This is a genomic window from Akkermansia muciniphila (assembly GCF_030848305.1).
In the GTDB taxonomy this organism is placed as follows: Bacteria; Verrucomicrobiota; Verrucomicrobiia; order Verrucomicrobiales; family Akkermansiaceae; genus Akkermansia; species Akkermansia muciniphila_A.
Window position 1 is genome coordinate 1612626 of sequence record NZ_CP114598.1, and the last position, 57671, is coordinate 1670296.

General features: G+C 56.6%; 44 protein-coding genes and 4 tRNA genes (2 of these 48 cut by a window edge). 35 read left to right on the forward strand and 13 right to left on the reverse strand.

Going from position 1 to position 57671, the window contains the following annotated elements; all coding sequences use genetic code 11:
- The 5 genes from O4G22_RS07080 to O4G22_RS07100 form a co-directional block, all read left to right on the forward strand.
- Nucleotides 1-836 carry the 3' portion of an aminotransferase class I/II-fold pyridoxal phosphate-dependent enzyme gene (locus tag O4G22_RS07080; protein ID WP_306701392.1) on the forward strand. Its footprint begins 328 nt before the window's first position, so only the last 836 of its 1164 coding nucleotides appear in the window; its start codon lies off the left edge, out of view; the stop codon is at nucleotides 834-836.
- Nucleotides 837-855: 19 nt separating this feature from the next.
- Nucleotides 856-1398, forward strand: a complete 543-nt coding sequence (locus O4G22_RS07085) for a hypothetical protein (protein ID WP_306701393.1) — start codon at nucleotides 856-858, stop codon at nucleotides 1396-1398.
- Nucleotides 1399-1514: 116 nt separating this feature from the next.
- A complete protein-coding gene (locus O4G22_RS07090) occupies nucleotides 1515-1970 on the forward strand; it encodes a hypothetical protein (protein WP_094135381.1) in 456 nt (151 codons plus the stop codon).
- A 69-nt stretch (nucleotides 1971-2039) separates the two neighbouring features.
- Nucleotides 2040-2405, forward strand: coding sequence for a DUF2752 domain-containing protein (locus O4G22_RS07095; protein ID WP_297404151.1), 366 nt, complete (start codon nucleotides 2040-2042; stop codon nucleotides 2403-2405).
- A 515-nt stretch (nucleotides 2406-2920) separates the two neighbouring features.
- The gene (locus O4G22_RS07100) at nucleotides 2921-3484 is read left to right on the forward strand and encodes a hypothetical protein (RefSeq protein WP_306713834.1); all 564 of its coding nucleotides are present in this window, start codon (nucleotides 2921-2923) and stop codon (nucleotides 3482-3484) included.
- A gap of 276 nt (nucleotides 3485-3760) precedes the next feature.
- On the opposite strand, the gene aspS is transcribed toward O4G22_RS07100, so the two are convergent.
- Both aspS and hisS read right to left on the reverse strand, forming a co-directional pair.
- Entirely contained in the window at nucleotides 3761-5554 is a 1794-nt protein-coding gene (gene aspS, locus O4G22_RS07105; RefSeq protein WP_306701394.1) for an aspartate--tRNA ligase, read from the reverse strand.
- Between the two features lie 40 nt (nucleotides 5555-5594).
- On the reverse strand, nucleotides 5595-6869 hold the full coding sequence (gene hisS, locus O4G22_RS07110; protein ID WP_306701395.1) for a histidine--tRNA ligase: 1275 nt from the start codon (nucleotides 6867-6869) through the stop codon (nucleotides 5595-5597).
- A 547-nt stretch (nucleotides 6870-7416) separates the two neighbouring features.
- Here hisS and hypB point away from each other — a divergent pair.
- The 10 genes from hypB (at nucleotide 7417) to O4G22_RS07160 (ending at nucleotide 20200) form a co-directional block, all read left to right on the forward strand.
- Entirely contained in the window at nucleotides 7417-8100 is a 684-nt protein-coding gene (hypB, locus tag O4G22_RS07115; RefSeq protein WP_306701396.1) for a hydrogenase nickel incorporation protein HypB, read from the forward strand.
- Nucleotides 8081-10408, forward strand: coding sequence for a carbamoyltransferase HypF (hypF, locus tag O4G22_RS07120; RefSeq protein ID WP_306701397.1), 2328 nt, complete (start codon nucleotides 8081-8083; stop codon nucleotides 10406-10408). The genes hypB and hypF overlap by 20 nt, the downstream gene beginning before the upstream one ends.
- Nucleotides 10409-10411: 3 nt before the next feature.
- On the forward strand, nucleotides 10412-10654 hold the full coding sequence (locus O4G22_RS07125; RefSeq protein ID WP_012420439.1) for a HypC/HybG/HupF family hydrogenase formation chaperone: 243 nt from the start codon (nucleotides 10412-10414) through the stop codon (nucleotides 10652-10654).
- Nucleotides 10655-10685: 31 nt separating this feature from the next.
- The gene (gene hypD / locus O4G22_RS07130; protein WP_306701398.1) at nucleotides 10686-11753 is read left to right on the forward strand and encodes a hydrogenase formation protein HypD; all 1068 of its coding nucleotides are present in this window, start codon (nucleotides 10686-10688) and stop codon (nucleotides 11751-11753) included.
- 4 nt (nucleotides 11754-11757) lie between these two features.
- A complete protein-coding gene (hypE, locus tag O4G22_RS07135; RefSeq protein WP_306701399.1) occupies nucleotides 11758-12792 on the forward strand; it encodes a hydrogenase expression/formation protein HypE in 1035 nt (344 codons plus the stop codon).
- 378 nt (nucleotides 12793-13170) lie between these two features.
- Nucleotides 13171-15099 carry a molecular chaperone DnaK gene (gene dnaK / locus O4G22_RS07140; RefSeq protein WP_102732276.1) on the forward strand — a complete coding sequence of 643 codons (1929 nt, stop codon included), beginning with the start codon at nucleotides 13171-13173 and terminating at the stop codon, nucleotides 15097-15099.
- A gap of 96 nt (nucleotides 15100-15195) precedes the next feature.
- Nucleotides 15196-15486: a co-chaperone GroES gene (gene groES / locus O4G22_RS07145; protein ID WP_012420445.1), complete on the forward strand. Its 291-nt coding sequence runs from the start codon at nucleotides 15196-15198 to the stop codon at nucleotides 15484-15486.
- A gap of 41 nt (nucleotides 15487-15527) precedes the next feature.
- Nucleotides 15528-17183, forward strand: coding sequence for a chaperonin GroEL (groL, locus tag O4G22_RS07150; RefSeq protein WP_297407555.1), 1656 nt, complete (start codon nucleotides 15528-15530; stop codon nucleotides 17181-17183).
- Nucleotides 17184-17355: 172 nt separating this feature from the next.
- Entirely contained in the window at nucleotides 17356-17808 is a 453-nt protein-coding gene (locus O4G22_RS07155; RefSeq protein ID WP_295979852.1) for a PepSY-like domain-containing protein, read from the forward strand.
- A 160-nt stretch (nucleotides 17809-17968) separates the two neighbouring features.
- The gene (locus O4G22_RS07160) at nucleotides 17969-20200 is read left to right on the forward strand and encodes an inorganic phosphate transporter (RefSeq protein WP_306701400.1); all 2232 of its coding nucleotides are present in this window, start codon (nucleotides 17969-17971) and stop codon (nucleotides 20198-20200) included.
- Between the two features lie 258 nt (nucleotides 20201-20458).
- Here the strand turns inward: O4G22_RS07160 and O4G22_RS07165 are convergent.
- Nucleotides 20459-20532, reverse strand: a tRNA-Gly gene (locus O4G22_RS07165).
- A gap of 142 nt (nucleotides 20533-20674) precedes the next feature.
- Between O4G22_RS07165 and O4G22_RS07170 the strand changes: the two genes are divergently transcribed.
- The 10 genes from O4G22_RS07170 to O4G22_RS07215 all read left to right on the forward strand — a co-directional run bounded on the left by O4G22_RS07170 (nucleotide 20675) and on the right by O4G22_RS07215 (nucleotide 31261).
- A tRNA-Gly gene (locus O4G22_RS07170) sits at nucleotides 20675-20748 on the forward strand.
- A gap of 186 nt (nucleotides 20749-20934) precedes the next feature.
- Nucleotides 20935-21459, forward strand: coding sequence for a hypothetical protein (locus O4G22_RS07175; RefSeq protein ID WP_290489121.1), 525 nt, complete (start codon nucleotides 20935-20937; stop codon nucleotides 21457-21459).
- Between the two features lie 24 nt (nucleotides 21460-21483).
- Nucleotides 21484-22698, forward strand: a complete 1215-nt coding sequence (locus O4G22_RS07180; protein WP_290489122.1) for a hypothetical protein — start codon at nucleotides 21484-21486, stop codon at nucleotides 22696-22698.
- Nucleotides 22699-22790: 92 nt separating this feature from the next.
- On the forward strand, nucleotides 22791-24998 hold the full coding sequence (locus O4G22_RS07185) for a polysaccharide biosynthesis tyrosine autokinase (RefSeq protein WP_306701401.1): 2208 nt from the start codon (nucleotides 22791-22793) through the stop codon (nucleotides 24996-24998).
- An 11-nt stretch (nucleotides 24999-25009) separates the two neighbouring features.
- Complete coding sequence (locus tag O4G22_RS07190; RefSeq protein ID WP_094135364.1) at nucleotides 25010-25615, forward strand: polysaccharide biosynthesis/export family protein; 606 nt, start codon at nucleotides 25010-25012, stop codon at nucleotides 25613-25615.
- 596 nt (nucleotides 25616-26211) lie between these two features.
- Nucleotides 26212-26745: a hypothetical protein gene (locus O4G22_RS07195; protein WP_094135362.1), complete on the forward strand. Its 534-nt coding sequence runs from the start codon at nucleotides 26212-26214 to the stop codon at nucleotides 26743-26745.
- 65 nt (nucleotides 26746-26810) lie between these two features.
- Nucleotides 26811-27404, forward strand: coding sequence for a Holliday junction branch migration protein RuvA (ruvA, locus tag O4G22_RS07200; RefSeq protein WP_094135403.1), 594 nt, complete (start codon nucleotides 26811-26813; stop codon nucleotides 27402-27404).
- A 226-nt stretch (nucleotides 27405-27630) separates the two neighbouring features.
- The gene (gene gap, locus O4G22_RS07205) at nucleotides 27631-28656 is read left to right on the forward strand and encodes a type I glyceraldehyde-3-phosphate dehydrogenase (RefSeq protein WP_012420455.1); all 1026 of its coding nucleotides are present in this window, start codon (nucleotides 27631-27633) and stop codon (nucleotides 28654-28656) included.
- Between the two features lie 167 nt (nucleotides 28657-28823).
- Nucleotides 28824-30035, forward strand: coding sequence for a phosphoglycerate kinase (locus O4G22_RS07210; RefSeq protein WP_094135361.1), 1212 nt, complete (start codon nucleotides 28824-28826; stop codon nucleotides 30033-30035).
- Between the two features lie 245 nt (nucleotides 30036-30280).
- The gene (locus O4G22_RS07215; RefSeq protein ID WP_306701402.1) at nucleotides 30281-31261 is read left to right on the forward strand and encodes a hypothetical protein; all 981 of its coding nucleotides are present in this window, start codon (nucleotides 30281-30283) and stop codon (nucleotides 31259-31261) included.
- Between the two features lie 153 nt (nucleotides 31262-31414).
- Here O4G22_RS07215 and O4G22_RS07220 read toward each other — a convergent pair whose 3' ends face one another.
- Entirely contained in the window at nucleotides 31415-33349 is a 1935-nt protein-coding gene (locus O4G22_RS07220) for a glycoside hydrolase family 97 protein (protein ID WP_306701403.1), read from the reverse strand.
- A 395-nt stretch (nucleotides 33350-33744) separates the two neighbouring features.
- Here O4G22_RS07220 and O4G22_RS07225 point away from each other — a divergent pair, with 395 nt between their 5' ends.
- A complete protein-coding gene (locus O4G22_RS07225; protein WP_306701404.1) occupies nucleotides 33745-36261 on the forward strand; it encodes a protein kinase domain-containing protein in 2517 nt (838 codons plus the stop codon).
- A 158-nt stretch (nucleotides 36262-36419) separates the two neighbouring features.
- Here the strand turns inward: O4G22_RS07225 and mfd are convergent, their stop codons facing one another.
- From mfd to O4G22_RS07245, 4 genes are all read right to left on the reverse strand, one after another.
- Nucleotides 36420-39596 (reverse strand): transcription-repair coupling factor, encoded by a 3177-nt coding sequence (gene mfd / locus O4G22_RS07230; protein WP_306701405.1) that lies wholly within the window; start codon nucleotides 39594-39596, stop codon nucleotides 36420-36422.
- A gap of 128 nt (nucleotides 39597-39724) precedes the next feature.
- Complete coding sequence (locus O4G22_RS07235; protein ID WP_306701406.1) at nucleotides 39725-40936, reverse strand: SHD1 domain-containing protein; 1212 nt, start codon at nucleotides 40934-40936, stop codon at nucleotides 39725-39727.
- Between the two features lie 8 nt (nucleotides 40937-40944).
- Nucleotides 40945-43491, reverse strand: coding sequence for an MFS transporter (locus tag O4G22_RS07240; RefSeq protein WP_306701407.1), 2547 nt, complete (start codon nucleotides 43489-43491; stop codon nucleotides 40945-40947).
- Nucleotides 43492-43532: 41 nt separating this feature from the next.
- Nucleotides 43533-44516, reverse strand: coding sequence for a Kelch repeat-containing protein (locus O4G22_RS07245; RefSeq protein WP_306713836.1), 984 nt, complete (start codon nucleotides 44514-44516; stop codon nucleotides 43533-43535).
- Between the two features lie 129 nt (nucleotides 44517-44645).
- Between O4G22_RS07245 and O4G22_RS07250 the strand changes: the two genes are divergently transcribed.
- Nucleotides 44646-45482, forward strand: a complete 837-nt coding sequence (locus O4G22_RS07250) for a hypothetical protein (RefSeq protein ID WP_297407418.1) — start codon at nucleotides 44646-44648, stop codon at nucleotides 45480-45482.
- Nucleotides 45483-45576: 94 nt separating this feature from the next.
- Here O4G22_RS07250 and O4G22_RS07255 read toward each other — a convergent pair whose 3' ends face one another.
- Nucleotides 45577-46410 carry a histidinol-phosphatase gene (locus O4G22_RS07255; RefSeq protein ID WP_306701410.1) on the reverse strand — a complete coding sequence of 278 codons (834 nt, stop codon included), beginning with the start codon at nucleotides 46408-46410 and terminating at the stop codon, nucleotides 45577-45579.
- A gap of 120 nt (nucleotides 46411-46530) precedes the next feature.
- Here O4G22_RS07255 and O4G22_RS07260 point away from each other — a divergent pair, with 120 nt between their 5' ends.
- Nucleotides 46531-47622 (forward strand): phosphate acyltransferase, encoded by a 1092-nt coding sequence (locus tag O4G22_RS07260; RefSeq protein ID WP_306701411.1) that lies wholly within the window; start codon nucleotides 46531-46533, stop codon nucleotides 47620-47622.
- On the opposite strand, the gene tilS is transcribed toward O4G22_RS07260, so the two are convergent.
- On the reverse strand, nucleotides 47576-48583 hold the full coding sequence (gene tilS / locus O4G22_RS07265) for a tRNA lysidine(34) synthetase TilS (RefSeq protein ID WP_306701412.1): 1008 nt from the start codon (nucleotides 48581-48583) through the stop codon (nucleotides 47576-47578). The genes O4G22_RS07260 and tilS overlap by 47 nt on opposite strands.
- Before the next feature lie 103 nt (nucleotides 48584-48686).
- Nucleotides 48687-48962 carry a type B 50S ribosomal protein L31 gene (locus O4G22_RS07270; protein ID WP_035196558.1) on the reverse strand — a complete coding sequence of 92 codons (276 nt, stop codon included), beginning with the start codon at nucleotides 48960-48962 and terminating at the stop codon, nucleotides 48687-48689.
- 96 nt (nucleotides 48963-49058) lie between these two features.
- Here O4G22_RS07270 and O4G22_RS07275 point away from each other — a divergent pair, with 96 nt between their 5' ends.
- The 3 genes from O4G22_RS07275 to O4G22_RS07285 all read left to right on the forward strand — a co-directional run bounded on the left by O4G22_RS07275 (nucleotide 49059) and on the right by O4G22_RS07285 (nucleotide 50307).
- Nucleotides 49059-49988 (forward strand): hypothetical protein, encoded by a 930-nt coding sequence (locus tag O4G22_RS07275; RefSeq protein ID WP_306713838.1) that lies wholly within the window; start codon nucleotides 49059-49061, stop codon nucleotides 49986-49988.
- A gap of 131 nt (nucleotides 49989-50119) precedes the next feature.
- Nucleotides 50120-50195: transfer RNA gene (locus O4G22_RS07280), tRNA-Phe, on the forward strand.
- A gap of 35 nt (nucleotides 50196-50230) precedes the next feature.
- A tRNA-Pro gene (locus tag O4G22_RS07285) sits at nucleotides 50231-50307 on the forward strand.
- Between the two features lie 368 nt (nucleotides 50308-50675).
- Here the strand turns inward: O4G22_RS07285 and O4G22_RS07290 are convergent.
- Nucleotides 50676-51107 (reverse strand): copper resistance protein NlpE, encoded by a 432-nt coding sequence (locus tag O4G22_RS07290; RefSeq protein ID WP_295977882.1) that lies wholly within the window; start codon nucleotides 51105-51107, stop codon nucleotides 50676-50678.
- A gap of 401 nt (nucleotides 51108-51508) precedes the next feature.
- Between O4G22_RS07290 and O4G22_RS07295 the strand changes: the two genes are divergently transcribed.
- On the forward strand, nucleotides 51509-52489 hold the full coding sequence (locus O4G22_RS07295; RefSeq protein ID WP_306701414.1) for an Amuc_1434 family mucin 2-degrading aspartic protease: 981 nt from the start codon (nucleotides 51509-51511) through the stop codon (nucleotides 52487-52489).
- A 108-nt stretch (nucleotides 52490-52597) separates the two neighbouring features.
- On the opposite strand, the gene O4G22_RS07300 is transcribed toward O4G22_RS07295, so the two are convergent.
- A complete protein-coding gene (locus O4G22_RS07300; protein WP_094135346.1) occupies nucleotides 52598-53920 on the reverse strand; it encodes a UDP-glucose dehydrogenase family protein in 1323 nt (440 codons plus the stop codon).
- Between the two features lie 187 nt (nucleotides 53921-54107).
- On the opposite strand from O4G22_RS07300, the gene O4G22_RS07305 reads away from it, so the two are divergent.
- The 3 genes from O4G22_RS07305 to O4G22_RS07315 form a co-directional block, all read left to right on the forward strand.
- Nucleotides 54108-55097 carry a malate dehydrogenase gene (locus tag O4G22_RS07305; RefSeq protein WP_094135345.1) on the forward strand — a complete coding sequence of 330 codons (990 nt, stop codon included), beginning with the start codon at nucleotides 54108-54110 and terminating at the stop codon, nucleotides 55095-55097.
- Between the two features lie 142 nt (nucleotides 55098-55239).
- Nucleotides 55240-57390: a hypothetical protein gene (locus O4G22_RS07310; protein WP_306713840.1), complete on the forward strand. Its 2151-nt coding sequence runs from the start codon at nucleotides 55240-55242 to the stop codon at nucleotides 57388-57390.
- Nucleotides 57391-57399: 9 nt separating this feature from the next.
- A protein-coding gene (locus O4G22_RS07315) for an NPCBM/NEW2 domain-containing protein (RefSeq protein WP_295977887.1) crosses the window boundary here: on the forward strand, nucleotides 57400-57671 show its start. It continues 1648 nt past the right edge of the window; only the first 272 of its 1920 coding nucleotides appear in the window; the start codon lies at nucleotides 57400-57402; its stop codon lies off the right edge, out of view.

The window sequence follows — 57671 nt, forward strand, 5'->3', positions numbered from 1 at the left end:
CCCTGGGGGTGATTACTTCTATTGCGGACCGGGAGGATACGGTGCTGATGGACAAGCTGTCCCATGCCAGCCTGATTGACGGGGCGCGTTTGTCCGGGGCGCGTTTGTCTACCTTCCTGCATAATGATATGGAGTCATTAAGGAAAAAACTGCAACATTTGCGGAACGCGAATCCTTCCGGAGGGATTCTGATAGTGACTGAATCCGTTTTCAGCATGGATGGAGACCGTGCCCCTCTCCGGGAAATCGTGCGTCTGAAGGATGAATTCGGCGCGTTGCTGCTGGTGGATGAAGCTCACGGATTCGGCGTGCTGGGGGAACACGGGGCCGGACTGGCGGAAGAGCTGGGCGTTTCCTCCCGGATAGATTTTCAAATGGGGACTTTAAGCAAGGCCGCCGGAGTAAGCGGCGGATATGTGGCCTGTTCCCGCGCCTGGGCGGATGTCATGGTTAATTCCGCCCGGTCCCTGATTTATTCCACGGCTCCGCCCCCCGCTCTGGCCGCTGCCGCCCTGGCCGCGGTGGAAGTGATCCGCAGCGGGGAGGGAAAGGAATTGCGCCGCCGTGTTTCCGTGCTGGCGAATGTTTTGTCCGCCGCCCTGGGGATGCCGGGAAGGCCTGTTTCTTCCATTTTCCCTGTTGTCGCGGGAGAGAACGAGGCTGCCCTGGCTGCGGCGGACGCTCTGCTGGAACAGGGATTTCTGGCTCCCGCCATCCGTTATCCCACGGTTCCCCGTGGAACGGCCCGGTTGCGCATTACGGTGACGGCGGCTCATCACTCCGGTTGGATACGTCGGCTGGGGCAAATATTGGAGGAGCTGCCGCACGGAGAATAGGATTGTCAGCTGGAAAATCATGAAAGCGTTGTCTTCCCTTTCCCTGCATTTGGTCCTGAGCCTGTTTTTTCTGCCGATGATCATGGTATATGCCGTGACAGGCCTATTGTATATGGGTGGCGCGGATCAGCATTTTACCTCCCATGTGGAAGTGTATGAATTAAGTTCCGGAGATGAGCCTCCCTATGCGGATTCCTGCCGGGAACTGGAGCGTCTGGGCGTGAAATTACCGGAAGGAAAGGTCAGGCCGTTTAAGGGGAATTACATTCTGGGTTTGGTAACAGGTACGCATGTGCTGTTTCTAAAAACGGAAAATTCCCTCAGGGCCGAGGTGGTGAAGCCTGGCATTTACCCCAATCTGTTGCTGGTTCATAAGGGGAAGGCGGGGTGGTGGTTTTCCGCGCTGGGATATGGCTCGGCCATTTCCCTGATCCTGTTGTATATTTCCGGCATTCTTCTGATGTGGAGGAACAGAAGGAAACGGAAATTGATGCTGGTCAGCGCCGTTTTGGGGACATCTGCCGTCGTGGCGGGGTATCTGATGTTCTTTACTATGGGATGACATCCTGATGTCCCGAATGGCAGAGCTTGCCTCTTGACAGGAAAGTTTTTCTCCTTGTAATGGGAAAGAATGAAGGTTCCCAAAGGAATTTTCACTGAACCCTATAAAATAATGTAATGATGAATACTTACGACTCTTCTTCTCCTTCGTCCTGCTGCAGCGGTTCACTTTCCTGCACGGCTGCTCTTGTGCTCGGCATTATTGCCCTGGTATTGGCATTGGTCGGTTTTTTCCCGTGCCTGGGCTGGATTACCCTGATTCCTGCGGGATTGCTTGCCATTATTGCGCTGATTATGAGCATTGTGGCTGTCAGTAAAGGTTCACCCAAAGGGGCTCTGGTGGTTGCCATTATCGCGTTGGTTTTGTCCGCCGTGGCGGGAATTGTCCAGGCATGGATGGCCAGCGTTACCGTGACCTACATGGAACAGCACCAGGATTATGTGGAAAAGAAGGCTCTGGAAATTCAGAAGGAGCTTCGGCAGATGGAGCAGGAAAACAAGGAGGCATTGAGGCGGTCCGTTGAGGCGGATGGAATGTCCCCCGCGGACGGAACAGGCTCCCGGGAACTGTAGTTCCTGAACCTTTCAGGAAGATCGGCGATGAATGGCGTGCGCTCGTCATGGCGTTCATGCCGTAATAGAATGATGGTCAGGAAAGTGTGGCTGCCTGTATGGGCTGTTCTGTCCTGCCTGTTGCTGGCGCCTTCCCTCATGGCGCTGGCAATCAGCCCTGACGGGATGAATTCTCTGGCGGCCTCTGTTGCCGTGCCGCATCGTGAATGCCCGTTGTGCGGCATGACGCGGGGGTATGCGGAAATGGCCCGCGGGAATATCCGCGCCGCATGGGGATGGAACCGCGGCGCTCCGGTCTGGTTTATGGCAGGACTGCTCAATGGAGGGGCTGCCGTGGTTTATTTGGCATGGCTCTGGCGGGGAAGGGCCATGCGCCGGAAAAAGGATAAATGGCTCTCCTGTGGAGAAATCCGGCAGGAAAGGGAGGGGAAATAGTTTCTTACGGGATGCGGCCAGTCAGGATGATTTTTCCGTCATGAATTCGGCACGTTAAAAAGATGCTCCGGGAAAGGACGGATGAATTAACCAGATGGTCATCATGTCTATTTTCAACTCCCATTGATTGACCATTCGGAAAGGAGGGGCAGCCGGGCTGGAAGAAACAGTTCTACCTGTCCCCGGCAGATGGGACGGCGAAGGTTTTGAAGAGGGGCGTGGGAAGTTCTTCTGCCGCCTGTTTATTCCCTGTCACGGGGGCTGGTTTTTGGAGAGGGGAATGCGGGGCTGTTGTTTCGTTCCCCAGGGTTATTTTTTGTCAGGAAGGAAAATAGCTTTTCTGAAAACGGCCGTTTTTGCCGTTCATGGAAAGAAGTATCCGCGTTATGGAATATTTTGGATTTTTCTCATTTTAATGTTTTGCTGATAATATTGTTTTTTATGTAGTTGTGTTATTTTCTAACATTTTTATTCTAGGCCCGCCTGATTTTATATATATAGTTTTTGGATATTGTATGAATATTTGCATGTCCATCTATAGATCAATCGAATTGCGGAAGAATGCATCCGGAAGTTATAAAATCCGGCTGACTATCGACCGGGGAAGCAAGTTTTGCGGAGCCAGGAAATCTCTTGGGCTCGGTACCCACCGGGAGGATTGCGCCTTAAGACGTGCCTACCTGATGCGATGCCTGCTGTTTCATATGGGATGGTTTCCCGGCGGAAAGATTGCCGTCAGGAATTCAGCCGAGTGCGGCATCAAGGATGTTGTTTGGGACAGCATGGAGTGTTCAGGGGATTCCGGAATGTTCAGGCTTACCGGAAGGGGATGCCGCATGGCCGCGGATGAGACCATGGCTATCTGGTTCCAGACGAATGGAGATGGGAGGGTTCAGTGCCTCCGTCTGCTTATTTCCGGATGGAGGAAGGATGACCGGGCGGGTGATTTGAGGGTGTTGATTCAGGGGATGCGGCATTGCGCCTCGGAACAGCGCCAGCATCCTTGCCGGATTTTGAATATTGAAATCGGAGCAGGTCCTCTCACGGCGCCCCGGGATGAATGTGTGCTGAAAGGGTAGGAAAACGGATTGTTTCAGATACCGGTTTATTCTGGTTTTATTCGGAGGCCGCCACGTTCCGGTTGGGAAATTGGGCCGAATGTCCGGCATGCCCGGCCCGGAGTTTATTTGGCCGTCATGGACGACGGGAAGGTTGCCGTATCCGAGGTGAAGGCTCGGGAAAAAGGCCGGGAGGAATGGCGTGCTGCCTGCCGGGAAAGGGAGGCCTGTTTTTTCTGCATGAAAAAACCCCCGGATGGAATGATAGCCATCCGGGGGTTTGCTTGAAGGTTCCGGCTATTTTTTAGCGGGCAGTTTCACTTGAATGTGAACGTCGCGCAGCTGCCGGTCTTCCGCGGCGGCGGGGGAATCGCTCATCAGATCCGCTCCGCGGTTGTTTTTCGGGAATGCGATGACTTCGCGAATGGATTCCGCGTTGCAAATCATCATGACCAGGCGGTCCAGTCCCAGCGCAAGGCCGCCGTGGGGCGGAGCGCCGAAGCTGAAAGCGTCCAGAATGTGTCCGAATTGTTCGCGGGCCTGTTCCTCCGTGATGCCGAGCGCCTTGAACATGGCGGACTGCAAGTCGCGTTCATGGATGCGGATGGACCCGCCTCCCAGCTCCGTGCCGTTGAGCACCACGTCGTAGGCCTGCGCACGAAGGTCTGCGGAGAGTTCTCCGCTGAGCAGTTTTTGTTCGTCTTCCTTGACGGGGCGGGTGAAGGGGTGGTGGATGGCGACCCATCGCTGTTCTTCCTCATCCCAGCCCAACAGCGGGAATTCAATAACCCACAGAAAGTCGCGTTCCTTGTTGTCCTTGAGCAGTTCCATGAATTCGGCGCATTGCAGGCGCACGCGGCCCAGGATATCGCAGGAGGGTTCCCACGGGCCGGCGGCAAAGAGAACGAGATCTCCCGTTTCGATGTCCAGGGCTTCCGTGAGTTTTTGCTTTTCTTCGTCGGAAAGGAATTTGGAGATGGGGCTTCTCCAGTCTTCTTCGCGCACCTTGATGTAGGCCAGGCCTTTGGCGCCGGCTTCCACGGCTGTTTTCGTCAGGGCGTCAATCTGGCCAACGGAGGCGGAACCGAATCCCTTGGCGTTGATGGCCTTGACTACGCCGCCGTTGCTTACGGCCGAGGCGAATACCTTGAAGCCGCTGTTTTCAAAGATGGATGAGACGTCCGTCAGCTTCATGCCGAAGCGGCGTTCCGGCTTGTCGGAACCGTACTGATCCATCGCTTCCTTCCAGGTCATGCGGGGGAAGGGGGTGGGAATGTCCACGCCCAGGGATTCCTTATATACGCGTTTGAGCAGGCCTTCCACCAGGTTGTAGATGTCTTCCGGCGTGATGAAGGAAGCTTCAATGTCCACCTGGGTGAATTCCGGCTGGCGGTCCGCGCGCAGGTCTTCGTCACGGAAGCAGCGGGCAATTTGGAAATAGCGTTCCATGCCGGCCACCATGAGCAGCTGCTTGTATTGCTGCGGGGCCTGGGGCAGCGCGTAGAATTTGCCGGGCGCCAGGCGGGAGGGGACCAGGAAGTCCCGTGCGCCTTCCGGCGTGGATTTGGAGAGGATGGGCGTTTCAATTTCCAGAAAGCCGTGCTCGTCCAGATAGTCGCGCGTGGCCTTGGTGACGCGGTGGCGGATCTGCATGTTGCGGGCCATGGCCGGGCGGCGCAGGTCCAGAAAGCGGTATTTGAGGCGCAGGTCTTCGTTGGAGAGGGCCCGATCCAGCTGGAAGGGGAGCACGTCAGCCTTGTTGATGACGTTCAGGGTGTCTGCGGAGACCTCGATTTCCCCGGTGGGAAGGTCCGCGTTGGTCGTGTCCACGGTATCCGTTTTCAGGCGGGCGGCCACGGTGCCGGAAATCTGGATCATGTCTTCGGAGCGGAGCTGCTGGGAGGCTTTCGCCACATCCTGGTTGACTTCCGGGTGAAAGACTACCTGCGTGATGCCGGAGCGGTCGCGCAAGTCGATAAATATGACGCCGCCATGGTCCCGGACGGAATCTACCCAGCCGATGAGGGTGGTCGGCTTGCCGATGTTCGCAGCGCGCAATTCGCTGCAGGTATGAGTGCGGTATGAGTTCATCTTTATTGAAAATGGAAGAAAGGGGGGGGAAAGAAAGGCGTCAATTGCTTCCGGTGAGTGAAGCCACGGCGTCAAACAGGTCGTCCATGGCGACGGAGGATGAGGTGCGGGCTCCCAGGTCGCGAAGTTCCATGCCCGGGAATTCATCTCCCACGATCAAGGCCGCGCGGGCGCCGGATTTGACGGCTTTCTGGAGCTGTCCGTTGACTTTGGTGAGCGTGAGGGGAAGGTCTACACTGTATCCCTGGTCCCGGAGAGCGGAAGCGATGGCAAGAACTTCCGCGCGGCGGCTCTCAGACGCCTGAACCATGAAGATGTCGCAGCCTGCGGAGGCCAGCGCCGCATCTTTCAGCGCTTTGGCATGGGGCGTCTGTTCAATGAGGTGGGTGATGACGGCATCCCCCATGGCAAAGCCGGTTGCCGACATGTCCACTGCGTTGTTGGAAAGGGCGCCTACCAGCGTGTCGTAACGGCCTCCGCCGGCTACGGCGCGCAGGCTGCGCTGTGTGTCAAAGATTTCAAAAACCAGGCCGGTGTAGTAGGCCAGCCCGCGCACTACGGATAAGTCCAGCCTGACATAGCCGTCCAGCCCGCGGGCCGTCAGGTCTTTCATCAGGATGTCATAGCGTTCGGACGCTCCGTCGGGCGGGTTTTCAATGAAGGCCACCAGATCGTCGCGGCTGATATGGAAGGCGTCCAGCTTGCGCTGGCATTCTTCCGGGCGGTCGCGTTCAAATTTGTCCACAATGCCCAGGAAAGCGGGAATATCCTGTTCCTTCACGCCGTGTTCCGAAGCAAACCTGATCCAGGCTTCCCGGTCAGAGACGCGCACGATGAAGTCGTTTTGCGTAAAGCCCAGTTCCCTCATGCAGTCAATGGCCAGGGCTATCAGTTCGGAATCCGCCCACGCGGAGGCTTCTCCCAGAATGTCCGCATTGAATTGGTAGAATTCGCGCAGACGCCCTTTCTGGGGCTTTTCGTAACGGAAGCATGAACCGATTTCAAACCACTTGAGCGGTTTGGTGTATTCGCGCTGGTAGGCGGCTGCGATGCGGCCCAGGGAGGCGGTGAGTTCCGGGCGGATGGTGATGTCCCGGTCCCCCTGGTCCGTGAAGCGGAAGAGCTGGGTGGGCAGTTCGCCCCCGCTCTTTTTAAGATAAAGCTCCGTGGCTTCTACAGTGGGGCCCTCCCATTCCAGGAATCCGTAACGGTGCGCCACTTTCTTCCATGCGTTGAAAAGATAGTTGCGCACGGCGCAGTCCGCCGGTGCAAAATCGCGGAATCCGGGAAGTGGTTGAAAGCGAGCGTCTGGCATAACCTGGGAAAAAGGATGTTGTCTGAGGACGAAACAGTTTACAGAATTCCTATGCCTTGGCAAGTCCACATGCTTATGATGAAGGAATTTCGGTGGAAATCATATAAATGGCCTTATGCCGGCAGATGGGGATGGTTCTTCCGGTTTTACATGAAATGAGGAAGGGCGGGAAAGGATTGATTATTGGGGAATTTATTGTTTTTTATAAATTATCCGGATTTTTGGCGCGGGCTGTGGGGCAGGCGGGTTTAAGTGGCTGGGGATTTGTAATCGGATGTCAAACAACAATATTGAACAGCAAGGGGAAATGATAAGAAGGTGTTCTCAAAAGTTTTTCTGCGTATGGAGCATTGCATCTTTCCCTTTATAGAAAAGTGTTTTCCTCCCGCGCTAAAAAGAAAACCGGGGCAGTTTTGTTTGATTTCATAGGGATATGACGTGAAACGAATGAGTTTTTTTCCTCTTTGAGAATCTAATAGCAGTATTGATTATGTGTAAAGAATGTGGATGCGGGGGGGAGTTCTCCCATGAAAGTCACGGCCACGGCATGGACGTCCATGTTCCGGTATTGGATGCCAATGACCGGCTGGCTGAGCGCAACAGAGGTTTTTTTGCGGCAAAAAACCTTTTGGTTATCAATGTTTTTTCTTCTCCCGGGTCAGGAAAGACTTCTTTGTTGCAAAAGACGGCGGAGATGCTTCGCGGCCGTGTGCGCATGGGGGTTATCGTAGGGGATTTGGCGACGGATAATGATGCGGAGCGCCTGAGCCGCGCGGATATTCCCGTGGTGCAGATTACAACGGGCACCATGTGCCATCTGGACGCCCGCATGATTGCGGAGGCCATGAAGAAAATGCCTCTGGACGATCTCGACGTGTTGATTATTGAGAATGTGGGCAATCTGGTTTGCCCGGCTTCCTATGACCTGGGGGAAGGCGCGCGCGTGGTGCTGCTTTCCGTGACGGAGGGGGAGGACAAGCCGTTGAAATATCCTCCCATGTTCCATTCTGCGGATGTTGCCCTGGTGACCAAGTCCGATCTGGCGGATGCCGTTGAGTTTAACCGTGACGCCGCCCTGGCCGCCCTGAACAAGGTGGCTCATCATGCGCACGTGATGGAGGTGTCTTCCAAGACCGGCGAGGGAATGGAGGCCTGGTGCGAGGAGATTGTGGAGCGTGCGCGCCGCGCCCGGGAAGGCACGATTCAGCATCATGGCCATCACCACCGTTGAACAGGCCGCCGCGGCATTGAAATTGGAGATAGCCGGCATGGTTCAGGGGGTCGGCTTCCGGCCCCATGTGTACCGTTTGGCGGTACGGCACGGATTGAAGGGGTTTGTGCGCAATACGGAGTCCGGCGTGGAGATTCATGTGGAAGGGGAGTCCGGCGCTCCGGAGCGTTTTTTTTCCGCGCTGATGGACGGTCTGCCGGAGCATGCCCGGGTTGATGGAGTGGAGCGGACCGTATGCGAGCCTGCCGGGTTTGAGGAATTCCGCATTGAGGAAAGCGATTCCACCCCCGGAGGCGTTCCGATGATGCTGCCGGATCTGGCTCCGTGCCCGGAATGTCTGAAAGAAATGCGCGACCCGTCTTCCCGCCGGTATCATTATCCGTTTACCAACTGCACGCACTGCGGCCCCCGCTATTCCATTATTGAGAAAATGCCGTATGACCGCGCGGGAACCAGCATGAAGGGGTTCCGAATGTGTCCGGAGTGCCGGAGGGAGTACCAGGATGTGGAGGACAGGCGTTTTCACGCACAGCCTATCGGCTGCCCGTCCTGCGGCCCTTCCATGAAGGTGCTGTTTTCAGATGGTTCCGAACTGGGGTTCGGCCATGGGTTTGATACCCCCGCGGCACAGGTGGCATGGGTGCTGGCGGACGGTTTGATTGTGGCCCTGCTGGGCGTGGGAGGGTTTCAGTTGCTGGCGGATGCTTCTTCGGAAGCTGCCGTCAGGCGTCTCCGGCAGTTGAAGGAGCGTGACGCCAAGCCCTTTGCCGTGATGGTGCCGGATGTGGCTGCGGCGGAGAGGCTGTGCCGCCTGTCGGAGGAGGAGAAGCTCCTGCTGGCTTCTCCGGCCGCCCCCATTGTTCTGGCCCGGGGGAGGAAGGGTGCGGATCTGGCTCCTTCCGTGTGCATGTTCAGCCGTTTTGTGGGGATAATGCTTCCGTCTTCCCCTCTTCATGCGCTGCTGATGGATGTGTGGGGAAAGCCTCTGGTGGTGACCAGCGGGAACCTGAGCGGCGAACCCCTGTGCACCTCCGTGGAGGAGGGGCTGGAGAAACTGGGCCGTGTGGCGGATGTGTTTTTTGTGCATGACCGCCCGGTAGTGCGGCCCGTGGATGATTCCGTGGTCCGCGTTACGGACGGCAAGGCCATGATGGTGCGCCGCGCCCGCGGATATGCCCCGCGGCCCGTGTGGCGCACATCCGCGGCGGCTCCCGACGTGCTCGCCCTGGGGGCCGGACTGAAGAATACCATCTGCTGGCTGAAAAGAGGCGTGGCTGTCATGAGCCAGCATCTCGGTGACCTGAGCAGTGCGGCTTCCCTGAGTGCTTTTGAGCGGACGGTGGAGGCGCTGGGCAGAACCCTGGATGCCGTTCCGCAGGTCATTGCCGTGGACGCCCATCCGGACGGCCCTGTCTTGGCCCTTGGTCGGCGTCTGGCGCGGAAGTGGAATGCGGCGGTTGTCCCTGTGCAGCATCATCAGGCTCATGTGCTGGCCTGCGCCGTGGAGAATGAAACGCCGTTTCCTGCTTTGGGCATCGCCTGGGACGGGACGGGGTTCGGTATGGACGGAACGGTATGGGGAGGGGAATTTTTTGTGTTGGAGGAAGAGGGTGAGCCGCGCAGGGTGGCGCGGCTCAGGCCGTTTCTTCTGCCCGGCGGGGATGAAGCGGTTCGGGACCCTTCCCGGTGCGCCTGTTCCGTGGCCCGCCAGATGATGCCGTGGCGTACGGAGGGTCTTGATAATCGTCTGGAGAGGGGGATGCCTGTGCGGAAACGCGAGGTTCTGGAGGCGATGATGGCCCGGAATATCCATTGCCCGGCTACCTCGTCCATGGGGCGGTTGTTTGATGCCGTGGCTTTCTGGTGCGGTTTTGACGGTGAGGCGGGGTGTGAGGGCCATGCCGCCATGATGCTGGAATCATGGGCCGCGGAAGCTTCCGGGGAAAAAATGCGGGGGGAAGCGTATGAATGGGTTATGCATGAAGAAGAGGGATTGCTGGAACTGGACTGGCGGCCGCTGATGAAGTCTGTGGATGAAGATTTGTTGAAAGGCGTTTCCCGCGGCTGCATCGCCCGCAAGTTTCATGAGAGCCTGGCGAATCTGGCATTTGACGTGGCGGAGCGTTTTTGCCTGGACAGGCTGGTGCTGGGCGGCGGATGTTTTCAGAATGCCTTTTTGCTTGAAGGCCTGGCGGGAATGGCCCAGTCTAGAAAGTGCCAGTTGGCTCTGCCCCAGCGGGTGCCGTGCAATGACGGGGGAATTTCGCTGGGGCAGGTTGCGGCGGTCGTACGCCAATGGAAAGGATAGAATATGTGTTTGGCCGTTCCCGGAAAGATTGTGAGCGTTAATGAGACGGACCCTTTGTTCAGATTGGGGGTGGTGGACTTTGGCGGCGTGACCCGTGAAGTGAACCTGGCCTGTGTGCCGGAAGCCGTGCCGGGGGATTACGTCATCGTCCACGTGGGCATGGCCCTGAGCGTGCTGGATGAGGAAACCGCTCTTCAAACCCGCAGGGAAATGAGGGAAATTGTGGAAAATACGGATCCTCTGTAAGGGGGCGTTTCCCGAATTCAATTAATGGTTTATGCAGGAGGAAGTCCGGCAGCTGATTGAAGAATTGCGCCACGCTGTGACGCGTCCGTGGGCGCTCATGGAGGTATGCGGAGGCCAGACGCATGCGATTGCCTCTCTGGGGCTGGAGGAGCTGTTGCCTCCCGGCCTGCGCCTGATTCACGGCCCCGGCTGCCCGGTCTGCGTGACGGCGGTGGAGTTGATTGACCAGGCCGTGGAATTGAGCCTGCGGCCCGGCGTAGTTTTGTGCAGCTACGGGGATATGATGCGGGTGCCGGGTTCCCGCGGAGATCTGTTTTCCGCCAAGGCCAGGGGGGGAGACGTGCTTTTGATGTATTCTCCGCTGGAAGCGGTCGCTTATGCCGGAACCCATCCTGATACGGAAGTGGTGTTTTTCGCCGTAGGGTTTGAGACGACGGCCCCGGCTACGGCGCTTGCCCTGCAGCAGGCCCGCGCGCTGGGGTATGCCAATTTTTCCGTTCTCTGCGCCCATGTGCTGGTTCCCCCGGCTCTGGAATGGCTGATGGAGCAGGATGAGGGAAGGCCGGACGCCTTCCTGGCCCCCGGCCATGTCTGCGCCGTCACGGGGGAAATGGATTACGGGCGTCTGGCCACCCGTTACCGGACGCCCATGGTGGTGACGGGGTTTGAGGCTCCGGACCTGCTCCGCGGCATTCTGATGTGCGTCCGTCAGCTGGAAGCCGGGGAATATGCAGTGCGGAATGCGTACGGGCGTTATGTGAAACCCGGTGGAAACAGGGCGGCGCAGGAAAGAATGAATGAAGTTTTTGAGCCGGAAGACCGTCATTGGCGCGGGCTGGGGTTGATTCCCCGCGGCGGCATGAGGCTGCGCCGGGAGTGGCGTGCTATGGATGCCGTTCTTCGTTTTGAATGCGGAACGGGGAGGCCGGGAGCGGATGAAGCTTCCGGATGCCTGGCCGGGCAGGTGCTGAGGGGGCTGATTCGCCCTGGGGAATGCCCTTTTTTTGGCTCGTCCTGCACGCCGCTGACCCCGCTGGGCGCTCCCATGGTGTCCGGGGAAGGAGCATGCGCCGCTTATTATCATTATAAAAGAAGTTGATGCCATGTTTGAGTGTCCTGTTCCTGAACCTGTCTCCGACCGTATCCAGATGGCTCACGGCGGCGGAGGCCGTTTGATGAATGAGCTGATTCGTTCCGTGTTTCTGAGCGCCTTCGGTTCCCCTTCCGGCGGCGTGCAGAATGACGCTGCCGTATTGGAGGTTCCTCCGGGGAGGCTGGCGATGACGACGGACAGCTTTGTGGTGCAGCCTTTGGAGTTTCCCGGGGGCTCCATCGGTTCACTGGCGGTGCACGGAACGGTGAATGATCTCGCCATGAGCGGCGCGGAGCCGTTGTATTTGACGGCGGGCTTTATTCTGGAAGAAGGGCTTCCGATGGAGGTGCTGACCCGCGTGGCGCAGGATATGGCTGCCGCGGCTTGTGCGGCGGGCGTCCGTATTGTGACGGGGGACACGAAGGTGGTGGAGCGCGGAAAAGGGGACGGCATTTATATTAATACTGCCGGGGTGGGCATCGTGCGCCATGGGTTGGAGATCAGCCCTTCTTCCGTTCGTCCGGGGGATTCCGTGCTGCTCAGCGGGGATTTGGGGAGGCACGGCATGACGATTATGAGCCTGCGCGCCGGGCTGTCTTTCGGAGATGGCCTGGAAAGTGATTCCGCTCCGTTGCACGAGTCTGTGGCTGCCGTCATTCGTTCCGGCATTCCCGTGCATTGCCTGCGTGACGTGACCCGCGGCGGGTTGACCGCCACTCTTTCGGAAATTGCGGAATCTGCCGGCCTGACGGTGAAGTTGAATGAAATGTCCATTCCCGTGCGCGAGGATGTCAGGGCGGCGTGCGGCCTGCTGGGGCTGGACCCGCTTCAAGTGGCCTGTGAGGGGCGTTATCTGGCTATTCTTCCCCGAGAGTATGAGGAAGAGGCCCTGAACCTGATGCGCGGCTGCGGCGTATCCGCCGGAGCCTGCGTCATAGGCCATGTGGCGGAATTGGGGACGGCGCCCCTGCTGATGACGGGGCGTCTTGGTGTGGAGCGGGTGCTGACGATGCCTTCAGGAATGCAGCTTCCCCGCATCTGCTGACGCCTGGCGTTTTGTATGGAAAATGCGGAACCATGGGGGATGCGGAAACTTCTCCCGGCGCGGGGAATTTCAGAACGGCCTTGCGTCCATCCTGTCTTTCCGGAAGTGGGACAAAATGGCGTGGTGCGACATTTTGTCTCTTTTTGGTGTGACATTATGTCCCGTTTTCCTCTGTCAGGGAAATAGTGGAAAGGAAGGAAGAAACGATATAATATCATCATAATATGATATTTATGTTTATTGTTCTGTATGCCTTGCCAGGTTGGCATGCCATTTGCAACAAGAGAGGCAAGAATATGAGTTTGCCTGCATGACACTTCAGGTCATGAGGAAATCAAATCTCAACGAAATCCATTCAAAACAATCTAAAATAACGATATGGCTAAAATATTAGGAATTGACCTTGGCACGACCAACTCGTGCATGGCTGTGATGGAAGGCGGTCAGGGAACCGTACTTGAAAACAGCGAAGGTGCGCGCACCACTCCCTCCATTGTCGCTTTCACCAAAAGCGGTGAACGCCTCGTGGGGCAGGCCGCCAAACGTCAGGCGGTAACCAACCCGAAAAACACCGTGTTTTCCTCCAAGCGCCTCATCGGCCGCAAATACAGCGAACTGACGGAAGAAGATAAAAAGGTGCCTTACGAAATTGTGGAAGCTCCCAACGGGGATGCTTATATCCGCGTGGACGTGGGCGGCGAAAAGAAGACCTTTTCTCCCCAGGAAATCGCTTCCATGGTGCTGGCCAAGCTGAAAGCCGATGCGGAATCCAAACTTGGCGAAACCATCACGGAGGCCGTGATTACCGTCCCCGCCTATTTCAATGACGCCCAGCGCAACGCGACCAAGGCCGCCGGTGAAATCGCCGGCCTTAAAGTGCGCCGCATCATCAATGAACCGACGGCGGCGGCCCTGGCCTACGGCCTGGACAAAAAGTCCAATGAAAACATTGCCGTATATGACCTCGGCGGCGGCACCTTTGATATTTCCGTGCTGGAAATCGGCGACGGAGTGTTTGAGGTGAAGGCTTCCGACGGCGACACCCACCTGGGCGGCGACGACTGGGACAACGCAATCATCAACTGGATTATAGGCGAGTTCAAGAAAGACTCCGGCATGGATCTTTCCAACCAGCCTGACGCCATCCAGCGCATCAAGGAAGAAGCGGAAAAGGCCAAGATCGCCCTTTCCTCCACCCAGAGCTATGACATCAGCCTGCCGTTCATTACGGCGGACGCTTCCGGCCCCAAGCATATCCAGCTGACGCTGAGCCGTCCCAAGCTGGAACAGCTCACGGAAGACCTGCTGGACCGCACCCGCAAGCCTGTGCTGGACTGCATTGCCGCGTCCGGGCTGAAAACCGGAGACATTGACGAGCTGGTGCTGGTGGGCGGCATGACCCGCATGCCCGCCGTTCAGGAAATGGCCCATACGCTGGCTGGCAAGGAACCGCACAAGGGCGTGAACCCGGATGAAGTGGTGGCCCTGGGCGCCGCCATTCAGGGCGGCGTGCTTCAGGGGGACGTGAATGACGTGCTTCTGCTGGACGTGACTCCGCTGACCTTGTCCATTGAAACGATGGGCGGCATCGCCACTCCGATGATCGAACGCAACACGACCATCCCGGTGCGCAAGAGCCAGGTGTTCTCCACCGCCGCCGACAACCAGCCCGCCGTGGACATCCGCGTTTGCCAGGGCGAACGCAAGATGTTTGAGGATAACAAGCTCCTCGGCAACTTCAAGCTGGACGGCATCTCCCCCGCTCCGCGCGGCATACCGCAGATCGAAGTGACCTTTGACATTGACGCCAACGGCATTCTGCACGTATCCGCCAAGGACAAGGGCACCGGCAAGGAGCAGAAAATTTCCATCCAGGGCTCCAGCGGCCTTTCCAAGGATGAAATTGAGCGCGCCAAGCGCGACGCTGAAGCCCACGCGGAAGAAGACAAGAAACGCGCTGAGGAAATTGACACCATTAACCAGGCTGACTCCCTCTGCTTCTCCGTGGAGCGCCAGCTTAAGGATATGGGGGACAAGCTGCCCCCGGAACTCAAGCGCGAAATTGAAGACAAGGTAACGCGTCTCAAGGAAGCTGTCTCCAAGAAAGACATCACGGCGATCAAGGCTGGCAAGGAAGACCTGGAATCCCGCCTGGAAGCCCTGTACAAAGCGGCGGAAGCCGCCCAGCAGTCCGCCGGGGCCGCCGGCCCCATGCCGGGCGCCGCTCCCGAAGAGGAATCTTCCGACGGTCCCCGCAAGGCGAAGGGCCGCGTGGTGGACGCCGAAATCGTGGACGACGACAAATAAGCAATCCCCTTCCCGCCGGAGTGGGAAGCGATTCCCCCTCCGGCGGAACATTACATCCCGTATTATTCATCTACAACAACATCAAAACAACATACTATGGCAAACATCAAACCCCTAGGACAACGTGTGCTGGTCAAGCGCATTGAAGCTGAAACCAAGACGGCCGGCGGCCTGTTCCTGCCGGACACCGCCAAGGAAAAACCCCAGGAAGCCGAAGTGATTTCCGTAGGCACCGGCGGCCGCGATGAAAAAGGCGCCCTGATTGAATTCACCGTGAAGCCCGGAGACCGCGTGCTTATTTCCAAGTACGGCGGCACGGAAATCAAACTGGACGGAGAAGACTACCTTATCCTGTCTGAAAATGATATTCTGGCCATCATCGGCTAAACGGCACCGCACACACACTCAACATCATTTTAAATATTAATATTATGGCTAAACAAATCCAATTTGACGAAACCGCCCGCCAGGCTCTGCTCCGCGGCGTGGAACAGATTGCCAAGGCTGTCAAGAGCACGCTGGGACCTGCCGGCCGCAACGTAGTGATCGACAAGAAATTCGGTTCCCCCCTCATCACCAAGGACGGCGTAACCGTGGCCAAGGAAATTGAACTGGAAGACCCGTTTGAAAACATGGGCGCCCAGCTTGTCCGGGAAGTCTCTTCCAAAACCAATGATGTGGCCGGGGACGGCACCACTACCGCAACCGTGCTGGCTGAAAGCATTTACCGCGAAGGCCTGCGCAACGTTACTGCCGGAGCCAACCCCATCTCCCTCCAGAGGGGCATCATGAAGGCTGCGGATTCCGTTGTGGAAGAACTCAAGAAAATCAGCAAGCCTGTTGACTCCAGCAAGGAAGTGGCCCAGGTCGCTACCGTCTCCGCCAACTGGGACGCTGAAATCGGCAACATCATCGCGGAAGCCATGGACAAGGTGGGCAAGGACGGCACCATCACCGTGGAAGAAGCCAAGGGCATTGAAACCACGCTGGACGTGGTGGAAGGCATGCAGTTTGACAAGGGATACCTGTCCCCCTACTTCGTGACTAACGCGGAAACGATGGAAGCGGTGCTGGAAAACCCCTACATCCTCATCCACGAAAAGAAAATCAACAACCTGAAGGACTTCCTTCCGCTTCTCGAAAAAGTGGCCAAGAGCGGCCGTCCCTTCCTGGTAATTGCGGAAGACATTGAAGGCGAAGCTCTCGCCACCCTGGTGGTCAACCGTCTGCGCGGCGTGCTGAACATCTGCGCGGTCAAGGCTCCCGGCTTCGGCGACCGCCGCAAGGCCATGATGGAAGACATCGCCATCCTTACCGGCGGCAAGTGCATCACGGAAGACCTGGGCATCAAGCTGGAAAACGTGGGCATTGAAGACCTCGGCCAGGCTAAGCGCGTGGTTGTTTCCAAGGATGAAACCGTTATCGTGGAAGGTTCCGGAAAATCTTCCGACATTGAAGCCCGCATCTCCCAGATTCGCCGCCAGATCAAGGACACCACGTCTGACTACGACCGCGAAAAACTCCAGGAACGCCTGGCCAAGCTGGCCGGCGGCGTGGCCGTCATTCATGTGGGCGCCGCGACGGAAACGGAAATGAAGGAAAAGAAGGCCCGTGTGGACGACGCCCTGCACGCTACCCGCGCTGCGGTGGAAGAAGGCATTGTTCCCGGCGGCGGCGTGGCGCTGATTCGCGCCCAGAAGGCCATTGACACTCTCAAACTGGAAGGTGATGAAGCAACGGGCGCCCAGATCGTTTATCGCGCTGTGGAAGCTCCGCTCCGCCAGCTGGCCTGCAATGCCGGCCGTGAAGGGGCCCTCATTGTCGCCAACGTGAAAGGCATGAAGAATACTTCCGAAGGTTACAACGTGGCCACGGACAAGTATGAAGACCTGCTTGCCGCCGGCGTGGTGGATCCGACCAAGGTGACCCGTTCCGCTCTGCAGAATGCGGCTTCCATCGCCGGTCTGCTGCTTACCACGGAATGCGTCATCGCCGACAAGCCCGAGAAGAAGAGCTGCGGTTGCGGCTCCGGAGCTTCCGACATGGGCGGCATGGGAGGAATGGGCGGCATGGGCATGATGTAAGCCCCGTCCGTTTCTTTGAAACAAGGCAATCGGCTTCAAGGCTCCCCGGTTTTCCGGGGAGCCTTTTTTATATTGCTTCATCAGGAGGCGGTTTCAGGAAAGAGGCTGCACAGAATGTCCGGGGAATGGAAGAATATTGAATGATGACAGGAAATATCTGTCTAATCATTACATGACGAAGTTACATAAGAATATATTGTTTGCGGCCGTGGCATTGGTCATGCCTTCCGCCCTGGCCGATATCCCGGAGTCTTCCGTTCCGGCTGCCGCCGTTTCCAGTATCAAGGGAGCTTATCCGAACGCCGGTTTCATTGAATGGGACTCTGAAATGCATGGCTTGAAAAAGATTTACGAAGCCGAATTCAAAATTAACGGATTCCAGTTTGACGTGAAGATTGCCCCTGATGGGAAAATTGTGCGGATTAAGGAAGAAATGGCTGTTTCCTCTCTTCCGGAAGCCGTTCGTTCGTCCGTTTTGAAGCGTTATCCGGGGTGCCGGATTAAGGAAGCGAAAAAAATTACTGAAGGAGAACTTGTCCGTTACAAGGTGGAAGTGGAGGACAGCCGTGATGATTATGATGTGCTGATTGCCCCTGACGGAAATATCCTCCATATAGACCGTTAGGATTTTTGTTCATTTGACGAAAGCGGGAGGAGAGCGGATGAGTCCGCTCTCCTCTTTTTTTGAGGCCGGGGAAGTGTGTGGAAAATGTAACGAAATGTTCACGTTTTAAAACGGGCGTGCGGAAGCGTCCTCCTGTAATAAAGGGGCGTTTATTACGCATATGGACCCAATCTATTACTTGATCATAGGATTGATACTGGCGTTATCCTGCTTCGACCTCGTTGTCGGAGTTTCCAATGACGCCGCCAACTTTCTGAACTCCGCCGTCGGTTCCAAGGCCGCTCCGCGCAGGACAATTGTGCTGGTGGCCGCTGTGGGCATCATCATCGGCTCGTTGTTCTCCAGCGGCATGATGGAAATAGCCAGAAGCGGCGTATTCATGCCGGCCCGGTTTTCTTTCCATGACATCATGCTGATCTTCCTGGCGGTCATGTTGACGGATGTCATCCTGCTGGACGTTTTCAACACGTTCGGCCTTCCCACTTCCACTACGGTTTCCATTGTTTTTGAACTTCTGGGCGGCGCCGTGGCTACGGCCCTCTTTAAAATCTGGTCCGGGGAACCGGGCGTTGCGCAGGAATTGTCCGGCTACATTAATTCCTCCAAAGCTCTGGCAATCATCTCAGGCATTTTTTCCTCCGTTTTTATTGCTTTCATCTGCGGGATAACGGTTATGTGGATTTCCCGCCTCATTTTCTCCTTCAACTATCAAAAGTCCTTCAACTATCTGGGAGCCGTCTGGTGCGGCGCGGCCCTGACGGCTATCACTTACTTTGCCATTTTCAAGGGGCTGAAGGGAAGCACGCTGGTCACCAAGGAGATGCTTCGCCACCTGGACGCCCATATCTGGCTGTACGTTGGCTGCAGCCTGGCATTCTGGACCGTCCTGATGGCCGTGCTCCAGTATCTTTGCAAAATTAACATCCTGAAAGTATCCGTTCTCGCGGGCACCATGGCGCTGGCCCTTTCCTTTGCCGGGAATGACCTGGTCAACTTCATCGGCGTTTTCATGGCGGGGCAGTCTTCCATGGAAATTGCGGCTGCCGCCGCAGCGCAGGGGGCGGACCTTTCCACTCTGTCCATGGACGGCCTGATGGCCCCCGTCACGGCGGATTGGCGTTACCTGCTGGGTGCGGGCGTCATCATGGTTCTGGCCCTCATGTTCTCCAAAAAGGCGCAAACCGTTACGGATACGGAAGTCAATCTGGCGAGGCAGGGCGGGGGAGTAGAGCGGTTCGGCTCCGTCCCTCCGGCCCGCATGGCGGTACGCTATGCCCTGAATGCTTCCCGCGCCGTGGAAAAAATCATGCCCGCCTGCGTTGGGAAATTTATTGAAAAACGCTTCCGGCCTGTGCCGGAAGGGCCGGATAACGGCGCTTCTTTCGACCTCATTCGCGCTTCCGTGAATTTGACGGTGGCTGCCCTGCTGATTTCTCTGGCCACGTCCCTTCGGCTTCCTCTTTCCACCACGTATGTGACGTTCATGGTGGCGATGGGTTCCTCCCTGGCGGACAAGGCCTGGGGGCGGGACAGCGCCGTGTACCGCATCACCGGGGTGATTACGGTGATTTCAGGGTGGTTCTTCACGGCCTTTGCCGCGTTTTCCATGTGCTTCATTGTAGCGGCCTGCATCCTGTATGGCGGCCTCTTCGGCATCATCGCCATATGTTCTCTGGCGGCTTTCCTGCTTCTGAAAAGTTCCAGGCTCCATCGCCAAAGAACCCGGGCTGCGTCCCAGGTGCAGACCGCCGATTACCGGGATCCGGCCGCCGCCGCGCGCTGCAATGAGGAAATTATCGAGCTGATGAAGCGCATGGCGGAAATCTATGAAATGAATCTGGAGGCCCTGAACGTGGAGGACCGGAAGCGTCTGAAAAAACTCCGGAAAGAAGCGCGCGGCATCCGCCGTTCCCTGAGCGATAAAATGGCGATGGAAGTCATGCCCGTCGTCCGTGAACTCCCGGACAAGAAGGCCGACCGCGGCAAGCGCTATGTGCAGATGGTGGAATACGCTGCCTCCGTTTTTGAATCCCTCTCCAATATTACTGCGGCCAGCCATGCCTATATCGACAACAACCATGAAGGTCTGGATTTGGAAAGGATAGAGCTTCTGCGGGGAATGAACAGCCGTGTTTCCTCCCTCTACCCCCGTTTCCGGGAAATGATGGAAAGCAATGACTATACCGGGCTGGACGAATGCCTGGCAGGCATGGACGCTCTGGATGAAGAATTTGCGGATGCCGTCAAACAGCAGATCATTCTGCGTCCGGAAGATGCTTCCGATATGCGACGGACGCTTCTCTATCTCAACCTTCTTAATGAAACCCGGACGATGATCCGCAAAGCGCTTCTTCTTGCTAAAATCCAGAGGAAATTTGTTCTTGGACGGTAGCGTCTCCCTGTCATTCACGGCCGTGCCGACGGCGAATGCTTCCGGCGCGGACGTTTTGCCTGGGCTGTTCCCGTATGGGGAGCGGCGGCCGTGCCTTTTTTATTCATATGAAAAAAGGCTTCTTTGCGGATAGAGCATGTTTTCTGCCTGTGGGCGCAATGTCTTGAAAATCTGTTTCCAGGCGTTGCCATGTATGTTGCCGTCCCAAGGGAACAAAAAACCGCAAGTCTTGATAAACAATAACTTGCGGTATAAAACTGGTACGGGCGATGGGAATCGAACCCACGTCTCAAGCTTGGGAAGCTCGCGTCCTACCATTGAACGACGCCCGCATGAAATGCGGATGCCTATTTAGCGGCAGAAGGCCCGGATGTCAAGACCACAGAAAAAACGTGTCCTCTTTTTTGTTATTTTAACGCAGTAATGAAAAAAAACTTGTCTTATTCCGTGATTTGAACATAATACGTCCGTTGCGCGGGTATAGCTTAATGGTAAAGCTCCAGCCTTCCAAGCTGATTATACGGGTTCGATTCCCGTTACCCGCTCCATCTTTTTATTAAATTCACCTGCTAAATACTTCCTTTATGAAAGCCAGGTTTATGACAAAGGCGGCGCTTAGTGCGCTGGCACTTGCGTTTGCGGGCGCTCTTCCCGGTGTAGCTCAGCAAACTGCTTCTCCGGCAGCCGCTCCGGCTGCTGATTCGGTTAAAGCCTCCGCTGTTGAAAAGGCTTTTATGAAGAAAATGGCGGATATTGTTCAGGCTGGCCTGAAAGCTGGCGCTCTGGATATGAAGGCGGTGTCCGGAGTTTTGAATGAAGCTGTCAAGGCCGGCGTGTCTGATCATGTGATGGGGACTATGGTGTCTATGGCAGCGGGCGCTTTCCCGTCCAATGCTCCTGCCGTCGCTTCCGCCGCTGTTCAGAGTTATGGGCCGGACGTGAAGGAAGAACAGGTGCGCAATGTGATTGCTTCCGCCGTTTCCTCCCAGCCCCGCCCTTATGTGTCTGTGGCTCCTATTTCGGAAGCGGTTGAAAAAGCTTTGGGCAATTCTCCGGTAGCCGCTGCTGTTCCTTCCATTGCTGTGGGCGTGGCGGAGCAGACTCCCGATAATCCCCTCACAGGGGTAACGGCTCAGGAACGCGGCTTGGTAAGACCTAATGAAGATGTCCCCGGGGGCTCTCTGGTTCTTCCGGGCGGTCTTCCTATAGGCGGCACGCCCTTCGGTCCTGCGCCCGTATCCAATCCTGCCGGCAATTAACCTGATTCTTATTTAGCAAATAACATGAAGAGCCTTTTTTATCTCTCCCTGGTGGGCGCCGGCATGTTTGCCGTTCATGCCAACGGGCAGTCTCTGTACACGCTGGCAGGTCCGGTTGGCCTGGAGGAGTCCCTTCCTCTTAAGTGGTCTTTCAATCTGGCGGGAGGGTATGACGATAATGTCAACGCCTCCAATTACAACCAGCAGGAATCCGCGTTCATCAGCACGGACATCGGCGCTTCCCTGGCCAACTACGATGCCGTGACCCAGTATTCTTTCTCCGCCAAGCTCGGGGGTATTTTTTACCTGAAGGATCTTGATGGAGGAACGAATGAAGCCCTTTCCAATTCCACGCTGTCCGCCAAACTTTCCCATAGTTTTGACCAGACGTTGCGCTATAACGGCGCCGTCTCCTTCGCGTGGCAGCCGGAACCCAACTATTCCAACGGTATTGCCAATGCCCGCCGGGATGGCGACTACATTTACGTATATGTCTCCAGTTCCGTGAGCAAGGCGTGGACTTCCCGTTATTCCACAACGCTGGGCGCCAATTTCTCCATGATCGACTATCAGGAAGACTCCGCCAAGACGGATAACCGCGATTATGTCGGCATGAATTTCACCAACCGGTACAAGTGGACGGAACGCCTGGCTATTTCCCTGGGCTGGAACGGTTCCTACTGTAATCGCGAATACGGCAACAACGAATTTTCCAACTTCGTCATGGCCGGCGCTGAATACGCGGTGAGTGAAAATACCTCCGCCACGCTGCGCGTAGGTCCGCAATTCAAATATGTTGAGAATTACGGGACAAAAACCTATCCTTCTGCGGAATTCGGCTTAAACCACCGTGTGAGCGACCGTTTCATGCTGGGGACGTTCGTCCGTTATTCCAACGAAGCGGTGAATACCTATATCCCTTACAACGGCGCCAGCTATTACTCCAATGAAACGTGGCGTTTTGGGATACACAGCACGCTGAAGCTGACGCACCGCGTCAGTCTGAATTGCGGAGCGAACCTGATTGCCAGCGATTATACGCGTCCCAGCTCCATCGGCAACAGTGACACGTCCAACCTGACCTTCAATGCTACCGCCGGTATCAAGCTTCTGCTGACGAATGCCCTGGCTCTTACGGCCCAATATTCCTACACTAACGGTTCCTACAGCGGCTATAACTACCCGATGCCCTCCTACAACCGCAATGTGTTCTCCTTCGGCATGAATTACAGCTTCTAAGTCTTGACTGACCATTAATGCCTTTACTCCTCTAATTGCGAATTTTCATTCACAATTAGAGGAGTTTTTATCTTACTGCCTTACTATATTTCATGAGTGCCCAGGATCAGCAGAACAGTGATCGCATCGTACGCAATATTGACTATTTGCAGGTTTTAAAAAATCGCTGGAAGGAAGTCTTTCTTGTCTTCCTTCTGGTGCTGGTCATTTCCGTGGTAGTGACTTTCCTGATGCCGCCCTCCTACCGGGCGACCAGCCAGTTCCAGATTAAACTGCCCAAGCCTGTGATGGATATCGGCAGAGGGGGGGACGTAGTTGCCACTTCCAATGTGACGGCCAACTACATTCCCATGCAGTATTCCGTGCTGACTTCCGCCGAAGTGCTTAAGGTGGTATCCAGGAAACTGAACCTTGCCGCGGAATGGGGGATGACGGATGAAATGGCGGCGACCAATCTGTTCGGCATGATCAAGGTGGCCCCCGTGCGCGCCACGGACCTTGTGGACGTTATTGTGTCCGGTCCGGACCCCAAACTGGTGCAGAATATCGCCAAAGCGGTGCCTGAGGCGTACAAGCAGGACCGTGAAATGCGCGAGAACCGTCTGGTGGAAACTGCCATCAAAAGTCTGAAGGATGTCCTCCGGGAACAGGAGGATGCCGTCAATGAAAAGATGATGGCTCTCAAAAAGCTGATTGCGGAGAGTTCCTACCTGCCTACGTCCTGGAGAAACGGCGAACACCGCAGCACCCTGACGGCCGGCATGGAAGAGGAGGAATTCCGGAACGCCAAAGCGCAGGCCATGGATTTTGAAAGGAGGGAAAAGGAACTGGCTTCCTATGTGCAGGAATTGCAGCGTCTGCCCGACGACAAGTTGCTGGATTACGTAATCAGTTCCGATTTGCTGAATGCGGAGACTGTGGGGGCGGATGCTCTCCGTAAGACCTATGCCGAATTTTCCGACAAGCTCAAGGAAAAGGAAAATCTGAAGTCCCAGAATATCGGCCCCAAGCATCCCAAAATGCTGGCATTGCTGGAAACGGAAAGAATTCTGGGGGATAAGCTGAACAAGGAATTGATAGGCCTGCGTTCTTCCCTGAAGAGCAAGTTGGAAATGGTTGCCGCAAGCCGGAAGCACTGGGAGGCGACCGTTGCCCAAAAAGAGGAAGATCTCCAGAAGCACGTTCTGCAGGTGCCCATGTATGAACAGGCCAGCCGTGATTATGACGCTGCGCTGGATCAGCTTAAGGAACTGGATTCCCGGTACAAGGATGAGATTGCCCGTTTGCGCGTACCCCGTGAAGCGATTGAAATGTATCAGCTGCCGACCTATCCTGTTGCTCCTTACAAGCCGAATGTGACTATTAACCTGGCGGTGGGAGCGGGCGCCGGGCTGCTGCTGGGCATCGGGTTGGCCCTGCTTCTGGAATTCATGGATACTTCCGTGAAGACCATGGAAGACGTGGAACGGGCTCTTCAGGTTCCCGTACTGGGCATTATTCCCAAGAATGTGCCGATTTTGCATTCTTCCGGTGTCATGGGGCCGGACGCGGAAGCCTACCGCATTTTGCGGACGAACATCGAATTCAACAAGAAAGGGCTGGAGGAAATTTCGCTGACCTTTGTTTCCGGCAGCGCCGGGGAAGGGAAGACCACCACTCTGTGCAACCTGGCCTATATCTGCGCCCAGGGGGGATATGCCACCCTGATGATCGACGCCGACCTGCGCCGTTCCAAGCTTCACCGGTATTATGAGCTGGACAATGAGCTGGGGTTGACTTCCTATCTGCTGGAAGATTATCCGCTGGAGGAAGTAATTTTCCAGACGCCCATTGAAAACCTGTATGTCATGCCTGCGGGGCCCACTCCCTTTGATCCTTCGGGCGCCTTGAATTCCCGCAAGTTTAACGAATTGCTGCAGGAAGTGAAGCAACGTTTTGACATTGTGCTGGTGGATTCCCCTCCCATCCTGGGGGTTAGCGACTCCGCCGTCATTGTGAGCGAGGTGGACATGACTCTCATGGTTGTCCAGCCCCGCAAACTGCCGCTGAAAGCCCTGTTGAGGCAGAAGCAGGTAATTGAGTCCGTGGGCGGCAATCTGGCCGGCGTGGTGATGAATAATGTGGACATCACGTCTGATCACCAGTATCAGTATTACACAACTTACTATTCCTACTATTCTACGGATGGCTCTTCCTCCGGCGAGAACGCGGAAGCCTCTTCCATGAAGAAGGCGGAACGTTCCGGAAAGGCCAAGGAACTGGTGGCCACCCAGTCCCATGATAGTGAAGATTTGTATTAACCCATTGCTCCATGAGAAAATATATTTGTTCCATCCTTTGCCTTATGCTGGGTTCGGCGGGGCTGGTCTGCGCCCAGTCTCCGGATGCCGTGCCGCCCCAGGGCACCATTGAAATCCAGGTGCGCGGCATTCCCGCTGACGACGCTACCGCCATTTCCGGGCAGTATCTGTTGGACGGGAACGGGACGATACGCATGCCCCAGCTTCCTCCGGGGCAGGATGTGCTGCGCGTGGTAGGCAAAACGGCGCGCCAGATTGAAGATATGCTGATGGCCGCCTATAAGAAGGCGGAGTTGTACACGGCTCCTACGTTTCTGGTGAAGGTGCAGAGTTCTGATGCGCGGCTGACGGAACACATCGTTCTGGTCAGCGGCGGCGTGGCTATGAAAAAGAACGTTTTATGGCGGCGCGGCATGACGCTTCTGGAAGCGATTGTGGGCGCCGGCGATATCACGGACTGGGGTTCCCGGTACGTGCAGGTGACGCGCGGCGGAAAAACCGTGACGTATGATTACTTTTCCATCAAGGACAGGGCGATTCCCATCCAGCCCAATGACCGTATTTTCGTTCCCCAGCGCGGGATTTTTGAAGGGCGCCCGGCCAAACTTCTTCCCTGAGGCATTTTTTTTCATACCCGGCTTTCCGCAAGGAAGCCGGGTTTTTTTGTTGGGGCCGGTTGCCATGGCAGGGGGAATATAGGAAAAAACGCGGATAGGGAAACGGATGGGCTGGGGTGAAGGTGCTTATCGTCAGCGGTTAATGAAAGCAGGAGAGCTTTTCATGGCTCTTTTTCAGGCTTTTTGCCGGAAATGAACCGTTTTTGGGGAAGCCGCATGGCGGAATCAGGAGGAGAAAGAAGTTGTTCCCAGAAGATTTGCGGCATCGGAAAGGAACGCCTGAAAAAAGGATGGAGGCGAGATTTTTCTCCAGTTTCTTTTGTTCATAGGGAGGAAAGGCTTAAGAGCCTGAAAAAATTTAGGGGGATAAGTTTCCCGATTGGCGCGTAGGCCCTTTTCACATGATTGGCCGGTATGGTCTCCGGGCATATATTGCGGTGAAATGAGTTTAGCATGAATGTAAAAAACAGAAAAACAAAGAAAAATGTTGAACATTCTTAAACTCAATGCATTTTTGGAATCTCCAAAATATGTTAGAGTTTCGTGCGGAACGGCTGCATGAAGCTTCGTAATTCCAATATGAAAACCCGTTAGTCATGATATACCGTTTCAAGAAAACATTCATCGGCGTGGGAGGGCGTGAATATATCAGCAATCCTAAATTGAGCTTCCCTGAGCATGTCAAAATCCGCCGCCGCGGAACGAACCCCAGGTCCGGGCAGCCTTATACGGAGGCAGGCAGCGCCTTTGTGGAGACGTCCGCCGTCGCGGCCCGGCTCGGCTGCAGCGCGTCCGCCGCGCGCCAGTATCTGCACCGCCACGGCGTCCGTTTCCGGGTAGTCCGCAAGGGCACGGGTTCCCTGGCCCTGTACTGGCGGCGGCTGGATGTGGACCGGGTTCTTGCCGGCCGGGAGCCCGTGCGCCGCCGCGTTCCCCCGTGTTATATGGATATGGCCGGGGCCGTCAGCATGCTGGGAGTCGTCCGCAGCTATGTTTACAGGCTGGTGAAAAAAGGGTTGTTGCGTGAATACAGGTGCCGGATGAAAACAGCCCGCGGGCTGCGCGTGCGCTGCTTTTACCACCGGGAGGATCTGGAACACGTCAGGCTGCATGTGCTCCAGAAAAGATGACGGAAGCAGTTCCGGCGGATGCGTTTTTGGCTTGCGCGCGGGCCGGATTGTGTCACGTTAAGGGCATGATAGCTTTTCTGCGCGGCACGGTGGCGGAATCGTATCCCCAGCGGTTGATCCTGGATGTTCATGGGGTGGGGTATGAAGTGATTGTTCCCCTGTCCACGTTTGACAGGCTGAATCCCCTTCCCGGCAGGGAGCTGACGCTGAAGACCTACCTGCATGTCCGGGAGAACATGCAGGTGCTGTATGGTTTTGCCACGGATGCGGAGAGGGATATCTTCCTGCTGCTGATTGAGCGCGTTTCCGGAATAGGCCCGGCCACGGCGATTGCCATTTTGGGGTCCCTGTCCGTGGAGCAGTTCAAGCAGGCGGTTGTGGGCGGAGACGTTTCCGGCATTGCGCGGGCCAAGGGAGTGGGCAAGAAGACGGCGGAGCGCATCGTTCTGGAGCTGAAAGACAAGGTGGGCCTGGCCGCCACGTGGGAGGCCCAGGCCCAGGGCGCTACTTCCCAGGCCGCCGGGGACGCGGAATTGGCGTTGATTGCGCTCGGGTTCAAGCAGACGGAATCCCGCAAGGCGATTGCCGCCCACCTGAAGGAGCATCCGGATGCGGATGTGGACGCGCTGATACGCGCCGCCCTGCGCTCCATGAATTGAAGGAGCTTCCTGCATAAGGCGTGTGTGTTTGCAAGTTTTTGATTTTCATGGGGGAGCATGTTCGCCTGAAAGAGCGTTCCCTGTTTGCGGAAGCTCGGGAGCATACTGCCATGATGGGGGAACAATAGTGTTGACGGCTGGTTGAAACATTTCTAAACTTGCAGCGTCCATGGTACTTGAATAAGTCCGGGACTAGTAATTAATCAAATCTGAAGCCCTCAATCTTATGGCCAAATATGCTATTAACGGTTTTGGACGCATTGGTCGCAACGTACTGCGCGCCATGTCCAAGGAAGAACGCAACAAGGTTGTTGCCATCAATGACTTGACTCCTATCGAAACGATCGCCCACCTGCTTAAGTATGACTCCACGCAGGGCAAGTTTGACGGTGAAATTTCCATCGAGGGTGATTATCTGGTCGTTGACGGCCACAAGATCCTCATTACTGTGGAACGCGATCCCGCCAACCTTCCCTGGAAGGACCTGGGCGTAGACGTCGTTCTGGAATCCACCGGCCTGTTCACCAAGCGCGACGCCGCCAAGAAGCACCTTGACGCCGGCGCCAAGAAGGTTCTTATTTCCGCTCCCTCCCCGGATCCGGATCTGACTTTCGTTCTGGGCATCAACGACAGCGAATACGATCCCGCCAAGCACGACATCGTTTCCAACGCTTCCTGCACCACCAACTGCCTTGCTCCGATGGTGAAGGTGCTGGACGACAAGTTCGGCGTTGAAAAGGGCATGATGAGCACGATCCACTCCTACACGAACGACCAGCGCATTCTGGACCTTCCGCACAAGGATCCCCGCCGTGCCCGCGCCGCCGCGATCAACATCATCCCGACGACCACCGGCGCCGCCAAGGCCATCGGTGAAGTAATGCCGAACCTGAAGGGTTCCCTGAACGGCGCTTCCTTCCGCGTTCCGACTCCGACCGGTTCTCTGACTGACTTCGTGGCCGTGCTCAAGAAGGACGTGACCGTGGAAGAAGTGAACGCCGCCATGAAGGAAGCCGCTGAAGGCCCGCTGAAGGGTATTCTGGCTTACTCCGAGGAAGCCCTCGTTCTTCAGGACATCGTTTCCGATCCCCACTCCTGCATCTTTGACTCCGGCTTCACGTATGTGGTCGGCGGCAACCTGGTGAAGGTCTGCGGCTGGTACGACAACGAATGGGGTTACTCCAACCGCGCCGCCCAGGCCATGAAGAAGCTGGGCGACAGCCTGGGCTGCGGCTGCTCCTGCGGCAAGTAAGTCCCCTCGGACAACGCTTGCTCTTCAGTTGCACGACAAGTCTTGCCGTCCGCCTGTTTCAACTCTCCGGCTTTCCTGGCCGGGTTCGCCGGGCGGGCGGGGATTTATCCGGGAGGGCAGAAATGCCCTCCCTTTTTTATTCATTGAACCAAACAATATAAACCGATATGGCTAAACTTACTGTTCGCGACCTTGACGCCAAGGGAAAGGAAGTCCTCATGCGCGTGGATTTCAACGTCCCTCTCAAGGATGGGGAAATTACCAATGACGCCCGCATCGTGGCCGCTCTCCCCACCATCAAGTTCCTGTTGGACCAGGGCGCCCGCCTCGTCCTTACCTCTCATCTGGGCCGTCCCAAAAACGAACCCGATCCCGCTTTTTCCCTGAAGCCCGTTGCCGCCCGCCTTTCCGAATTGCTCGGCAAGGACGTGAAATTCGTCCCCGCCGCCATCGGACCGGAAGCGGAAGCCGCCCGCGCCGCCATGAAAGACGGCGATGTAGTCCTGCTGGAAAATGTCCGTTTTTATCCCGGTGAAAAGAAAAACGATCCGGAATTCGCCAAGTCCCTGCTGGGCAATGCCACGCTGTTCGTGAACGACGCGTTCGGCACAGCCCACCGCGCCCACGCTTCCACGGAAGGCGTGACGCATTTTGCGGAAAAGAGCGCCATGGGCTTCCTGATTGAACGTGAACTGGAATATCTGGAAGGCAAGCTGGAAAACCCGGAAAAGCCCTTTGTGGTGATTATGGGCGGCGCCAAGGTGTCCGACAAGATTGAAGTGCTCTCCAAACTGATGGAGAAGGCTGATACGTTCCTGATTGGCGGCGCCATGGCCAACACGTTTTTGGCTGCTGAAGGGTATGACCTGGGCGCTTCCAAGATTGAAGGGGACAAGCTGGACCTGGCCCGGGAAATTCTGGAGACGGCCAAGGCTAAGGGCGTGAAGTTCCTGCTTCCCGCAGACGTGCGCGTAGCCATGAAGTTTGAAGACGGCGCCGAAACCTTCTGCACGGCTCCCTTTGCTGAAGGCGGCAAGGTGCCGGAAGGCGGCATGGCCATCGACATCGGCGACAAAGCCATTGAAGAGTTCTCCGCCATCATCAAGGATGCCAGGACCGTTCTGTGGAACGGCCCGATGGGCGTGTTTGAAATGGACTGCTTCGCCAAGGGAACCAAGGAAGTCGCGGAAGCCCTGGCGGATTCCTCCGCCATTTCCATCGTAGGCGGCGGCGATTCCGTGACGGCGGCCAAGAAGTTCAAGGTGCAGGATAAGCTTTCCTTCTGTTCCACGGGCGGAGGCGCTTCCCTGGAACTGCTGGAAGGCAAGGTTCTTCCCGGTGTGGGAGCCCTGACCGACAAGTGCTGCTGCGGCAAGTAACCGTTTATGGCCGGGCGGATGGTTTTCCGCCCGGCGTTCAGAATGGTTTTTTCATTCCCCGCGCCCGTTTTCGGGCGCGGGGATTTTTGATTTGCCGGCTTTCATTGAAAAAGAGCCTGGAAATTCTGCGGGTCCGGCGTTTTGAAGAAGGGGGCATCCCCTCTCATGCCGTCTTTCCGTTCCGGAAAGGAAGACCGTCTTTTTTGAGCTTGCCCTTCATATGGTCCTTGCTAGGCTGAATATATATGAGACTGCTGCATTGTTTTCTGGCTGCCCTTTGGTGGTGTTCTCCCGCGCCGGCTGAGGACATTTCCGCTGCGGAGAAGGCGGAATATGGCGGGTATCCCGGACGGTACGTGCTTTTGGATTCTTCCTCACGGGACCGGCAGAGCCTGTCCACTCCCGTAGCTGTCTATGTCCATGACAATGGGGTGGAAGCAGCTCTTATTGGCGCTATTCATGTGGCGGAGCCGGAATATTATGACCGGCTGAACAAGTTGTTCGGCAGGTACGACGTGCTGCTTTTTGAAATGGTTGGCGGGGAGGGGCTCCGGCGGGAGGAGGAGTTGCGCCGCAGGATAGACCGCAGCAAGCCGCTGGGGGGACTGACGCTGGAAGAGGCGCGGGAATGGAACCGGATTGTGGAATGGAGGAAGAAAGGCGAGCAGGAAGAAAAATCTTTTCTGATGGGGCTGCTGGGGGGCGCCTACCAGGAATTGAGCGACATGCTGGGGCTTCAGACCCAGCGTCAGGGCATTGATTATTCCGCAGCTCATTTCGTCCATGCGGACATGACGATGGATGAATTCCGCAAGGCGCAGGCCAGGAAGGGTGAAAGCATCGCCGGCCTGATGCTTAAATCCGTTTTGTCCTCTCTGGTGGAGAAAACCGGGGCGAACCGGGCCGATGAATGGGGGCTGATGGCGGATTTCCTGGCCGGAAATAAAACGGGGCTGAAGAATAAGCTGATGGGCATGATGGCCAATGCTCCTCATGATTTGGAGGATACCGTGATTCTGGAAGGACGGAATGCCAAGTGCATGGAAGTGTTTGACTATTGGAGCGGCAAAGGGGTGCGCAGGATAGGCATTTTTTACGGAGCGGCACATCTTCCCGGTCTGCACGGCGCGCTTCTGGAACGCGGATACCGTCTCCGGGAGGTGCGCTGGCTTCCGGCGTGGAGCACTAAGGAAGAGCGCGCGGACGGGCAGAGCGGGGAAGCCTGATTTTTGTTCCGCCTTTACCGGTTTTTCCGGAGCGGACGGAGCAACGGCGGATAAACATGGTTTTCCGCCGCGCCGCGCCTTAAAAAAAGGGAGAAAAAGAGGGAGTTCCTTTTTCTCCCTGGGGCAGGATGTCCGCTTGCCGGGGAGGAGGAACTACTTTTCAGCAGGAGTCAGTCGGGCGATCCCTCCGCCTTTGATACGCATGGTAAAGGAAAGAGCATTTTCGGAAGCGGCTTTCCGGGTTTCTACGCTCCAACCGTCATTTTTTTCCGCCAGATCCCGGAGAATAGTGGCCCGGTACGCCGTGTTTTTGTCCAGGAAATCCAGAGGAATGGAAATGGTGCGCTCCCTGTCGTCTCCGTTCATCAGAGCGATATACCATTGGTTCCCTGATCGCCGGGCGAAGGCGGCGCATTTCCCGATGGCGGACGGCGGCAGGACGACGGTTTCATCCCATACGGAAGGGATGTTCCGGACAACTTCCCGTTCAGGAGAACCCTTCGGAAAAGCAGCTTCCATGTCCGCAGGGTTGGAGACCCAGTGGAGAATGGGGGATGTGTAAATGATGTTGGCCGCCATTTGGAGGGCCCAGGAAGAGCCGCGCAGCTTGGGGCCGTGGCCGAAGTAGCCTCCCGTGAAATCGGCGTGGCCGGAAACCAGGCGGGTGAAGGGCAGCGCGCAGTAATGCTGCCCGCCGATGGAGCTCCAGATGTTCTGTTCTCCGCCGTGAATGCCTTCCCGGCTCATTTCGTGCGGCCAGGAGCGTTCCTCCCCCGTAGGGGTGTTGGCCCCGTGGAAGTTGACCATAAGCTTGTTTTTCGCCAGGTTCTCCGCGACGGCGTCGTAGAAGGCCAGGCGCTTCTGGGAGGCGGAGTCCATGAAGTCTATCTTGAGCCCTTTGATGCCCGTTTTGGCGAGCGTGCTGAAAAAGCTGCGCATGTTTTCCCAGTTATTGGAAGGGTTGTTGACGTCTGACCACCGTACCCATACCCAAATGCCTACATTTTTACCGGCGGCGTAGCTGACCAGTCTGGTCAATTTATCCATGCTTTCTGACAGGGATGGCCCCCATTTTTTCCACCCTTCGTCAACGAGGTGGTATTCCCAGCCGAATTCGGCAGCCATATCGACAAAAGCGTATTGGTCGTTTTCCAGGACGTTCCCGCGGTCCCACCAGGTCCAGGTAGAGCGGCCCGGCCTGATCCAGGAGGCTTTGGAGCCTTCCGGAAAAAAGTTCCTGTCCGGTTCCGGAGCCAGGGAAGGGATGAGGTCATTCCGGACCAGGCCGTTAAGGTCGTCATTCACCAGGATGACGCGCCAGGGCATTTCCGCGGATGAAGGGGCGGAAAAGCCGCCAGGGTCCTGAAAATATACCGTACGGCACACGCCATCCTGAAGGGAGAATTTGATGCCGCTCCATTGTCTGTTGAAGTTGGCGGCTTCCTGGATGAGTGCAACTCCTCCATCCGGCAGTTCCACCGTAACCGGCATGGTGCGGATATAGCTGCGGGGATTACCGGGATCTTTTTTGAAATCCGTTATTCTGGAAGGAGTCCAGATCCCCTCGCAGGGACCCAGCGCGGCGGCTGCGTCCTGGGTCCACAGGACAGTTTTTTCCGGAAAGGCGAAGGCGGTTTTTTCTTCACTGATGTTCAACGAGGGCGCATTCTTTACGTCCTCCGTCCATTCATAGCGGAAGGCGACTCCGTTGTTGAAGATGCGGGCGCGCAGCCGGAGGGAGGAGTTGTTCCCGGAAACCACATATTCATTGAAACGGACGGAGGCGGAAGGGTATTTGCCGCGCGTTTCGAAGGTGTCGCAAACGTTGTTTTTCACTTTTTCCACGTTCCATTCCGTGACGCCTCCGGCAACGTCTTTCCCATTCACGACGATGCCCAGACTGGATGGTTCTAGAACCGTTTTGCCGCCTTTTTTCAGGGAATGAGCGGCCTGGCCACCCGCATGGAGCATCCAGGACAGCTGCCCGTCCGGAGATGGCAGAGTGGCGTGCGTTTCCGCCGCCTGTCCTGCGCCCGGCAGGAGGCATCCTGCCATACCGCTGATGATGAAGAGAGATTTTATAAGCATATTTTTACCGGAATACGTCCGTTGTTGTCCGGTTATTACAAAATTACATTTTTGAGGGGAGGCGTCCGAAAATTTTTCCTCCGGAAAGGCCGGGATGGTCCTCCTGCCGGGCTCCGGGCTGCTCTCCGGTCCGCTTCATGGAAGGCGGGAGCCGAATGGGGAGATGGAAGATAACGATATTTTATTTCCTGTTCAATATGTTATGGAGAAATAGCGGAAACAGTGGCAGTCAGAATAATAATCTTTACAAAGCTGCCGGGAAAAATAATAATGGCGCTACTGATAGGACGGTAGCGATGGGAAGTGACGGCTCAGACAGAGAACCCGGTTTTCACCATGCGGAAATTCCGGGCAAAGATGCCCGTCCGCATAGTGCTTCCGAACATGAATCCAAATTGACTCCTCCCGAGTCCTGGGATGAGTCTTCCGTTTATTCCAAGGAACTCCCGGACGGAGCGACGTTGGGGCATTATAAGATTTTGAAGGTGCTGGGAAGCGGCGGGTTCGGAATTACTTATCTGGTCCGCGATATGATGTTGAAGAGGAAAGTGGTTCTGAAAGAAAATTTCCCCTCCACCTATGCCTACAGGGATCCGTTTACGGGGCGCGTAGTTCCCAATAACGGAAATGACGCCGAGTCTTTCAAATGGACGCTTTCCAACTTTTTGAATGAGGCCCGCATTCTTGCGAGGCTGGATTCCCCCAGCATCGTCCGGGTGCTTTCCATCTTTGAGTGTAACGGAACGGCTTATTTCTCCATGGATTATATTCAGGGGCTTCCCCTGGATTATCTGGGAGAGCAACAGCTGCTGGACGGGAACTGTTACTCCGAACCCAAGTTGAAGGGACTGCTGGTGCACATCCTCCAGACTTTGGACTACCTGCATAAAAAGGGGATTTGCCACAGGGATATCAAGCCGGGGAATATCCTGCTTACGCAGGCAGGGAATCCCGTGCTCATTGACTTTGGCGCGTCACGCCATATAGAGAACAATTATACTCAGACTGTTCTGGCGACTCATGGGTTTTCTTCTCCGGAACAGGCTCTGGGCAGGAAAGATTTGGGGCCCTGGAGTGACCTTTATTCCCTGGGCGCCACGTTTTATTCCCTGCTGAAGGGCGTTGCGCCGCCCAGAGGGGAGGAACGGCTGGTCAACGACACCATGCAGCCGCTGGCCGCCTCCTCTGAGCTTTTCGCCAATTATTCGAGGAAGTTTCTGAAAACCATAGACAAGGCCCTCTCCCCCCAGGTAGAAGACCGTTATAAGTCCGCGGAAGCGTGGATTAAGGATCTGGGAGTTGATGGAGGCGCCATTTCAACTATTCAGTTTTCTCCTGAGGAGTTCAAGTCCGCCCGCAAGCGTTTTTTCAATCTGTTTGCCTTATCCTCTTCCCGCTTCATGTCGAAAGGGCAGGAAAAATGGGAGACGGGCTGGAAGAGGATATTTGGAGGTTTTCTTGTTATCGGCCTTCTTGGCGCGGCTCTGGGCTACTTTGTTTATGACTGGGGAAAGAAGTCGGATGAGGGAGATTTTACCAGCATCATGTCCACGGCCATTCCCCAGATTATTTCAGAGTCAAGGGATGTGTCATTTCTGAGATCCATGGATCATTTTGACGTCAGGCTGGACAGTCCGTCTTTATCGCGTCACGCCCTTCCATCCGTGCTGCCCGACCGCTTTTCCCTCGTATGCGTTCATTTGAGGGCGCTTCAGGAAGACAAGATGTGCCCGCCCCTGTATCTGACCATACGTGATGAGGACGGGAAACTGGTTTCCCGGTCGTTTAACGGCTTTTCCTTCACCTTGATTGAAAGCCCGACGCTTACCGGCTTCCGCTTTGTGGATCTTCCGGCGCTGGAGGTGGATGTCCCTTACAGGTTCAGTTTTGAGACCAAGGATAATGTTCCCCATCCGCTGAAGATTGTTTCTTCCCAGGTTTCGACTTTGGAAAGCGGGAAAGCCCTGAAGCCCCATTTCAGATTCATTTGCACGGCGTATAATCCTGAGGTGAAAGCTTCGCTGGACAGTCCGGAGAACAGAAAGATCCGGGAAATGCTTCTCGCTTCCCGGAAAAGGAACCGCACGGAAATCGATTCCATCGTGCTGACGGAACAGGAGAAGATCCAGTTGAAGAAATTCGCCAAGGCCGGATATCCTGCCGCCCAGTATAAAATGGCCCGCCTTATTTTTGAACGGGATGGAAAATACGGTCAGGAAGGGGGCGTCTGGCTTTACAAGGCGGCCATGGGCGGCTTTATTGTGGCTCAGCGGGATCTGGCGTTTCTTCTTATAGGCGGGAAGGAGTTTTTCCCGGATCTGCTTCAGTGCCCGGTCAGCCTGTCCCAGAATTATTCCCAGGCGGTGGATTTGCTTTTGATGTCTTTTATGGCGCAGGAGCCTTCCGTCCTGTATATGCTGGGCATTTTGTATTCCCAGGGATGGGGAGTGGATTACTCCGCGGATATGGTCAGGAGGGTGTCCAAGCTGCTGGCGGGTTCCGGTTACGATTTGTCGCGCCTCACTTTGTCGGCTCCCATTTTAGCCCATTGGGAGCTTCTGGGACAGCAGGAGAGAGCTTATACGCGGATGCGCTGCACCGTTCCCGGCAGGAAGATAAATCAATTTTCAGGGGTGCGTCTGGTTCGGACTTCCAAGGAGGGAGGAAGCTGCCTGATTGACAAGGTGATCCTTTTGAGGGACGGGCAGGAAGTGATGTCCCGTTCTTTCTATAAGGATCTTATCTGGGAATCTCCTGTTCTGGAGGTGCCCATGAACATGGAAGATTACGCGAAGGATGTGGATGATTCCGAGTGGTCGATCGAAGTGATCATGGCTCCGGCCAATACGTCCGGCATCATGGAAATGATGAAAAAGAAGGAGCTTTCCGGCGAGAAAGAGCCGCAGGGCTGACGGAAAGGCCGCGGCGGGCTGCCGGTTGTACCGGTTCATATGCAAGTTTCATGTTCCCGCCGGAAGCGTGGCCCTGGCATGGCAAAGGCGGGAGCCGGTGTTACGGGGGGATGATGTTTCCCTTGGACAGGTCCGGCCCGGGGATGGCCGCAGCGGCGTTAAATGTTCTTCAGCATGTCCAGCGTTTCCCGGAGTTTGTCCGCGGGCGCGGCGCTTGCCAGCCGCGGGAATTTGTTGGACGGCAGGATGAAATCCCCGTTCCTGGTGAGCATCAGGCGCTGTCCGCTGATTTCCACCATGGAGATGTTGGCCCGGGATGCCAGGATTTTGATTTTGTGGGAATCCAGCAGGTGGCGCACCGTTTCCGGCGCGGGGCCGAAGCGGTCTTCCCAGGCGCGGAGCAGATTGTCCGCTTCCTTAAGGGTACGGACGGCGGCCAGATCCTTGTAGGCGGAGATGCGCAGGGACGCGTCGCTGATGTATTCCCTGGGAAGGAAGGCTCCCAGAAAGTCTTTGCGGGATTTGGCAGCGAACTGCGTTTCGCTGTTGACGATGAAGTCCGTCCTTAGAGCCGCATCCGGACGGGGGGCCGTGTGTTTGCCCTGCATCTGGGCGATGGATTGCTGGAGGAGCTGGCAATACAGGTCAAAGCCTATGGCGGCGATGTGGCCGCTCTGCTGGGTTCCCAGCAGGTTGCCCGCACCGCGTATTTCCAGGTCCCTCATGGCAATTTTGAAGCCGGAACCCAGTTCCGTGTACTGTTTGATGGCGGAGACGCGTTTGCGGGCGTCTCCCGTGGTGGCGGCGGATCTGGGGAGCATGAGGTAGGCGTAGGCCCGGTGGCCCGCACGGCCCACGCGGCCGCGGAGCTGGTAAAGGTCCGCCAGGCCGAAGCGGTCCGCGCGGTCGATGATGATGGTGTTGGCGTTCGGGATGTCAATGCCGGATTCGATGATGGTGGTGGCCAGCAGGATGTCCGCTTTCCCCTGCACGAAGGTGCGCATGACCTGTTCCAGTTCTTCTTTAGGCATCTGGCCGTGGCCGATGACGATGCGGGCCTTGGGTACCAGGGCCTGGATGCGGTCCCGGAACAGTTCGATGGTTTTCACGCGGTTGTGCAGCAGGAAAATCTGCCCCCCGCGTTCCAGCTCGCGTTCCATGGCCTTTTTCATGATGCGTTCGTCGTAAGGGCACACGCTTGTCTGGACGGGCTGCCGGTTGACGGGCGGCGTCTCAATGGAGCTCATGTCCCGTGCTCCCATCAGGGCAATGTACAGGGTGCGGGGAATGGGCGTGGCGGACAGCGTCAGCACGTCGATCCCCTTGAATCGTTCCTTGAATTTTTCCTTGTGCCTGACGCCGAAGCGCTGTTCCTCGTCAATGATGACCAGGCCCAGATTTTTCATGGACACGTCATCGGAAATGAGCCGGTGCGTGCCTATGACGATATCCACGGCTCCCGTTTTGAGCCCTTCCAGCGTGGAGCGGATGTCCGCCGCGCTGCTGAAGCGGCTGAGCATTTCAATACGCACGGGGTATTCGCTCATGCGTTCCTTGAACGTGCGGAAATGCTGTTCCGCCAGTACGGTGGTGGGAACCAGAACGGCTGTCTGGCGGCCTCCCGTTACGCATTTGAAGGCGGCGCGGATGGCCACTTCCGTTTTGCCGAAGCCCACGTCCCCGCAGATCAGGCGGTCCATGGGGCGGGCGGATTCCATGTCCGCTTTCGTCTGGGCGATGGCACGGAGCTGGTCCTGGGTTTCCCGGAAGGGGAAGGAGCTTTCAAATTCCCACATCCATTTGCTGTCCGGGGGGTGGCTGTAGCCTTTTCCGGTCTGGCGTTCCGCCTGAACGTTAAGGAGCTGGGCGGCGTAATCCGCCACGGAGCGTTCAGCGGATTTTTTGGCGCGCTGCCATTTGGAGTCCCCCAGTTTGTTGAGTTCCGGCGTTTTGCTTCCCAGGCCAATGTATCGTGAAACCAGGTGCGCCTGGCTGAGGGGGACGTGCAGGATCGTGTTGTCCCGGTAGAGGATGTTCATTTCCTCGTCTCCGGAGTCAGGGGAGGCGGAAATGTTGATGAATTTGCCGATGCCGTAGTTGGTATGCACCACCAGATCCCCGGGATTGATGTCTTTCAGGGACGCCTGCGCGCGCGCCTTGCGCGCCTTGTCTTCCCGGCTGGCGCGGCGGCGGGCCGTGGCGGACTGGTACCTGCCGAACAGTTCCGAGGAGGAAAGAACGGCCGTCTTCGCTTCCGGGATGCTGAACCCTGCCGGGAGTTCCCCGCGCAGGGGGGTGATGGACAGCAGGGCGGGTATTCCGGCGCAGATGTCCCGGAAACGTTCTTCCTCCCCTTCATTGGGGAAGAACATGCTGACATTCCATTTCCGGTCCAGCCATTCGCGGATTTGGCGTTCCGCCAGTTCCCTGCGCATTTCCTGCATCACGAAGTCCCCCGCCTCAAAGCTGCCCAGGGGATTGTCGTGGATGGCCAGGGAGAAGTCTTCTTCCCCCGCCGCCTGTTCCGGTGGAGCGGTGAGGATGCACACGTTCCCCCGTTCCTTGCAGAAGGGGGCCGTAATGACCAGGTCTCCCGGCTTGATCCAGTCCCGCAGGGTCCCCGCGCCCGCGGCCTCCGCCAGGATGAGGTTGACGTGCTCCGCCTTGCGGAAGGAAATCTGGGAATCCACATCAAATTCCCGGATGGATTCAATTTCGTCGTCAAAAAATTCCAGGCGCACGGGGTGGGAGGACTGGAGAGGAAAAACATCCAGAATGCCGCCGCGGCGGGACCATTGCCCGCGGGAAATGACCTGTGGAACACCTTCAAACCCCGCTTCCCCAAACTGCCGTATCAAGTCCTCCGGAGCGTGCGTTTCCCCTGTTTTCAGGGTTATTCCCTGATTTTGCATGCTGTCGGGAGACGGAACTTCATCATTCAGGCTGTTTTCCGTCAAAACGATGGTTTGCCCGCCCGCGTGGCCGGAAGAGATGCGGTGAAGGATGTTGAGACGTTCCGCCGCGAGTTCCGGGTCGCCCATTTCCTCTCCCAGGGCCGTTTCTTTTTCCGGAATGAAAAGGAGATGAGGCACCCCCCAGGTTTCCAGTTGGGCCGCAAGAGCTTCCTGCGCCCGCAAATGGGGCGCGACCACCCAGGCCCGGGCAGTGTCCGGAAGGGTTCTGATGCACAGGGCCGCTACAAACGGCGCTCCGGGCAGGGAGGTATGGTCGAAAACCGCCTGTTCCTCCGTGCCCAGCTTCGCCAGTTCCCGGTGAAAGGGAGCGGTACGGGCCACCCTGTCCATCAGGTCGGATATGGAAGCTTTTTCTGCCATGCGTGTCTGTGAATCCCTGTTAAGGGAAGTGTGCCGCCTTTCCCTCCCGTGTCAACGGTTTTTCAGGGCACAAACTGTCCTTCGTTTCCCGTCGGGGGGGACTGTTTCCACGGCACGCGCGGCACGGTTCAGGAAGAGGAACGGAAGCGGATTTTAACGCCCGCTTTACGCCATTTCTGTTCAATTTCTCTGGCCAGTTCTTCATAGCTCCGTCCGTCAAGGAGGAGCTTTTGAGCTTCCTTTTCACTGGTTCCTGACTGGATGGCTTTCATGTAATTCTTGATGCGCCGGGCATCGCCCTTGCCGTCCATGTGGTAAAAATAGTAGGCCATCAGGGCGGCCAATCCGTAGTTCAGGTTGGGGTTTTCTTCCGTGAACCGGGAATAGGGCATGTTCATGTAAGCTTCCAGGCCGGGAGCCTCAATGTCATTTCCCAGGGCCCGTCCCCCCGTGTTTTTTTTGCCGTATTCCGTCACGCGGGAGACAATGTGGGAACGGTTGGCCCCGAAGTTGAAGCGGCCTCCGGCATAGGGAGTCATGCCCATGTATTCCGCAGAGCCTTCGCAAAACCAGCTGGCTTGCTTGGCCTGCGAAGACATGAGCTGGTGCGTCAGTTCATGGATGAGGGTGGAGGCGTCCTTGTCACGGTCAATGACGTAGGTGCTTCCCATGGTTTTGACTCCCAGGGAATCGAACGGGACCAGAATTCTTCCGCGGTCTCCGGGGCGCGTCGTTCCCAGGAAGATGCCCGCCGTGCCTTCGCGTCCGCCGTTTTCCAGATAGGTGCTGAACTTTTCGTACAGGTAGGCGGGGAATTTGGCGGAATCGTCATGGGCAGGGGAGTTCCCTATGGGAAGGGTTTTGTTGGCCAGGTGGGTGGCCTCAAAGAGAAGGCCCAGGCGCTTGATCATGCCGGTTCCCAGCCTGGCGTCGCAGATGAAGCGGAAATGGGGTGTTTCATAAATATATTCTCCCGGTTCCTCCTTGACGGTTTCCACCTTGAAATTATCCGGGCATTTGATGGTCCTGGGCCACGGCAGGTGGTAATTGTCCGCCGTATTGGAGGGGAGCGCCCCGCCTTTTTCCTGTTCCGCGATGAAATCCCTGTCTTCCCGGGAAAGCAGGGAGAGGGGAATGGAGACGGTTTGGCCTCCGGAACGTTTCAGCACGGCTTTCTGGCCATCCATCCTGATGAATTCCGCTTCCAGTTTTTTTCCCTGGAGGCTGGTCCAGGTACGCCCCTGTGCAAGGGGGGTGAGGAACAGGGCGGCCAGGGTTCCCGCCGCCAGGCAGAGGCGCGCGGACTTTTTCATCAGAGGGAAGACGGGAGGCATGAGCATAGTTGCGGTTAATGTTTGGGACGCGGCAGCATCAGGAGCAGCAGCCCGCAGAACAGCATCAGGCATCCTGCCGCTGCCAGGGTGGTGGTCAGCGGAACGCCCTGGTCCTTGAACCATCCCCCAAAGAAGGAGATGAGGGCGCCCACGCCGGCGGATGTCAGGTTGAGGAGGCCATAGCCGGTTGCGGAATAACGCTCGTCAATATGGGAGCGTAGCACGGGCATGAGGGTGGCGTCCAGCGATCCCTGCGCCAGCCCCTGCGTGGCGACCAGGCCCAGCATGAGCACGAGGGGGACGGTGATGTCCCAGCCGAAGATGCCAGGCAGCAGAGCCAGAACCACCAATGGGCCGGATATGGTGAAGGTGATGCCCGGAACCAGGGCGCGGGCGCGGGCGTTTCTCTTGTACCACATGTCCGCCAGGATGGCGCCTCCCAGCACGGCGACGTATTTGGCCACGGAACTCCACAGCGTGGCGGCGGGGCCCGCCTCCGCGGAGGAGAGCTGGTATTTATCCTGAAGCAGGGTGGGATACCAAGTGAGAAGGAACCAGTTCCCGGCGCCGGCAAAGGCCACTACGGCCAGCAGCATCCACATGGGGCGTCCGCTCAGCAGGCTGGAAAGGACGGCCCCGGTGGAAAGCTTGGAAGCGGGTTCCTTGATGACCTGTTCGTCATTGTCCACATTGAGCAGAACCGTTTTTTCCTCCGGTTCGGACGGTTTTTTTGCCAGGGCCGTATCCGCCGGGGCTTTGGACGGGTCTTTCAGGAACAGGATGAGGATGACGGCGTACGCCACGCCGATGAGGCCGAACAGGGCGAACGTCATGCGCCATCCCGTCCATGAAGCCATGGTGGCGCCGAAGCCGGCCACGGCCATGCCTACATAGATGCCGCTCATGTGCAGGCCTGTCGCGATGGAGCGCGTGCTGCCGCGGTGGTAGTCCGTAATCAGGGCCAGGGCGGCGGGGATGTAGAACGCCTCGCTGATGCCCATGGCGCCTCGCGCAATGAGCAGGGAAGTGTAGTCTTCCGCATGGCCGGTCCACCATGTGACTACGGACCAGACGACGAGAGAGCAGAGGATCATCAGCCGGCGGCTGTAGCGGTCCGCCAGAAAGCCGCCCACGGGGCTGAGCAGGGCGTAAATCAGCAGGAAAACGGAGGTGACCATGCCGAACTGGGCTTCCGTCTGCGGAATGTCCCGGACGATGGGTTCATGCAGGGCGGAAAGGAGCTGGCGGTCAAAATAGTTCAGCATGACCACAAACCACAGGACAATGACGGCTACCCAGGCCCACAGGCCCGGCCTGGTGTTCGGGTCCGTGACGGCGGCAACGTTTTTAACGCCGTTGCGCACGGCGGAGACGATGATGAGCGCCAGGACGATGATGGTCAGAATAAGCACGGCGTAATCAACCGTGCTCATTTCAAAGTGGTAACCTGCGTCGGCGGAGGCGTTTGCCGGGGTCCGGACGCCCGGAGCCGTTTCCCCGCTGATGGTCATGATTTCAGAACCCCTGACGATGGCGGGAGCCGTGGCGATGCCCACGGGCCATTCCCCCTGGCGCGTCCATGTGTTTCCGATGACGTCATAAACCAGAATGTCCCGGGACTGCGCCACGGGCGTGGCCGGGTCCGGCGCATTGCCGCGCTTGTCTCCGCCGATCAGGAGAATGGAATTTTCACGCACCGGGGCGGGACCTGCGGCGGCGGCTACGGGCATTCCCGGCCCGGCAGGCTGCTGCCTGCCGGCGGAGCCCCATCTGGAAGGATCTTTGTCCGTCATGTCGTAGCCGATCATGTCGGAAAGGTACGTCCTGGAGGTTTCTCCGGCGTTATCCCTGGACAGGGAACATCCGCCGATGATGAACAGGGTGCTGTCGCAGACGGCGGCAGTGGAGAGAATGCGGCCCGCTCCAGGGAAAGGAGGCAGGGAAACCCATTTCATTTTATCCGTATCCGGCGTGGTATCCAGCATGTAGATAGTGTTGAGGGCGGTTTCCGGCTGGTCCCGGTCTCTGCCGCCGATGACGAACAGTTTGTTCCCGTGGGCGGCGCATGCGGCTTCCGTCACGGGGACGGGAAGGGGAGGAAGCTTTTCCACGGAGCCGTCCGTTTTGATCAGCAGGGCGTCTTTCAGGATGCCCTGCTCATTATGGCCGCCGGCTACCGCCAGCCCCTTTCCTACGCTGGCAAAAGCGGCGTAACCCAGCGGGACGGGCAATGTCCCCGTCTTGCTCCACTGGCCGTTGCGGAGTTTGAAAATGTCCCGGTAGTAGGTTTTGGGGCCGCGTTCCTCCGGAGTTGAGGCTCCCGGCACGGCATGGGGGAAGTTGGAGCCCCCTGCGGCAATGACGGACTGGGCGCCGTCGTTTTCCGTAACGGTTCCGGCTACCATGCCGGCGCGGCCTGCCGGGTCCGGAAGGTCGGGAACAGTTCCGGACGTCCGGACGTCCACGGAAAAGGAGGCGTCAGCGGCCGGGACCGCGATGAGAAGCAGGGCTGCCAGAGCGGAGCCGCAAGCCTTGGAAATTTGGGTTAGGGAACGTGTCATGTGCATATGTTGAGAGGTTTGTAGTTGGATTCCGGGAAAAATCAGGGGAGGGTGACGCTCCACACTTCAGGAGAGCGCCTTCCGGGTTTGAGTTCTCCGTTCACGACCGCAAAACGGCCCTGCCACGCGCAGCACGGAAGGACTGCCCTGGGCGCGGCGATGGAACCTGCGTCGTGCCATGTCATGTCTGCCGTGTCCAGGCACAGAGATTGGTTGTTGAAGCCGGGATTAGTTTGCGGAGTGTATTTTTTCCCGGAGCCGTCATCCCCCCCAAGCAGGTAAATGACGCCGTTCCTGGAAACCGGGGCCGGAGTAGGGGCTGCGGCAATGGCGTAAGGCATGTCCGGCAGGCGCGTCCATCCGTGTTCCGGGGTATAGCTCCATGCTTCCTTCAGCAATTCCCGGACCTGTTTGCCGTCCTGCTCCCTCAGGCCGATGCCGCCGAGCACGTACAGGGTTCCATCTGTTGCGGCCATTTGATGCAGGAAGCGGCCGCGGCCCGGCAGCGGGTCCTGTTCCAGCCATCCCTGTTCCGGCCGGCGTGTGTCCAGCATGAAGACCCGGTTGGTGCAGTCCTGCTCACCGGGACGTTCACATCCCCCAGTAAGATAGACTTTCCCGTCCAGCACGGCAGCCGCCGTATATGCCAGGGCGATGGGGAGGGAGGGAAAAGGGCGCGTGGTGACAGTGCCGTCCGCGGCGTTCAGCAGGTAAACGTCTTTCCGGTGTCCTTCCCTGTCGCAGCCGCCGATGCACAGCAGGCCTTCCCTGACGCTGGCGGAGGCTCCGTAGGCATAGGGCACGGGCAGTGTTCCGGCCTCTTTCCATGCGTTTTCCTTCGGAGAGAGCGTAAAGACGCGGTCCGTCCATGTTTTGGGGCCCCCTTCAAGCATGGGCTTTTCCGGGAAGTTGGTTCCTCCTGCACAAATCATTATTTCTCCGCAGGTTCCTGCGTACATGCCGGCGAAGCCTTCCGGATCGGGAAGGGAGGGTAAAGGTGTCCAGGATGAAGAATAGCGGCTCATAACGCGTGTAAATGATTACGCCGTATAATAGCAAAAACCGGCGGCTGCGCCAGTATTAACCTCTGGTCCTATTTTTTTGAATAAATTCCTTTCCTCGCGCCTCTTACCAACGTAGAAGAGGTTAATCATATGAAAACCGGGACCCGTTTTTTGATTTTATGTCTCCTGGCGCCTGCCGCCCTGGCGGAAAATATGTCTCTGCGGTCCGGCAGGGTGCTGGAAGACGCCGTGGTGGTGTCTTCCGGAGATGATTTTGTCAATATCCAGTATACGGACGGGGTAGCCAAGGTTTCCTATAAGGATCTGACGGATGCCCAGCAAAGGGATTACAAGATGACGCCGGATGAGGTGAGGGCCAGACTGGAGCAGCGAAGGATGGAGGAAGCGGCGCGCAGAAAGAAAGCGGAAGAAGCCAGGAAGGCGGCCGATGAAGAAGCCAGGAAAATCCGGGAATCCCTGTCTGAGGCGGAGCGGCATCCCCGCTATCTGGAAGGGGCGGATATTTCCCGCATGTTTTTGCTGATGGGGGAACTTACCAGGGTGGAGGCGGAGGTTATGGCTCTGCAGTGGAATGCCCTGGAAGCGGATCGTGTGGGTTTGCCGGAAGACGCCCGCGTTTTCCGCGCAAGGGCGGCCTCCTATCAGGAGCAGATAAACGCCATCCGTAAAAGAAGGGAAACCGCGGAACAGTATTGGCAGGATTTGGAAAAGAAATACTTGGCCCTGAAAGACGGCACCCAGAAGAAGATTGCGGATTTGAACAGGCAGGTTTCCCAGTTGCAGGGGGAAGTGAGGGAAGTGGCCAGCCAGCCGAGAACGGAACGCATCATTGTCCCGCCGATTATCAGGACGTGGAATTATCCGCCGCCGCCCGTTATTATCCGGCCCCAGCCGCTTCCTCCGCGTCCCGTGCCTCCGCCTCATCCGAGGCCTTTGCCCATAAAGCCGAGTTTGTACAGAGGTTAAAGAGGCTCCAGAGCATTGCCTTTTCTCCCCATGGGCCTGTGCCGTTTACAGGAAAAAGGCTGCCGGGGCATTCCTTTGCCGTTGAGGGGAAACATCAGATTCCGGGCAGGGGGAACAGTTCCATGCGGCCTTCCCGGAAGGAGGCCAGATTCCTGAACCCTGCCTGCCGGGCCAGTTCCCCGGCCCGCTTGAAATCCTGCCCTACATCCTCCGGCCTGTGGGCGTCCGAGCTGATGGTCAGGGGAATCCCCGCTTCCGCCGCCATTTTCAGGAATTGCCCGTCCGGATATTGTTCGCCGCACTTGTTGTGCCAACCGGCCGTATTAAGTTCCAGACATGCTCCGGATTCCCGCATGGTTTCCAGCGCCGGTTCATAATAACGGCGCAGGTCGCCGGAGGGGCGGAAGCCGAATTTTTTGATCAGGTCCGCGTGTCCCATGATGTGGAACATTCCGGAGGCGGCCATATTCCGGAAGCGCTCCCAATATTGTTCCCACGCGTCCTCCACATCCGTCCGGCGCCAGAAATCCATCCTGTAGGGATTGTCGAATTCCTCCTTTTCCCCCAGGTAATGGACGGAACCGATCAGGTAATCCCATGCGTGCAGGCCCTGCAGGCGCTCTATCCATGGTTCAATGCCGGGAAACCAGTCGCATTCCAGAGCGGAACGGACTGTCAGTCCGTGCGGCGCGGCGCATTCGCGGGCTTCCGTGATCCAGTCCAGGTAGGCCGGCATGTCCGCCTGCTTCATGCGCCAGTCGTCAAAAGGTTCCCCGGGCATCGGGGCATGGTCTGAAATGCCGTATTCCCGGAGCCCGGCACGGACGGCTGCCTGCACATATTCCTGCGGAGTGCCGGAGGCGTGCAGGCACAGGGGGGTATGGGTATGGTAATCGCAGTACATGAAGGGGAATGCCCATGCTAGCATGGCGCGGCGGACGGTTCAACCCGGAGGGATGTCTTTGTTCATTATTTGCCGTCGTTGACTTTATGAGTTGATTTTATGGACAGGATTTTTTAGAGTCGCGTTAAATAGGACACGTGACGTATGAGTGACTGGCAAGGCTTTTCCCCGCTGAATGATTTTACAGGGCCGCTCCTGGATAACCTGAAGCGCCACCCCAAGCGCATTGTTTTTCCGGAAGGGGAGGATGTCCGCGTGCTGCGCGTGTCCCAGCGCTTTGTGGAGGAGCAGGCTGGAGCGCCCATCCTGCTGGGAAGGAAGGAAGTCATCACGAGAATGGCGGAAATGAACGGAATTTCCCTGAAATTCGTCCGTGTCATTGAACCGCAAAAAAGCTCGGATATTCAGATGTTCTGCGACCGCTATGAACGGGCGGAACAGATGTTCGGCAACGGGTTGCCCATAAACACCCGTGAAATTGTTTCCGAACCGGTTCATTTTGCCGCCATGATGGTGCTTTACGGCCAGGCGGACGCCATTGTGGCCGGGAACATGAAAAGGGTGGCTTCCGTTTTCCGCGCGGTGAACAAGTACCGGCAGGATCCCGTTCCCACCAAGCCCCTGTTTGCCATTTCCATCGTGCTTGTGCCCGAATTTTCCAAAAAATTCGGCGGCCGCGGCGTCTATTTTCTGGCGGATACCGGGGTTAATCCTGAACCCACGGTGGAAAATATGGCCTATTTTGCCGTGGAGACGGCCAAGATGGCCCGCCACATGCTGGGTAAAAGCGTTCGCGTCGCCATGTTGAGTGCGTCCACTTCAGGTTCCGTTCCGGAACTGGCCGCGGACCGTACCAGGGCCGCGGCGGCGCTGGCGAAGAGCATGGTGCAGAAGGATTGCCTGAGCAATGAAATCTCCGTAGAGGGAGAAATCCAGATTGACGCCGCTCTGTCGTCGGATTCCTACAGCGTGCGCGTGCACCGCAATTCCATGCTTCAGCCGAGTGAGGTGTGGGTCTTCCCGACTCTGGATGCTGCGGATATCTCCAAAAAACTGTTGTGCATGATGCCGTCCGTATACAACTACGGCCTTATTCTGGGCGGTCTGCTCTTTCCGATTGCGCAGCTGCCGCGGCTGACGGATGAAGACAGGATGTTCGGCACTGCGCTGGTGGTAGGGAATGAAGCCATTAAATTCCACCTGCTGTATCCGCAGGGGGTTGCTCCGCTTTATTGACCGGGGGAGGCGCGTCCATGACCAGCAGGCGCTTTTCCCTGCGCACGGCCAGTTTCCCGCCGGGCAGGGAAGTCCGGGAAGGGCCGTCTGTATTCAAGATATTGATTACCCGGAGTACGGCGTCTTCCGTCAGGTTCGGAATATGCTGCCGGCGCAGGTAATCATGCACGGCGCATTGTTTCAGCTCCGCAGGAAGCAGGTTGATCTTCGGCAGGAACAGGCGCCCCTGGGGATCTGTCAGGTTCATGGAGTCCAGCGCCTGGGAAAGCGCCGTGCGGATTTGATTTTCCAGACGGCAGGCGCGTGAAAAGGGAAGGCTGGTGTCCCTCTGGAACAGCGCATTCAATTTGGGAATGATTTCATGGCGCAGAACATTCCTGGTATATTCGGCAGACTGGTTGCTGGAGTCCTCCTTCCATGGAATATGGAGATGCTCCAGATAGGCGGTGATATCCTCCCGGGAAAAATCCAGCATGGGGCGTACGACGGTCAATCCGTTGGCCCAGGTGGAGACGGGGGACATGCCGTGAATGCCGGAGGCGCCGCGGCAGAGGTGAAGAAGAGCCGTTTCCTGCTGGTCGTTCCGGTGGTGGGCCAGGGCCACGAACGCCCCCGGATGGCCGGCGGCCCATTTCAGAAACGAGGCCTGCCTGGCTTCCCTGGCCGCTTCTTCAATGGAAATTCCACGGGTATGGGCCATATCGCGGACATGGACGCGTTCCCGGACACAGGGAATACCCAGGGAGGCCGCGTAACGGAGCACAAACGTTTCCTCTTCCTCCGCTTCCGGACGCAGCTGGTGGTTTACATGGCATGCAACCAGGTTGCAGCCCGGCATGCCGGACAGCAGGGAAAGCAGAGCCATGGAGTCCCTTCCCCCGCTGATTCCGGCAAGGACGGGGCGGCCGGAGCGGAGAAGTTCCGCGGACTGGCTGTCAAAATGGTCCGGTGTCAATATCATGCTGCTGCAAGTGAAGCTGGAAAAAGAGAAAAAGAAAAGCCTGCAAATAAAAACCCCGTTTTCCGGAAAGGAAACGGGGTTGAAAAATTGCTGAAGGCAGTTCTTACTTGTTGAGCTTGGGCTTGCCTCCGCTGCGGCGGACGGTGCCGAAACGCTTCTGGAATTTGTCGATGCGGCCTTCCGTGTCCACAAACTGGTTCTTGCCGGTGAAGAACGGGTGGGAATCAGAGGTGATACCGCAGGAAACCACGAAATGTTCAACCCCGTCAATAACTTCCGTCTTGGGGGAACGAACGGTGGAACGGGTGATGAAGCGGCGGCCGGTGGTGATGTCAACGAAAACGACCGGATTATACTGGGGATGAATATCTTTCTTCATGGTGGTGTATTGCGTTTCCGACGCAAGGGGAACGCAAGTATAAATATGTTTTATTGCATGTCAAGCATCCCCGCGTAAAAATAAGGAAGTTTGCACATGACGGTTCGGGAGCTTGCGGAAGGAACGGTTGTGGAGATGATGGGACGGAAAATGGAGCAGGTGTTGAAGAGGCCCCCCTGGTGGGCGTGGTTTTCCCTGATGGGATTGGAAATCCCTTCTGCCGCCATTGCCTGGGCTTTTGCCGTCAGCCAGTCCCATCTGGTGGCGGTTTCCTCCCCCTGGCTGTATCAGTTCCTGTTTGTGGCTGTCTGGTGCGTCAACATGCTGGACCGGGTGCTGAAAATATTCCGGAGCGGTTCCGCCGTGCACACGGATGAATGCCTGCTCTTTGCCAAAAAGCACTGTTTCGTGATCTCCCTGCTCATTATGGTGGCGGCCGTGACGGGGCTTTGGATTATGTTTTTCCAGTTGGGCGTGGTCATTTTCCAATTTGCCTTTCTGCCTGGCGTTTGCAGTCTGCTCTTTCTCTATTTTTCTTCCAACCCTCATCAGAAAGGGATCTTGTCTTCCGGATTCGTCATGGGGGCGTTTTTCGCCGCCGTTTCCTTTGCCACGGGAGCCGGAATACCGGCCTACTTTTACGGGACGGTAGGGGGCGGCTGGGGAGGCCAGCTGTCCGAACCCACCTGGTATCTGGTGGCGCTGGTCATGCTCTGCATGTTCAGCCGCAAACGGTGGAGTGAAGAAGAGGAAGAAGATGGGCAGGATTCCGCCGACCGTGACATGGTATCCCTGGTATGGATGGGGGTGACAGTCATTTACGTCGTATTCTGCCTGGCCGCCGCCGCCAGGGAATACACCGGAGACGCGTGGATTTATTATGGGCTGGCGATGGCGGGGGCATTCATGTTTGTGCTGGACAGGATGAAGAGGAATATGCCTCCCCTTCTCCTGTACACGCTGTCCTGGGCGGCGCTGATTTTTGCATTGCTGTTGAGCGGTATTCTGGCGCAGGCTTCCTCCTGATTGACCGGGCGGATTCCCGCTATGGGGAGGGCAAAATACAGGGAAGTTGAAAAAATAATATTTTGTGGTTGCAATATTGGGAAGAGGATGATAGATTCTGCCCCGCAAGCGCGTTCTGCGTGCAAGCAAGTGGCTCGGTAGCTCAGTCGGTAGAGCAGGGGATTGAAAATCCCCGTGTCGGCGGTTCGATCCCGTCCCGAGCCACCATTTTTTCTCCCATTTCTTAAAACCCCCTTTTTATACGGGAAGTAGCTCAGCCTGGTGGAGCGCCTGCTTTGGGAGCAGGATGTCGCAGGTTCGAATCCTGTCTTCCCGACCATTTTAAAGCCTGTAAATCGAATGGTTTGCGGGTTTTTGTCTTTAGTGTAACTTCCTGTTGGTTGTCCGTATGGTTATCTGTAAAATGGATTATTCCTGTACGAAGGCATCCGCACCTGTGATTATTTAAAGCGCCGGAAATCTTCTGTATCCGAATCACTGCGGAGAGAAAGACAATGAATCATTCTTTTCAAACCTGCTGCGTACTGGCGGAAGACTTGATGGTTGGGAGCAGCGTGCCGGATTCTTTCCCTGACGGCGGGGATATGAATAAGATTGATCAGTATGTCGGGCTGAGAGACGGTATAAAAAACGCCGCAGGGGAGAGGTGCGGCGGAGTGGAAAAAGTGATGGATGATAGAAGAAGTTTTATTTCTTTTTTAATATATAATGTTCGGCCAGGATGCCCTGATTGATTGTCCCTTCCTTGTCTGACAGCATTACTTTACTGCCGTCAAGTATTTTATAGTAAGATTTTTCATTGGAAGAGGACTGGGTCAATTCAATCAGGCTGCCGTTGATGAAAGCATAAGAGCCTTTTGATTTGAAAATGGCGTTTTTTTCTCCTATGTATTCGCTTCTCAATACATAAGTCTTGTTGTTGTTTAATGTCAGCGTTGTTTTGATCCCTTCACAATCGGCGGCAGGAAGAATTCCTTCATAAGTGCCGTAAGGATTAAAATTTTCCGCTTGTTCCGCTGTTTTTGTTCCTCCGTTTTCAATTGGAGAATGATGATTTTGAGGAGAATTACAGCCGGTTACGATCACTAGACATGCGGCCCATAAAAGAATCATTTTCATGGCAGGTATCTTTCTTTTGGATGAATGTTTTTCCTGATTCAACAGGGGAGAAGCTGGAAACAAGCAGTTTTGTGTCTGCCATTTCCCGCCTTACTATCATATAGGGCAAGGTGATGGAGAGGGGCAAGATTTTTTCTTTTCATGGACCCCGCGAGTATGATGAATGCCGGATGATTTTTTTCTGTTGGCGCGGATGACGCTTTTGGCGGCGGCGGTTTGTTTTGCCTCATCTCTTGGCTGTGCGGCAGCGTGTTTCCGGAACAGCAAGGCTGCCCGATGGCGCCTGCTTCCTGTCCTGGTGATGATTATGGTTGCGGTTCTGTTCGGGAATGGAGGCGATTAATTAGTCATTTGTATATCTTTTGATTGACCGCATGTGCGCGTACGTATACTTTCCGGTCATGCTCCTTCGATTTTTATCGAGCCTCTTTTTTGCGTCCGGCATCGTTTTTGCCGCCCAGGCGAATCCCCAGCCTTATCCGGATTCCGATTCTTCAGACGGATATGATCCCGGTTTTTATGCAGAGGCTTATTCCGGCGGTTACGACAACGCTTCGGCGCCGGCGGAGGCGTCCGCCTCCAGGCCCGTTTTCCCTACACAGTCCTATTTTGAATTGCTTGGCCCCATGGATTCCAGGAATGGGCTCGGAAGCGTGAATGTCCAGAATTGGATGACGGATTTGAATTTGTGCAGAATGTCCAGCGGTTCCTGGAATTTTTCTTCTACCGCGGCGTTGCGTCTGAGCTGGTTTAACGGAAAAGGGGCGGATAAGATGGATGTGGACCGGCTGTACACGATTTGGCTGAATGTGAATGCCTCCTATGCCGTCACGGGAAAGACGCGCCTGGTTTTCGGTGTGACGCCCCAGATTTCCACGGATTTCGATACCTGGACGAGCCATAATATTTTCTTAGGAGGCCATGTTCTTCTGGCAGGCCCCTTGAACGACCGGTTCAGCTATGGCGTCGGCATCGGCTGTTATCCGCAGCTTGGGGATTATCCTTTGCTGCCTCTTATTCAGTTTAAATGGGATGCTTCCCGGAATTGGACGCTACAACTGGAGGGGACCCGTCTTTCCTATATCAACAGGGTGAGCGAGGGATTCAAGTGGGGGCCGTTCGTTTCCGTGGTGTCCGGCACATGGACGATTCACCATGACCGCCGCGTTCGCCAGTTTGCATGGATTTCCGGCGTCGCCGGCATAGGAGCCGATGCGGGGCTGGGACGTTGGGGCAGCGTTCGCCCCAGGCTGGTGGCGGATATCGGTTTTTCCTTCGGGAATTCCGGTACTATCAAGACTAGCAACGGGAGCCATGATTTGGAAAAGTACCATTATGACCCCGGTTTTTATTTGCGTGCGGGGTTGCTGTTTGAGTTTTGATCGGCCAACAGGATTAGCGAATACATGACGAGGCCTCCGGCGCGTTGAGTGCGCCGGAGGCCTTTTACATATGGGGCGGTCTGAGGCCGGAATGGTGTCCGGGAGCGGTCAGGCTTCTTCAACAGAGGGCCTGCCCACGGAGTGGTATTCAAATCCTACGGCCCGGAGGTTTGCCGGGGAGAGGATGTTTCTTCCATCAAAGATGATGCGGTTGCGCATGACGCCGGCGAGTTTCTGCAGGTCCGCATTCGCGTATTCGCTCCATTCCGTGGCGATCACCAGCACTTCCGCGTCCCGGGCGCATTCGTACATGTCTTCCACCAGTTTGACCCCCCTGGGTTTCAGAATGGGGGCCGCCGTGTGCATGGCTTTGGGATCCGTAGCGGTGACAATGGCTCCTTCCGCGCAGAGTTTTTCACATAGTTTCAGGGCGATGGATTCCCGGATATCATCCGTGTTCTGTTTGAAGGCAAGGCCCCACACGGCTATCTTTTTATCCTTCAGAACCCACAGGCGGTCCCGAATTCTGTCCAGGAAGTGGATGTGCTGGGTGTCGTTGATGTGTTCCACTTCCTCCAGCAGGGTGAAGGGAATGCCCAGCGTGCGGCTGATGTTGATGAAGGCCTTGACGTCTTTCGGAAAGCAGGAGCCGCCGTAGCCCAGCCCCGCGTTAAGGAAGTGGCGTGAGATGCGTTTGTCCATGCCGATGCCTTCCGCCACCAGTTCCACGTCCGCGCCCGTTTTTTCACAGACCTTGGCGACAGCGTTAATGTAGGATATTTTAAGGGCCAGGAAGGAGTTGGCCGCGTGCTTGATGAGTTCCGCAGAGTTGACGTCCGTTTCCAGAATGGGGGCGTGGATGGGCTGGTAAACGCGCTTGATGACGTTCATGGCTTGTTCCGAGTTGGCGCCTATGACAATGCGGTCGGGATGCAGCAGGTCGTCCACGGCGCATCCTTCCCGCAGGAATTCCGGATTGGAGACGATATCGAACTGAACATGCGGCCCCGCATAGTGCTTGATGGTCTGGCTGACTTTTTCCCCGGTTTTGACGGGTACGGTGGATTTGTCCACGATGACTTTGTATCCCATTTCAGGCTGGAGCGCCTGGGCGATTTCCCTGGCCACTTTTTCAATGTAGGTCAGATCCACGGAGCCGTCCGTATTGGGCGGGGTGGGCACAGCGATGAAGATGACTTCGCTTTCCGCGATGGAGTCCGCAATGGAAGAGGAAAATTCCAGCCGTCCGACGGCCACGTTTTTTTTCACGAGTTCTTCCAGCTTGGGCTCGTAAATGGGGATGGACCCGGATTGGAGCGTGCGTATTTTTTCAGCGTTATTGTCTACGCAAATGACGTGATGGCCCATTTCAGCAAAACAGGTGCCAGTAGTCAGTCCCACGTAGCCGCTGCCGATGATTGTTAAATTCATAGTGTTAGCGAAGTATTGATAAAAACTTGATTGCGCCGAAAGATAAAGGCGGCTGAACCAATATTCAAGCATTATTGACAGAGGATTTTTTCTGTCAAAATAAAAAGTTCCTGATTGAGCGTCCCCTTTCCTTGTGGTATAACCGCGACCAGACAGGAAAATATCTGTTTATTTTAATTCGAACGTTATGAAAACACCTATCACCGTTACCGTTACAGGAGCCGCCGGCCAAATTGCCTATTCCCTTCTGTTCCGTATTGCTTCCGGCAGCATGCTGGGGCCGGACCAGCCGATCAACCTGCGCCTGCTGGAAATCCCCCCGGCCATGAATGCCCTGGAAGGGGTGGTGATGGAATTGCGTGACGCCGCATTCCCGCTGGTTAATGAAATTGTTCCGACCTGCGATCCTGATGAAGCGTTCGCCGGGGCCAACTGGTGCCTGCTGGTAGGTTCCGTGCCTCGCAAGGCCGGCATGGAACGCAAGGATTTGCTGGACATCAACGGCAAGGTGTTCATCGGCCAGGGCCAGGCGATTGCCCGCAGCGCCGCCAAGGATGTGCGCGTGCTGGTCGTCGGCAACCCCTGCAATACGAATGCCCTTATTGCCATGCACAACGCAAGCGGCGTTCCCTCCGACCGCTTCTTCGCCATGACCCGCCTGGATGAAAACCGCGCCAAGAGCCAGCTTGCTGAAAAGGCCGGCGTCCATGTGACGGAAGTGACTAACATGACCATCTGGGGCAACCACTCCTCCACCCAGTACCCGGATTTCACCAACGCCAAGATTGGCGGCAAGCCTGTAACGGAAGTTATCAAGGATACGGAATGGCTCAAGGGCGATTTCATTACCACCGTGCAGCAGCGCGGCGCCGCCATCATCAAGGCGCGCGGAGCTTCTTCCGCCGCTTCCGCCGCTTCCGCCGCCGTGGATACCGTCCGCAGCCTGGCTACCCAGACTCCGGAAGGAGACTGGTATTCCGTGGCCGTTTGTTCCGACGGTTCCTACGGCATTGAAAAAGGTCTTATCTGTTCCTTCCCGGTCCGCACCACCAAGGATGGCGGCTGGGAAATCGTGCAGGGGCTTCCGGTTGATGCGTTCTCCCGTGAAAAAATTGACGCTACCGTCAATGAACTGAAGGAAGAACGTGACGCCGTTTCCTCTTTGTTGAAGCATTAATGTTGATTTGCTTTTGCGCCGGGTTTCCCGTTTTCGGGAAGCCCGGTTTTTTATGGCCTGAAGAGTTCATCAACCTCATTTTCTGCGGGACAGAAGTTTTCTTCCGTGTTAAAAAAATAATGGATGCAGCATCCGCTAGTTTATGGATCAGGATCGCATATTATACAGGGGAGAGGCTTTTACGCTGACCGGAAATTCTTTGCGCCAGGATGCCGCGCATTGGGCGGAAGTACAGTCGGACGGTCCGGTGAAAACCATGAAGAACGGCCGCTATTCCGAGTGGCGCATTTTTCCGGAAGCCGGGAGTGCTCCGCATTATCATGGAAATTTTGAAGTGCTTAATCAGGCTTACGGCCTGGCGTTGCATGAGGCCGGGGCCCTGCTTAATGAAGAAGGGACGTTCCGGACGGGGGCCAACTGGCCAACCGTGTGGACCCGGGATATTTCCTACGCCACCCATTTGGGACTGGGGTTGTGGAATGTCCATGCCTGTATGAATAGCCTGAAATCGCGGGTCCGGAACGGGGAGGTGGAGCAGGATACCGGAACGGGCGGCTCCTGGCCCATTTCTTCCGACCGTGTGGTATGGGGGATGGCGGCGTGGGAAGTTTACTGCCTGACGGGGGATGCCGACTGGCTGTCCCTTTCCTGCCGGGTGATGGAAAAGACGTGCGTGAGGGATGAACAGGTGCTTACAGCCACGGGCGGCCTGATGAAGGGGGAATCGTCCGTGCTGGATTGGCGGGAGCAGAGCTATCCTGCGTGGATGACTTCTGCCGATATTGGAGATTCATGCAGCCTTTCCACCATGCTCCTGCACGCGGAGGCCCGCAAGGTGCTGTCCCGGATGTTCCGGGAGCTGGGGCTGGAGGCGAAAGCGCGGGAGTGGGAGGAAAAAAGCGCCTCCCTGGCTTCTGTCATTGAGCGTTTTTTCAGGATTCCGGAACATGTTCTGTACGGGCAGTACCTGTATGGGCGCGGGTACCCCGTGCTGTCGGAGAAGGTGGATTCCCTGGGCAATCTGCTTTGCGTTCTTCTGGGGCAGGCCGGGAGGGCCCATGCCGCCGGGATGGTTGCCTCCCTTCCTCATGGCGTTTATGGCATTCCCTGCATCCATCCCCAGATGCCTGATAGCGTGCCGGCCTACCACAACCGCGCCATGTGGCCGTTCCTGGAGGGCTATTATGCGCAGGCCGCTGCGGCGGTGGAGAATGAATCCGCCCTGGCGCTGGCGGTCGCCTGCATGGTTCGTGCCGCCCTGCTGTGCGGCACGAACAAGGAGAATGTCCTTCTGGAAACGGGGCTGGATGAGGGGCTGCTGCTCAGTTCCGACAGCCAGCTTTGGAGTATTGCCGGAATGCTGGGCTGTTTTTACAAGGGATTGTTCGGTATCCGCCTGTCTCCGGATTCTCTGGAATTCCGCCCTTGCGTTCCCAAGTCTTTTGAAGGCGTTCATGAGTTGTCCGGGCTGGAATACCGCGGCATGACGATAGATGTGATTCTGCAGGGCAGCGGGCACCGGATAGCGCGGTGCCTGGTCAACGGGCAGGAGGCTCCTCCCGTCCTTTCGCCGGGTAGGAAGGGCCGCGTTCTTGTGAAATTGGAGCTGGCCGGCGGAGAGGACGGGGAAGGAACGGTGAATTTAACCTGCATGGGCAGCAGCCTGGAGGCTCCTGCATGGAGGGCGATGCGCCATGGCATTGCATGGGAGGCTGTGAAAGGCGCCGATTATTACCGTGTTTACCGGAACGGCATCCCCGTATCCCAGACGGAGTACTGCCATTATATCCCCGCTCCCGGACGTGGGGACGTGTCTTTCCAGGTGATGGCGGTCGCTCTGGATGGCAGGGAGTCTTATCTTAATGAGCCCAATGATTATCCTTCCGCGGATTCCCGCATGGAGACGCGCCCCTGCGGCCTGAGCGGGGATGAAGTCTGGTTTTCCCGCGTTACGGAGTCTCCGGACGCTCTTTGCTACAATGTCAATATAGACAAGCCCGGCGTTTACCGGGTGGACGCCTTTTTCGCTAACGGCACTTATGATGTTTCAGACGGGAATACCTGTGCCCTGCGCAGCCTGTACCTGAACGGCAGGCGCGCAGGAACGCTGGCGTTCCCCCATACGTCCCGTTCCGGAAACTGGGAGCATTTTATTTATTCCACAGCAGTGGAAGCGGTGATGACGCCCGGTCCCTGCCGTGTGGAAGTGGTGTATGATTCCTTTTCCGAAAATATGAATCGTCTGGTGAATGATATGGTGATAAAACACCTTCGGTTTACCCGTATATCCTGATATCGTTTTATGAATGTTACGTCGAAACGTTTTTCTGTCTTGTTGCTGGTTCTTGGGGCCGGGATTTGGAATGCCCCGTCCATGGGGACGGAGGCGGAGTCAGCTTCCAAGGCGCCTGTTCCTGCCTCCTCATCCCGGGAGGGGGCGGAGTTTACCCGGCTGCCCGTCAGCTGGACGGTTAATCCCGGGGATGCCGCCAACGCCCGCGCCGCCTGGAAAACGCTGAGCGCCTATCATCGGGGCAAACCCAAGTCTTCCAGAAAATTGCACGTGGTTTACGT

Bases quoted from the DNA above. Each gene is read 5' to 3' on its own strand.
- O4G22_RS07085 (WP_306701393.1), top strand. From the start codon at position 856: ATGAAAGCGTTGTCTTCCCTTTCCCTGCATTTGGTCCTGAGCCTGTTT.
- O4G22_RS07090 (WP_094135381.1), top strand. From the start codon at position 1,515: ATGATGAATACTTACGACTCTTCTTCTCCTTCGTCCTGCTGCAGCGGT.
- O4G22_RS07095 (WP_297404151.1), top strand. From the start codon at position 2,040: ATGATGGTCAGGAAAGTGTGGCTGCCTGTATGGGCTGTTCTGTCCTGC.
- O4G22_RS07100 (WP_306713834.1), top strand. From the start codon at position 2,921: ATGAATATTTGCATGTCCATCTATAGATCAATCGAATTGCGGAAGAAT.
- aspS (WP_306701394.1), bottom strand. From the start codon at position 5,554: ATGAACTCATACCGCACTCATACCTGCAGCGAATTGCGCGCTGCGAAC.
- hisS (WP_306701395.1), bottom strand. From the start codon at position 6,869: ATGCCAGACGCTCGCTTTCAACCACTTCCCGGATTCCGCGATTTTGCA.
- hypB (WP_306701396.1), top strand. From the start codon at position 7,417: ATGGACGTCCATGTTCCGGTATTGGATGCCAATGACCGGCTGGCTGAG.
- hypF (WP_306701397.1), top strand. From the start codon at position 8,081: ATGGCCATCACCACCGTTGAACAGGCCGCCGCGGCATTGAAATTGGAG.
- O4G22_RS07125 (WP_012420439.1), top strand. From the start codon at position 10,412: ATGTGTTTGGCCGTTCCCGGAAAGATTGTGAGCGTTAATGAGACGGAC.
- hypD (WP_306701398.1), top strand. From the start codon at position 10,686: ATGCAGGAGGAAGTCCGGCAGCTGATTGAAGAATTGCGCCACGCTGTG.
- hypE (WP_306701399.1), top strand. From the start codon at position 11,758: ATGTTTGAGTGTCCTGTTCCTGAACCTGTCTCCGACCGTATCCAGATG.
- dnaK (WP_102732276.1), top strand. From the start codon at position 13,171: ATGGCTAAAATATTAGGAATTGACCTTGGCACGACCAACTCGTGCATG.
- groES (WP_012420445.1), top strand. From the start codon at position 15,196: ATGGCAAACATCAAACCCCTAGGACAACGTGTGCTGGTCAAGCGCATT.
- O4G22_RS07155 (WP_295979852.1), top strand. From the start codon at position 17,356: ATGACGAAGTTACATAAGAATATATTGTTTGCGGCCGTGGCATTGGTC.
- O4G22_RS07160 (WP_306701400.1), top strand. From the start codon at position 17,969: ATGGACCCAATCTATTACTTGATCATAGGATTGATACTGGCGTTATCC.
- O4G22_RS07175 (WP_290489121.1), top strand. From the start codon at position 20,935: ATGAAGAAAATGGCGGATATTGTTCAGGCTGGCCTGAAAGCTGGCGCT.
- O4G22_RS07180 (WP_290489122.1), top strand. From the start codon at position 21,484: ATGAAGAGCCTTTTTTATCTCTCCCTGGTGGGCGCCGGCATGTTTGCC.
- O4G22_RS07185 (WP_306701401.1), top strand. From the start codon at position 22,791: ATGAGTGCCCAGGATCAGCAGAACAGTGATCGCATCGTACGCAATATT.
- O4G22_RS07190 (WP_094135364.1), top strand. From the start codon at position 25,010: ATGAGAAAATATATTTGTTCCATCCTTTGCCTTATGCTGGGTTCGGCG.
- O4G22_RS07195 (WP_094135362.1), top strand. From the start codon at position 26,212: ATGATATACCGTTTCAAGAAAACATTCATCGGCGTGGGAGGGCGTGAA.
- ruvA (WP_094135403.1), top strand. From the start codon at position 26,811: ATGATAGCTTTTCTGCGCGGCACGGTGGCGGAATCGTATCCCCAGCGG.
- gap (WP_012420455.1), top strand. From the start codon at position 27,631: ATGGCCAAATATGCTATTAACGGTTTTGGACGCATTGGTCGCAACGTA.
- O4G22_RS07210 (WP_094135361.1), top strand. From the start codon at position 28,824: ATGGCTAAACTTACTGTTCGCGACCTTGACGCCAAGGGAAAGGAAGTC.
- O4G22_RS07215 (WP_306701402.1), top strand. From the start codon at position 30,281: ATGAGACTGCTGCATTGTTTTCTGGCTGCCCTTTGGTGGTGTTCTCCC.
- O4G22_RS07220 (WP_306701403.1), bottom strand. From the start codon at position 33,349: ATGCTTATAAAATCTCTCTTCATCATCAGCGGTATGGCAGGATGCCTC.
- mfd (WP_306701405.1), bottom strand. From the start codon at position 39,596: ATGGCAGAAAAAGCTTCCATATCCGACCTGATGGACAGGGTGGCCCGT.
- O4G22_RS07235 (WP_306701406.1), bottom strand. From the start codon at position 40,936: ATGCTCATGCCTCCCGTCTTCCCTCTGATGAAAAAGTCCGCGCGCCTC.
- O4G22_RS07240 (WP_306701407.1), bottom strand. From the start codon at position 43,491: ATGACACGTTCCCTAACCCAAATTTCCAAGGCTTGCGGCTCCGCTCTG.
- O4G22_RS07245 (WP_306713836.1), bottom strand. From the start codon at position 44,516: ATGAGCCGCTATTCTTCATCCTGGACACCTTTACCCTCCCTTCCCGAT.
- O4G22_RS07250 (WP_297407418.1), top strand. From the start codon at position 44,646: ATGAAAACCGGGACCCGTTTTTTGATTTTATGTCTCCTGGCGCCTGCC.
- O4G22_RS07255 (WP_306701410.1), bottom strand. From the start codon at position 46,410: ATGCTAGCATGGGCATTCCCCTTCATGTACTGCGATTACCATACCCAT.
- O4G22_RS07260 (WP_306701411.1), top strand. From the start codon at position 46,531: ATGAGTGACTGGCAAGGCTTTTCCCCGCTGAATGATTTTACAGGGCCG.
- tilS (WP_306701412.1), bottom strand. From the start codon at position 48,583: ATGATATTGACACCGGACCATTTTGACAGCCAGTCCGCGGAACTTCTC.
- O4G22_RS07270 (WP_035196558.1), bottom strand. From the start codon at position 48,962: ATGAAGAAAGATATTCATCCCCAGTATAATCCGGTCGTTTTCGTTGAC.
- O4G22_RS07275 (WP_306713838.1), top strand. From the start codon at position 49,059: ATGACGGTTCGGGAGCTTGCGGAAGGAACGGTTGTGGAGATGATGGGA.
- O4G22_RS07290 (WP_295977882.1), bottom strand. From the start codon at position 51,107: ATGAAAATGATTCTTTTATGGGCCGCATGTCTAGTGATCGTAACCGGC.
- O4G22_RS07295 (WP_306701414.1), top strand. From the start codon at position 51,509: ATGCTCCTTCGATTTTTATCGAGCCTCTTTTTTGCGTCCGGCATCGTT.
- O4G22_RS07300 (WP_094135346.1), bottom strand. From the start codon at position 53,920: ATGAATTTAACAATCATCGGCAGCGGCTACGTGGGACTGACTACTGGC.
- O4G22_RS07305 (WP_094135345.1), top strand. From the start codon at position 54,108: ATGAAAACACCTATCACCGTTACCGTTACAGGAGCCGCCGGCCAAATT.
- O4G22_RS07310 (WP_306713840.1), top strand. From the start codon at position 55,240: ATGGATCAGGATCGCATATTATACAGGGGAGAGGCTTTTACGCTGACC.